This is a genomic window from Brevibacillus gelatini, assembly GCF_003710935.1.
In the GTDB taxonomy this organism is placed as follows: Bacteria; Bacillota; Bacilli; order Brevibacillales; family Brevibacillaceae; genus Brevibacillus; species Brevibacillus gelatini.
The window spans coordinates 1-54,641 of record NZ_RHHS01000013.1 but is presented as its reverse complement, the minus strand read 5'-3'; the positions used below and the strand labels follow the sequence as shown (position 1 = coordinate 54,641).

General features: G+C 33.5%; 84 protein-coding genes (1 of these 84 running past the window's edge). 81 read left to right on the top strand and 3 right to left on the bottom strand.

The features are described 5' to 3' along the window. From EDM57_RS04595 to EDM57_RS04425, 34 genes are all read left to right on the top strand, one after another. Nucleotides 1-96, top strand: the final stretch of a protein-coding gene (locus EDM57_RS04595) for a hypothetical protein (protein ID WP_122903594.1). Its footprint begins 333 nt before the window's first position; only the last 96 of its 429 coding nucleotides appear in the window; its start codon lies off the left edge, out of view; its stop codon occupies nt 94-96. Between the two features lie 43 nt (nt 97-139). Further along, complete coding sequence (locus EDM57_RS04590; protein WP_122903593.1) at nt 140-424, top strand: hypothetical protein; 285 nt, start codon at nt 140-142, stop codon at nt 422-424. A 48-nt stretch (nt 425-472) separates the two neighbouring features. Next, nucleotides 473-1,189: an HNH endonuclease signature motif containing protein gene (locus EDM57_RS04585; protein WP_122903592.1), complete on the top strand. Its 717-nt coding sequence runs from the start codon at nt 473-475 to the stop codon at nt 1,187-1,189. A gap of 43 nt (nt 1,190-1,232) precedes the next feature. Further along, nucleotides 1,233-1,928: an HNH endonuclease gene (locus tag EDM57_RS24020; protein ID WP_425455768.1), complete on the top strand. Its 696-nt coding sequence runs from the start codon at nt 1,233-1,235 to the stop codon at nt 1,926-1,928. Then, nucleotides 1,929-2,570, top strand: coding sequence for a hypothetical protein (locus EDM57_RS04575; RefSeq protein ID WP_122903590.1), 642 nt, complete (start codon nt 1,929-1,931; stop codon nt 2,568-2,570). Nucleotides 2,571-2,618: 48 nt separating this feature from the next. Next, nucleotides 2,619-4,070: a DNA (cytosine-5-)-methyltransferase gene (gene dcm / locus EDM57_RS04570; RefSeq protein WP_122903589.1), complete on the top strand. Its 1,452-nt coding sequence runs from the start codon at nt 2,619-2,621 to the stop codon at nt 4,068-4,070. A gap of 87 nt (nt 4,071-4,157) precedes the next feature. Beyond that, nucleotides 4,158-4,598 carry a hypothetical protein gene (locus EDM57_RS04565; protein ID WP_122903588.1) on the top strand — a complete coding sequence of 147 codons (441 nt, stop codon included), beginning with the start codon at nt 4,158-4,160 and terminating at the stop codon, nt 4,596-4,598. Nucleotides 4,599-4,800: 202 nt separating this feature from the next. After that, on the top strand, nt 4,801-5,838 hold the full coding sequence (locus tag EDM57_RS04560; RefSeq protein WP_122903587.1) for a hypothetical protein: 1,038 nt from the start codon (nt 4,801-4,803) through the stop codon (nt 5,836-5,838). A gap of 35 nt (nt 5,839-5,873) precedes the next feature. After that, nucleotides 5,874-7,019, top strand: coding sequence for a hypothetical protein (locus tag EDM57_RS04555; protein ID WP_122903586.1), 1,146 nt, complete (start codon nt 5,874-5,876; stop codon nt 7,017-7,019). Between the two features lie 59 nt (nt 7,020-7,078). Continuing rightward, nucleotides 7,079-7,729 carry a hypothetical protein gene (locus tag EDM57_RS04550; protein ID WP_122903585.1) on the top strand — a complete coding sequence of 217 codons (651 nt, stop codon included), beginning with the start codon at nt 7,079-7,081 and terminating at the stop codon, nt 7,727-7,729. A gap of 30 nt (nt 7,730-7,759) precedes the next feature. After that, nucleotides 7,760-9,169 carry a replicative DNA helicase gene (locus tag EDM57_RS04545; protein ID WP_122903584.1) on the top strand — a complete coding sequence of 470 codons (1,410 nt, stop codon included), beginning with the start codon at nt 7,760-7,762 and terminating at the stop codon, nt 9,167-9,169. Between the two features lie 13 nt (nt 9,170-9,182). Next, on the top strand, nt 9,183-10,220 hold the full coding sequence (locus EDM57_RS04540) for a toprim domain-containing protein (protein ID WP_122903583.1): 1,038 nt from the start codon (nt 9,183-9,185) through the stop codon (nt 10,218-10,220). Next, nucleotides 10,195-11,097, top strand: coding sequence for a RecB family exonuclease (locus EDM57_RS04535; protein ID WP_170163374.1), 903 nt, complete (start codon nt 10,195-10,197; stop codon nt 11,095-11,097). Before EDM57_RS04540 ends, EDM57_RS04535 begins: the two co-directional genes overlap by 26 nt. Nucleotides 11,098-11,117: 20 nt before the next feature. Then, nucleotides 11,118-14,420 carry a DNA polymerase III subunit alpha gene (gene dnaE, locus EDM57_RS04530; protein ID WP_122903581.1) on the top strand — a complete coding sequence of 1,101 codons (3,303 nt, stop codon included), beginning with the start codon at nt 11,118-11,120 and terminating at the stop codon, nt 14,418-14,420. Between the two features lie 411 nt (nt 14,421-14,831). Further along, nucleotides 14,832-15,620: a DNA-methyltransferase gene (locus EDM57_RS04525; RefSeq protein ID WP_246005737.1), complete on the top strand. Its 789-nt coding sequence runs from the start codon at nt 14,832-14,834 to the stop codon at nt 15,618-15,620. 143 nt (nt 15,621-15,763) lie between these two features. Beyond that, complete coding sequence (locus EDM57_RS04520; protein ID WP_122903580.1) at nt 15,764-15,949, top strand: hypothetical protein; 186 nt, start codon at nt 15,764-15,766, stop codon at nt 15,947-15,949. Between the two features lie 17 nt (nt 15,950-15,966). Further along, nucleotides 15,967-16,152 carry an ATPase gene (locus tag EDM57_RS04515; RefSeq protein WP_122903579.1) on the top strand — a complete coding sequence of 62 codons (186 nt, stop codon included), beginning with the start codon at nt 15,967-15,969 and terminating at the stop codon, nt 16,150-16,152. A gap of 338 nt (nt 16,153-16,490) precedes the next feature. Beyond that, nucleotides 16,491-16,847 carry a hypothetical protein gene (locus EDM57_RS04510; protein WP_122903578.1) on the top strand — a complete coding sequence of 119 codons (357 nt, stop codon included), beginning with the start codon at nt 16,491-16,493 and terminating at the stop codon, nt 16,845-16,847. A gap of 391 nt (nt 16,848-17,238) precedes the next feature. Then, nucleotides 17,239-17,421, top strand: coding sequence for a hypothetical protein (locus EDM57_RS04505; protein WP_122903577.1), 183 nt, complete (start codon nt 17,239-17,241; stop codon nt 17,419-17,421). A gap of 196 nt (nt 17,422-17,617) precedes the next feature. Beyond that, nucleotides 17,618-17,818 carry a hypothetical protein gene (locus EDM57_RS04500; RefSeq protein ID WP_122903576.1) on the top strand — a complete coding sequence of 67 codons (201 nt, stop codon included), beginning with the start codon at nt 17,618-17,620 and terminating at the stop codon, nt 17,816-17,818. A 72-nt stretch (nt 17,819-17,890) separates the two neighbouring features. Continuing rightward, nucleotides 17,891-18,112: a hypothetical protein gene (locus tag EDM57_RS04495; protein WP_122903575.1), complete on the top strand. Its 222-nt coding sequence runs from the start codon at nt 17,891-17,893 to the stop codon at nt 18,110-18,112. Nucleotides 18,113-18,299: 187 nt separating this feature from the next. Further along, nucleotides 18,300-18,533, top strand: coding sequence for a hypothetical protein (locus EDM57_RS04490; protein WP_122903574.1), 234 nt, complete (start codon nt 18,300-18,302; stop codon nt 18,531-18,533). 73 nt (nt 18,534-18,606) lie between these two features. Next, a complete protein-coding gene (locus EDM57_RS04485; RefSeq protein ID WP_122903573.1) occupies nt 18,607-18,822 on the top strand; it encodes a hypothetical protein in 216 nt (71 codons plus the stop codon). Between the two features lie 42 nt (nt 18,823-18,864). Beyond that, nucleotides 18,865-19,116: a hypothetical protein gene (locus EDM57_RS04480; protein WP_122903572.1), complete on the top strand. Its 252-nt coding sequence runs from the start codon at nt 18,865-18,867 to the stop codon at nt 19,114-19,116. Between the two features lie 228 nt (nt 19,117-19,344). Next, on the top strand, nt 19,345-19,716 hold the full coding sequence (locus EDM57_RS04475; protein ID WP_122903571.1) for a hypothetical protein: 372 nt from the start codon (nt 19,345-19,347) through the stop codon (nt 19,714-19,716). Nucleotides 19,717-19,977: 261 nt separating this feature from the next. Next, a complete protein-coding gene (locus EDM57_RS04465; RefSeq protein ID WP_122903569.1) occupies nt 19,978-20,370 on the top strand; it encodes a hypothetical protein in 393 nt (130 codons plus the stop codon). 41 nt (nt 20,371-20,411) lie between these two features. Further along, nucleotides 20,412-20,726 (top strand): hypothetical protein, encoded by a 315-nt coding sequence (locus tag EDM57_RS04460; RefSeq protein WP_122903568.1) that lies wholly within the window; start codon nt 20,412-20,414, stop codon nt 20,724-20,726. Nucleotides 20,727-20,854: 128 nt separating this feature from the next. After that, nucleotides 20,855-21,433, top strand: a complete 579-nt coding sequence (locus EDM57_RS04455; protein WP_170163373.1) for a transglycosylase SLT domain-containing protein — start codon at nt 20,855-20,857, stop codon at nt 21,431-21,433. Next, nucleotides 21,426-21,785, top strand: a complete 360-nt coding sequence (locus tag EDM57_RS04450; RefSeq protein ID WP_122903566.1) for a nucleotide modification associated domain-containing protein — start codon at nt 21,426-21,428, stop codon at nt 21,783-21,785. Before EDM57_RS04455 ends, EDM57_RS04450 begins: the two co-directional genes overlap by 8 nt. A 284-nt stretch (nt 21,786-22,069) precedes the next feature. After that, nucleotides 22,070-22,285 (top strand): hypothetical protein, encoded by a 216-nt coding sequence (locus EDM57_RS04445; RefSeq protein WP_122903565.1) that lies wholly within the window; start codon nt 22,070-22,072, stop codon nt 22,283-22,285. 289 nt (nt 22,286-22,574) lie between these two features. Continuing rightward, on the top strand, nt 22,575-23,459 hold the full coding sequence (locus tag EDM57_RS04440; protein ID WP_211338215.1) for a DNA-methyltransferase: 885 nt from the start codon (nt 22,575-22,577) through the stop codon (nt 23,457-23,459). 38 nt (nt 23,460-23,497) lie between these two features. Next, the gene (locus EDM57_RS04435) at nt 23,498-24,052 is read left to right on the top strand and encodes a hypothetical protein (RefSeq protein ID WP_122903564.1); all 555 of its coding nucleotides are present in this window, start codon (nt 23,498-23,500) and stop codon (nt 24,050-24,052) included. Between the two features lie 67 nt (nt 24,053-24,119). Further along, a complete protein-coding gene (locus tag EDM57_RS04430; protein WP_122903563.1) occupies nt 24,120-25,316 on the top strand; it encodes an RNA-guided endonuclease InsQ/TnpB family protein in 1,197 nt (398 codons plus the stop codon). Nucleotides 25,317-25,540: 224 nt separating this feature from the next. Continuing rightward, entirely contained in the window at nt 25,541-25,876 is a 336-nt protein-coding gene (locus EDM57_RS04425) for a hypothetical protein (RefSeq protein WP_122903562.1), read from the top strand. Between the two features lie 44 nt (nt 25,877-25,920). Here the strand turns inward: EDM57_RS04425 and EDM57_RS04420 are convergent, their stop codons facing one another. Beyond that, nucleotides 25,921-26,601 carry a hypothetical protein gene (locus EDM57_RS04420; protein WP_122903561.1) on the bottom strand — a complete coding sequence of 227 codons (681 nt, stop codon included), beginning with the start codon at nt 26,599-26,601 and terminating at the stop codon, nt 25,921-25,923. Between the two features lie 104 nt (nt 26,602-26,705). Between EDM57_RS04420 and EDM57_RS04415 the strand changes: the two genes are divergently transcribed. Genes EDM57_RS04415 through EDM57_RS04410 form a run of 3 tightly spaced genes read left to right on the top strand, consistent with a single transcriptional unit; the run spans nt 26,706 to nt 27,653 of the window. Further along, entirely contained in the window at nt 26,706-27,188 is a 483-nt protein-coding gene (locus tag EDM57_RS04415) for a hypothetical protein (protein ID WP_122903560.1), read from the top strand. Nucleotides 27,189-27,221: 33 nt separating this feature from the next. Then, nucleotides 27,222-27,371 (top strand): hypothetical protein, encoded by a 150-nt coding sequence (locus EDM57_RS23120; protein WP_170163372.1) that lies wholly within the window; start codon nt 27,222-27,224, stop codon nt 27,369-27,371. A gap of 21 nt (nt 27,372-27,392) precedes the next feature. Next, nucleotides 27,393-27,653 carry a hypothetical protein gene (locus tag EDM57_RS04410; protein ID WP_246005736.1) on the top strand — a complete coding sequence of 87 codons (261 nt, stop codon included), beginning with the start codon at nt 27,393-27,395 and terminating at the stop codon, nt 27,651-27,653. Between the two features lie 31 nt (nt 27,654-27,684). Here EDM57_RS04410 and EDM57_RS04405 read toward each other — a convergent pair whose 3' ends face one another. Beyond that, on the bottom strand, nt 27,685-27,945 hold the full coding sequence (locus EDM57_RS04405) for a hypothetical protein (protein WP_122903559.1): 261 nt from the start codon (nt 27,943-27,945) through the stop codon (nt 27,685-27,687). A 558-nt stretch (nt 27,946-28,503) separates the two neighbouring features. Here EDM57_RS04405 and EDM57_RS04400 point away from each other — a divergent pair. The 14 genes from EDM57_RS04400 (at nt 28,504) to EDM57_RS04335 (ending at nt 36,779) form a co-directional block, all read left to right on the top strand. Further along, the gene (locus EDM57_RS04400; protein WP_122903558.1) at nt 28,504-28,803 is read left to right on the top strand and encodes a hypothetical protein; all 300 of its coding nucleotides are present in this window, start codon (nt 28,504-28,506) and stop codon (nt 28,801-28,803) included. A 14-nt stretch (nt 28,804-28,817) separates the two neighbouring features. Beyond that, nucleotides 28,818-29,204 (top strand): hypothetical protein, encoded by a 387-nt coding sequence (locus tag EDM57_RS04395; protein WP_122903557.1) that lies wholly within the window; start codon nt 28,818-28,820, stop codon nt 29,202-29,204. A 19-nt stretch (nt 29,205-29,223) separates the two neighbouring features. Beyond that, nucleotides 29,224-29,460, top strand: coding sequence for a hypothetical protein (locus EDM57_RS04390; RefSeq protein ID WP_122903556.1), 237 nt, complete (start codon nt 29,224-29,226; stop codon nt 29,458-29,460). A gap of 30 nt (nt 29,461-29,490) precedes the next feature. Then, nucleotides 29,491-29,685 (top strand): hypothetical protein, encoded by a 195-nt coding sequence (locus tag EDM57_RS04385; RefSeq protein WP_122903555.1) that lies wholly within the window; start codon nt 29,491-29,493, stop codon nt 29,683-29,685. Nucleotides 29,686-30,027: 342 nt separating this feature from the next. Beyond that, nucleotides 30,028-30,228 carry a hypothetical protein gene (locus EDM57_RS04380; RefSeq protein ID WP_122903554.1) on the top strand — a complete coding sequence of 67 codons (201 nt, stop codon included), beginning with the start codon at nt 30,028-30,030 and terminating at the stop codon, nt 30,226-30,228. Between the two features lie 19 nt (nt 30,229-30,247). After that, nucleotides 30,248-30,445 carry a hypothetical protein gene (locus tag EDM57_RS04375; RefSeq protein ID WP_122903553.1) on the top strand — a complete coding sequence of 66 codons (198 nt, stop codon included), beginning with the start codon at nt 30,248-30,250 and terminating at the stop codon, nt 30,443-30,445. Between the two features lie 34 nt (nt 30,446-30,479). Further along, the gene (locus tag EDM57_RS04370; protein WP_122903552.1) at nt 30,480-30,809 is read left to right on the top strand and encodes a hypothetical protein; all 330 of its coding nucleotides are present in this window, start codon (nt 30,480-30,482) and stop codon (nt 30,807-30,809) included. A 52-nt stretch (nt 30,810-30,861) separates the two neighbouring features. Beyond that, nucleotides 30,862-33,183, top strand: coding sequence for a ribonucleoside-diphosphate reductase subunit alpha (locus tag EDM57_RS04365; protein ID WP_122903551.1), 2,322 nt, complete (start codon nt 30,862-30,864; stop codon nt 33,181-33,183). A 22-nt stretch (nt 33,184-33,205) separates the two neighbouring features. Then, on the top strand, nt 33,206-34,249 hold the full coding sequence (locus EDM57_RS04360; protein ID WP_122903550.1) for a ribonucleotide-diphosphate reductase subunit beta: 1,044 nt from the start codon (nt 33,206-33,208) through the stop codon (nt 34,247-34,249). Beyond that, nucleotides 34,233-34,661, top strand: coding sequence for a flavodoxin family protein (locus EDM57_RS04355; RefSeq protein WP_170163371.1), 429 nt, complete (start codon nt 34,233-34,235; stop codon nt 34,659-34,661). The genes EDM57_RS04360 and EDM57_RS04355 overlap by 17 nt, the downstream gene beginning before the upstream one ends. Before the next feature lie 100 nt (nt 34,662-34,761). Then, nucleotides 34,762-35,433 carry a GIY-YIG nuclease family protein gene (locus tag EDM57_RS04350; RefSeq protein ID WP_246005735.1) on the top strand — a complete coding sequence of 224 codons (672 nt, stop codon included), beginning with the start codon at nt 34,762-34,764 and terminating at the stop codon, nt 35,431-35,433. Beyond that, the gene (locus EDM57_RS04345; protein ID WP_122903548.1) at nt 35,411-35,653 is read left to right on the top strand and encodes a glutaredoxin family protein; all 243 of its coding nucleotides are present in this window, start codon (nt 35,411-35,413) and stop codon (nt 35,651-35,653) included. The genes EDM57_RS04350 and EDM57_RS04345 overlap by 23 nt, the downstream gene beginning before the upstream one ends. A gap of 48 nt (nt 35,654-35,701) precedes the next feature. Further along, on the top strand, nt 35,702-36,376 hold the full coding sequence (locus EDM57_RS04340; protein ID WP_122903547.1) for a pyrophosphohydrolase domain-containing protein: 675 nt from the start codon (nt 35,702-35,704) through the stop codon (nt 36,374-36,376). A 175-nt stretch (nt 36,377-36,551) separates the two neighbouring features. Beyond that, nucleotides 36,552-36,779, top strand: coding sequence for a hypothetical protein (locus tag EDM57_RS04335; protein ID WP_122903546.1), 228 nt, complete (start codon nt 36,552-36,554; stop codon nt 36,777-36,779). 65 nt (nt 36,780-36,844) lie between these two features. On the opposite strand, the gene EDM57_RS04330 is transcribed toward EDM57_RS04335, so the two are convergent. Beyond that, on the bottom strand, nt 36,845-37,747 hold the full coding sequence (locus tag EDM57_RS04330) for a phage lytic cycle repressor MrpR family protein (RefSeq protein WP_122903545.1): 903 nt from the start codon (nt 37,745-37,747) through the stop codon (nt 36,845-36,847). Between the two features lie 142 nt (nt 37,748-37,889). Between EDM57_RS04330 and EDM57_RS04325 the strand changes: the two genes are divergently transcribed. The 30 genes from EDM57_RS04325 (at nt 37,890) to EDM57_RS04180 (ending at nt 54,536) form a co-directional block, all read left to right on the top strand. Continuing rightward, a complete protein-coding gene (locus EDM57_RS04325) occupies nt 37,890-39,137 on the top strand; it encodes a zinc-ribbon domain-containing protein (RefSeq protein ID WP_122903544.1) in 1,248 nt (415 codons plus the stop codon). A 23-nt stretch (nt 39,138-39,160) separates the two neighbouring features. Beyond that, on the top strand, nt 39,161-39,424 hold the full coding sequence (locus EDM57_RS04320) for a hypothetical protein (protein ID WP_122903543.1): 264 nt from the start codon (nt 39,161-39,163) through the stop codon (nt 39,422-39,424). 30 nt (nt 39,425-39,454) lie between these two features. After that, the gene (locus tag EDM57_RS04315) at nt 39,455-40,039 is read left to right on the top strand and encodes a hypothetical protein (protein WP_122903542.1); all 585 of its coding nucleotides are present in this window, start codon (nt 39,455-39,457) and stop codon (nt 40,037-40,039) included. Nucleotides 40,040-40,651: 612 nt separating this feature from the next. Beyond that, nucleotides 40,652-40,891 carry a hypothetical protein gene (locus EDM57_RS04310; RefSeq protein ID WP_122903541.1) on the top strand — a complete coding sequence of 80 codons (240 nt, stop codon included), beginning with the start codon at nt 40,652-40,654 and terminating at the stop codon, nt 40,889-40,891. A 2-nt stretch (nt 40,892-40,893) separates the two neighbouring features. Then, the gene (locus tag EDM57_RS04305) at nt 40,894-41,163 is read left to right on the top strand and encodes a hypothetical protein (protein ID WP_122903540.1); all 270 of its coding nucleotides are present in this window, start codon (nt 40,894-40,896) and stop codon (nt 41,161-41,163) included. An 18-nt stretch (nt 41,164-41,181) separates the two neighbouring features. Further along, nucleotides 41,182-41,571, top strand: a complete 390-nt coding sequence (locus EDM57_RS04300) for a hypothetical protein (protein WP_122903539.1) — start codon at nt 41,182-41,184, stop codon at nt 41,569-41,571. A gap of 38 nt (nt 41,572-41,609) precedes the next feature. Further along, nucleotides 41,610-42,182 (top strand): hypothetical protein, encoded by a 573-nt coding sequence (locus EDM57_RS04295; protein ID WP_122903538.1) that lies wholly within the window; start codon nt 41,610-41,612, stop codon nt 42,180-42,182. Between the two features lie 122 nt (nt 42,183-42,304). Next, entirely contained in the window at nt 42,305-42,694 is a 390-nt protein-coding gene (locus EDM57_RS04290; protein WP_122903537.1) for a type II toxin-antitoxin system HicB family antitoxin, read from the top strand. Between the two features lie 49 nt (nt 42,695-42,743). Continuing rightward, nucleotides 42,744-43,589, top strand: a complete 846-nt coding sequence (gene thyA, locus EDM57_RS04285; protein ID WP_122903536.1) for a thymidylate synthase — start codon at nt 42,744-42,746, stop codon at nt 43,587-43,589. Further along, on the top strand, nt 43,586-44,104 hold the full coding sequence (locus tag EDM57_RS04280; protein WP_122903535.1) for a dihydrofolate reductase: 519 nt from the start codon (nt 43,586-43,588) through the stop codon (nt 44,102-44,104). The genes thyA and EDM57_RS04280 overlap by 4 nt, the downstream gene beginning before the upstream one ends. Before the next feature lie 66 nt (nt 44,105-44,170). Then, the gene (locus tag EDM57_RS23115) at nt 44,171-44,335 is read left to right on the top strand and encodes a hypothetical protein (RefSeq protein ID WP_170163370.1); all 165 of its coding nucleotides are present in this window, start codon (nt 44,171-44,173) and stop codon (nt 44,333-44,335) included. 36 nt (nt 44,336-44,371) lie between these two features. Further along, on the top strand, nt 44,372-44,860 hold the full coding sequence (locus EDM57_RS04275; RefSeq protein ID WP_170163369.1) for a reverse transcriptase-like protein: 489 nt from the start codon (nt 44,372-44,374) through the stop codon (nt 44,858-44,860). A gap of 427 nt (nt 44,861-45,287) precedes the next feature. Further along, entirely contained in the window at nt 45,288-45,449 is a 162-nt protein-coding gene (locus tag EDM57_RS23110) for a hypothetical protein (RefSeq protein WP_170163368.1), read from the top strand. A gap of 1 nt (nt 45,450) precedes the next feature. After that, entirely contained in the window at nt 45,451-45,717 is a 267-nt protein-coding gene (locus EDM57_RS04265) for a hypothetical protein (RefSeq protein ID WP_122903532.1), read from the top strand. A gap of 77 nt (nt 45,718-45,794) precedes the next feature. Further along, nucleotides 45,795-46,076, top strand: a complete 282-nt coding sequence (locus EDM57_RS04260; RefSeq protein ID WP_122903531.1) for a hypothetical protein — start codon at nt 45,795-45,797, stop codon at nt 46,074-46,076. Nucleotides 46,077-46,106: 30 nt separating this feature from the next. Then, nucleotides 46,107-46,688: a thymidine kinase gene (locus tag EDM57_RS04255; RefSeq protein ID WP_122903530.1), complete on the top strand. Its 582-nt coding sequence runs from the start codon at nt 46,107-46,109 to the stop codon at nt 46,686-46,688. 241 nt (nt 46,689-46,929) lie between these two features. Continuing rightward, nucleotides 46,930-47,142, top strand: coding sequence for a hypothetical protein (locus tag EDM57_RS04245; protein ID WP_122903528.1), 213 nt, complete (start codon nt 46,930-46,932; stop codon nt 47,140-47,142). 19 nt (nt 47,143-47,161) lie between these two features. Next, entirely contained in the window at nt 47,162-47,599 is a 438-nt protein-coding gene (locus EDM57_RS04240) for a hypothetical protein (RefSeq protein WP_122903527.1), read from the top strand. Further along, nucleotides 47,562-48,296: a metallophosphoesterase family protein gene (locus EDM57_RS04235; protein WP_122903526.1), complete on the top strand. Its 735-nt coding sequence runs from the start codon at nt 47,562-47,564 to the stop codon at nt 48,294-48,296. Before EDM57_RS04240 ends, EDM57_RS04235 begins: the two co-directional genes overlap by 38 nt. Beyond that, the gene (locus tag EDM57_RS04230; protein WP_170163367.1) at nt 48,289-48,642 is read left to right on the top strand and encodes a ribonuclease H family protein; all 354 of its coding nucleotides are present in this window, start codon (nt 48,289-48,291) and stop codon (nt 48,640-48,642) included. The genes EDM57_RS04235 and EDM57_RS04230 overlap by 8 nt, the downstream gene beginning before the upstream one ends. A 14-nt stretch (nt 48,643-48,656) precedes the next feature. Beyond that, nucleotides 48,657-48,884: a hypothetical protein gene (locus EDM57_RS04225; RefSeq protein ID WP_122903524.1), complete on the top strand. Its 228-nt coding sequence runs from the start codon at nt 48,657-48,659 to the stop codon at nt 48,882-48,884. Nucleotides 48,885-48,914: 30 nt separating this feature from the next. Then, the gene (locus tag EDM57_RS04220; protein WP_122903523.1) at nt 48,915-49,580 is read left to right on the top strand and encodes a hypothetical protein; all 666 of its coding nucleotides are present in this window, start codon (nt 48,915-48,917) and stop codon (nt 49,578-49,580) included. 238 nt (nt 49,581-49,818) lie between these two features. Continuing rightward, the gene (locus EDM57_RS04215; RefSeq protein ID WP_122903522.1) at nt 49,819-50,136 is read left to right on the top strand and encodes a hypothetical protein; all 318 of its coding nucleotides are present in this window, start codon (nt 49,819-49,821) and stop codon (nt 50,134-50,136) included. Between the two features lie 37 nt (nt 50,137-50,173). Continuing rightward, the gene (locus tag EDM57_RS04210) at nt 50,174-50,467 is read left to right on the top strand and encodes a hypothetical protein (protein WP_122903521.1); all 294 of its coding nucleotides are present in this window, start codon (nt 50,174-50,176) and stop codon (nt 50,465-50,467) included. 44 nt (nt 50,468-50,511) lie between these two features. Beyond that, on the top strand, nt 50,512-51,417 hold the full coding sequence (locus EDM57_RS04205) for a hypothetical protein (protein WP_122903520.1): 906 nt from the start codon (nt 50,512-50,514) through the stop codon (nt 51,415-51,417). Continuing rightward, entirely contained in the window at nt 51,417-51,695 is a 279-nt protein-coding gene (locus EDM57_RS04200; protein WP_122903519.1) for a hypothetical protein, read from the top strand. Before EDM57_RS04205 ends, EDM57_RS04200 begins: the two co-directional genes overlap by 1 nt. Nucleotides 51,696-51,720: 25 nt before the next feature. Then, on the top strand, nt 51,721-51,921 hold the full coding sequence (locus EDM57_RS04195) for a hypothetical protein (RefSeq protein ID WP_122903518.1): 201 nt from the start codon (nt 51,721-51,723) through the stop codon (nt 51,919-51,921). A 33-nt stretch (nt 51,922-51,954) separates the two neighbouring features. Further along, nucleotides 51,955-52,599 (top strand): hypothetical protein, encoded by a 645-nt coding sequence (locus EDM57_RS04190; protein WP_122903517.1) that lies wholly within the window; start codon nt 51,955-51,957, stop codon nt 52,597-52,599. Between the two features lie 37 nt (nt 52,600-52,636). Next, nucleotides 52,637-52,819, top strand: coding sequence for a hypothetical protein (locus EDM57_RS04185; protein WP_122903516.1), 183 nt, complete (start codon nt 52,637-52,639; stop codon nt 52,817-52,819). A gap of 91 nt (nt 52,820-52,910) precedes the next feature. Then, a complete protein-coding gene (locus EDM57_RS04180; RefSeq protein WP_122903515.1) occupies nt 52,911-54,536 on the top strand; it encodes a recombinase family protein in 1,626 nt (541 codons plus the stop codon). Nucleotides 54,537-54,641: the final 105 nt, after the last annotated feature.

Genomic DNA, 54,641 nt, shown 5'->3' with positions numbered 1-54,641 from the left:
AGAGCATTACAAGGAATTAGTAAGGATGAAGCATTAAATTTTTTAGCTAAAGCATTGCGATTAATTGAGGATGTAGAAAATTATTATTTTGGTTGAAATCCAATCAAAAACTACATTTATTGAAAAAGGAGGTTTATCAATGGCGAAATATCGTAAGAAACCAGTTATCATTGATGCAGTTACTGTCAAAGAATACATAGAACTTAATTTTAAAGATTTTAATGGTGTTCATTCATATTACGCAAAAGACGGTAAAATGAGATTGATCCGTTTAAATGAGGATGGCAAAAGTTTAACAATTGAAACACTTGAAGGGAATATGATTGCTGATCCAGATGACTATATCATTACTGGCGTCAATGGTGAACGATACCCTTGTAAGCCAGACATCTTTCACCAGACATATGAACTTATTAAAGAATAAAAATATTTAATGAAAACTTGCTTTTATCAAAATTAGGGAGAGGATGCGATGGCGAAATTAACACCAGAAGAAAAAGACAGGCGAAAACTTGAACGGAAGTTGAAGAAGTATAAAGAAACGCACAAGTCATTAAATGGAATAGATTATAAACTGTGCAATAAATGTGGTGACTGGTTTCCATCAACAGATGAATATTTCTATAGAAATAAATCAAATTCAATTGATGGGTTACATCCTAGTTGTAAGCAATGTGCAATAATTAAAAGTATTATACGTCAAAATGAAAATCCAGAAGCAATAAAAGCTTATGCAAAAGAAAATTATAGAAATAAAGTTCAGTACTATAAAGATAAATTCAACAGGTGGGTTAATAATAATCCTGAAAGAATAAAGCAGTTAACAAAAGATTGGAGGCAAAATAATCGAGAAAAATTAAAAGAGTATAGGATTGAAAGAGAACTTCATAAGAAGCATGACATTTCTGATGAAGAATTAAATGAATTATATGCATATTGTAATAGCAGTTGTATGTACTGTGGAATCACTGAGGAAGAATCTGTCGAGAAGTATGGACATAAATTACATAAGGATCATGCAATAAATGATGGAAGCAATGGAATTGAAAATTGTATATTGGCTTGTAAGAGTTGCAATTCAAGTAAACGGAATAAAGATTGGGATGTGTGGTTCACAACTGAAAATCCAAAATACACTCAAGAAAGGTTTGTAAAAATAAAGGAATGGTTAGATAAATTTACAATATAAAATCTATTTCATTGGAAATAGGAGGTGATATCTTGGGGATAGGATTTGCAAAGACTGCAAAGTATTATACCCATTAACAAATGAGTATTTTAGACCAGAAAAGAATAAAACTGGTTGGAGCTACATTTGTAGAAATTGTATTAGGAAAAGAAATAAGCAGTATTATGAAGAAAATCGAGAGAAACTTATTCGTGCAGCGCGAGAAAGAGCGTTAAGAGATCATGAGAAATACAAGCGAGGACAGAAAAAGTGGTATTACGATAATCTCGAAAGAGAACGAGAACGACATAGACAGTGGAACAGAGAACATGCCGATTACTTAAAAAATTACACATGTGATTATAGAAAAAATAATCCTGGCAAAGTTAAAGAATATAACGAGAAACGAAAGGAAAAGAATCATGATATTACTCCGAAAGAATGGATTGCATGTAAAAATTACTTTGATAATGCGTGTGCATATTGTGGAATGACATATGAAGAACATAAGATAGCAGAGGGTCAGGATCTTCATAAAGAACATGTCATACACGATGGGCGAAATGATTTAAAAAATTGCGTGCCAAGCTGTCGGAGTTGTAACTCAGAGAAAAATACAAGAACATTAAACGATTGGTATAATAAAAATAATCCAAAATATACATATGAGCGCTATTTTAGAATCTATCAATGGATGAGATATGATTGTCTTAAATTTATAAAAAAGAAGAGAAAGAAAAAGACGACAAGAGGTGATTAAATGGAACTAGGTAACATGATTTTCGGCAACTCAAGAGGAGAGCATCCAGTAGATCGAGCATGGCAAGATGATTTCTGTCAATTCCTTTATGATTGTGGTCTTGATGGACGAGGTTATTATGACAAAGAAGACCAATATCAAACTAGTCGTGGTGGATTCGAAAATGATGTATTCTTGGTAAATCCATATGACTGGGATGCAGATTGTACTTGTGGGTTTGATGATATGAATTATGAGTGGTGGGAAGAAAATCAGCATACAGATGGTTGCTTTTCTAATAGAATTAAAAAGTATGAAAATGAACTTAAACAAAAAGGTATTGAATGGTTGAGCAAAAAATACATAACTTTAGTAGATAATTGGGCAAAAGTAAATGGCTGGGAACATGGATGGAATGGCTGCGCTTTCCATTGCGATTGTGGTGTACATAAGAGGTATGATGAATGGGCTAAAAACAAAGGACATAAAGACAATTGCCGATTGATACAACCGAATTTTTGGTATAAGCCAACGGGGTTTAGATTGAATTTTTATAAATACCCATTAAGAGATGCATATATGAATCAAAATATTACATTTGAAGAATTAAAAAAGATTATAGAGCATTGTAAGGAATCTATACTGGGGAATAAAACTCTATAAAAGATCGTTTGATTGAAATTAAAAAATAAAAATTAGGAGGTTGATTAATTGAGTAAAATTAAAGTGTGTTCTTTGTTTAGTGGAATTGGTGGGTTTGAAACAGGTATTTTTAATGCAATTGGTAGAGAAAATGTTGAAGTAGTATTCGCAAGCGAAATTGACAAATACGCTACCAAAGCATATGAAATAATTTACGGATTTAAGCCTCATGGAGATATTACAAAAATTTCAGCAGAACATATACCAGATCATGATGTATTAGTTGGAGGATTCCCTTGTCAGGCATTTAGTGTAGCTGGGAAACGACTAGGATTTGAAGACACAAGAGGGACACTATTCTTCGAGATTGTGCGAATTGCAAGTAAGAAGAAGCCAAAGGCTTTGATCTTAGAAAATGTAAAAGGTCTTGTGAATCACAATAAAGGAAGTACACTTGAGACAATCTTATTAACATTAAGCGATATTGGATATGTAGTAGATTTTCAGGTAATAAATAGTAAACATTTTGACGTTCCACAAAATCGAGAGCGAATAATTATTGTAGCACTCAGAGATATTGAAGCTGAAGAATGGATTATTAGTGGTAATGATATTGTAGCAAAAGCGAAGAAAAAATTGAAAAACGCAGATGGAATTAAAACATTTAATTTTAAATTTCCTGAGCAGAACAAAGTAAATAAAATTATAAAAGACATATTGGAGGATAATGTTGATGAGAAGTATTACATAAGTGAGGAAAAAACAAGAAATCTTCTAGAACAATTAACAAGCAAGCAACAAGAAAGTCTAACCGATAGAAGCATAATTGATCCAATGGCAAAAGGAATGGACGGTCTACGGATTTATAGTGACATGTGTCCAACTTTACAAAGTAGAGATTATAAAGAACCTCGAAAGGTAGTAGAAATTGATTTGCAACAAGTGGGATACATAGATAAAAACGCTCAGGGTAATAGAGTTTATGACACAAATGGAATCTCAGCTACCGTTGCTAGTCAAACAGGTGGTCTTGGTGGTAGTGGTGGAGGAGTTTATTTAGTAAAAGAACCAGAATTGGCTATGGTGGGACTTCTTGATATTAAAGGAAATGAATGCATAAGGAGGGTTTACGATCCAGAAGGAATTTCACCGACAATCACAACAATGGAAGGTGGCAATCGAGAACCCAAAATTATTGTAGAAGACAATGATTATCTTAGCTGCAGTTTTAGAACCAGAAGCTATAAAGGACAAGAGCAACAGTTAGAAATCAGAAGTGATGCAGTAAGTAATACTATCACTTCAGTATCAAAGGATAGTATGATTTTAGAAAAACCAAAATATCGAATTCGCAAATTGACCCCATTAGAATGTTTTAGGTTACAGGGATTCCCTGATGAATATTATCACAAGTTAGTTGAAGCAGGAATCAGCAATTCGCAACTATATAAAATGGCTGGAAATGCGGTAACAACGAATAAAATAACAGCAGTATTTAAAAATTTGATTAATTACATATAAAATAAAAATAAATAATACATATATTGACCAACTTCTCCGCTCTTGATAAAATATAGGTAACTAAGTATGGGCGAGGAGATGTTTCAAATGAGAAAGCAAATACCTGAATGGTTAACAAACGTACCTAATGAATTGTACGCTGTATTCGAAAATGCACTTGCCGATGGATTATTTGAATCTTATGAAGATATTACAAAAGAATTTGCGGTAGAGGAAGCCAAATACATAATTAGTTGTTTTAATGAAGGAGGACATCGTTTAAACGAATTACTTACTAGCGATGATCCACTTGAGAGAAAAGAAGCCAGAGAAGAATTAAATGAACTAAAATCTTATGTAGCCAAATTCTCAAAGAGACAACGATCAAAAAGTAAAAAGCGTTATATTGTATTATGTGGAAGTTGTGGAAAACAGACTGGTTCTACGTTGTATAAGGGAATTCATGATAAATGGCTTGATGAAAGCAATAAATACCGTTCTCGCTGCTGTAAAGCTAATCTGATTAATGGAGGTGAGTTTAATGTTTAAGGATGAATTCCAATATAAGTTTCATTTTAAAAAAAATAATAACTAAAAATTTATTGTAGACAACAACAGATAACCATGCTATAGTAAGAATGTGAGAGCGAGGTGAATAAATGACAGCAATGAGATCACCACCCTGTACAAGTTATGAGTAGACATAAGAATAAAAATAACTTGTATAAAATAAAGGGAGGATATATACATAATGGCAGAGAATAAAGGTCTTGGCTTACCTCAAACAAAAGGTGAATTTAAGCTTCGTGGTCTTGTTACTGGAATGAAGCGTGACAATGCATTCAAATCGATTGAGACAAAAAGCAAGAAAGATATGCGCATTTTAAATTTCGGAGTAGAAACTGCACCGGAGTCAACAGTTTATGTAACAATTCAGGGCATGGAGCGAGATGAAGTTTACTTTAGCAAAAAATCTGAAGTTAAAAGGCAAAAGGGTGAGACAATCAAAGTTCCTTGGAAAAAACGTTTTGATGCACAACCAGAAGGCTTCAACCCAATTGGATTGAAAATTGGTGTTGAGAAAGATGATGATGGCAAGAACATTGTTAAGACGCTTGTTGAATATGATGCAGCAGGTCATGTATATGATCGTCTTGAAGATGGACAGGGAGTATTTGTCCGTGGCGAGCTTGAGTTTTCGTCGCAAAAAGTAAACGATGGAGTCAAACGTACAAAACGATTTAATGTAAAGCAACTTTATTTGGCTGACAGCGTTGATTTTGATGCAGAAGACTTTAAAGAGCTGAATGACTTTAAACAACGCATTATTTATATGGGCATTCAAAAAATTGATGATAAAAACGATCCACGTTTTGAAGTATCAGCGAAGATTGTTACCTTCAAAACTGTAGAGGATACCGAATTTATCATTCGTGATGCAAGTTTGGCAAATATCTTCCGCAAAGAATTGAAGCCATACACGGCAATTGATGTATGGGGCAATATTTACAATAAGATTGATTCTGAAGAAGTGCAAGAGGCAGCAAAGTCTGTATGGGGACAACAAGACTCTTTCAAGCAAGTGAAAAATAATTATATTCGAGAACTTGTTATTACTGGTGCAGATCCAGAATCAATTGATAAGGAAACATACAGCGAAGAAATCATTGAAGAAGCTCTGCGTGTATATAAAGAATTTGGTGAGTCTAACGATAGTGCTGGCGGTTCTTGGGGTTCTAAACGCGAGAATGACTCTTCAAGCTCTGATGATGACGACTTGCCGTGGTAATTAAATAAATATAATAAATATATGGAGGGAATATTTTGGCTAAAGCAAAACGAGGTAGCGTAGTTAAAAAGGGTCTTAAATTTTTCGTCTATGGGGAACAAGGAACTTGGAAGTCTTCATTTGCACTAGGAATGGCGAAAATGAAATCCGAAGAAGGCAAACCATTGCGAGTTTTATACATAGACTGCGAAACAGGTAGTGTTGATAACTACCTTGAGGATCTTGAAAATGAAGGTATTGATTTGAATAACATCCTCTTGGTGTACACAACTTCGTACTCTGAGGTTGAAGAGTGGGCAACAAAAGCCATGAATGACGAAGACCTCTACATTGAAGACGAGGACGGTAATGAAGTACTTGCACTGGATGCAGAAGGTAATCCGTTCAGAGCAGATGTAATTGTGGTCGATGGTATCACAGTTATTAGTGATAACGTAAAATTTGCTGCAATTGGGGTATCTGAAAAACGTGCACGACTCAAGGCCAAGGCACAAGAAAAGAATGCAACTGAACAATTTGTTGCAGAAGCAACGGCAGGACTTGAGTTTAAAGATCATGACAAGATAAAAATGAAGGGTAAAAATCTTTTGCGTAGCCTGATTACAGGTACTGATAAATATGTTGTAGTGACTTCACGCGAAAAGACTAAAAAAGTAATGCAAAAAGTTGGAGACAAAATGGAATTGGTGGAGGTAGGAAAAGTGCCCGACACATGGGAGGGTGCTGAATATGAATTCTATACTGTACTCCGCAACTTTGAAGACGAGGATGGCACGATCAAAGCTCAAATCATGAGAAAAGATCGGACACGAGTTTTTGAGCAAAATGAAATTATTGAAAATCCAACTCCTTTGTACTGGCAGTCAGTAATTGAAAGCAATCGAGGAAAGAAGTCAGTTGTTGTAAAGGAATCGCTCGAATCGAGCGTTGAAAAGGACGAAGATGTAATTGCTAAAGGCTTTAGCAAGGTAGAGGAATCGCCTACACAAGCAGAAGAGGAGAAGCTGCCTGAAACAGTGGATGAATATCGAGCAGTAATTGACAAGCGTATCAAGAGTCTGTCAGATGCAAAGAAGAAGGCGCTAGTTCCAAAAGTCAAAAAGGCTGGACTACCAATGGATTACAACAAAATTGATGACATTAGTATGTTGCAAAAGTTCTATGAAGTAGTAACCGAATAAACACAACCGAATAGGGGGGAATTTTTTCTCCCCTATTACTTTCATAGAGAGGTGTGGAAATGAAGTTAAAATGTAATTACTGTGACCCTACAGTCAAAAAGGGGCAAAAACAAGTAAAATCAATCGATACTGATGTAGATGATTACATTAGAGATCCATCTACTAAAAAATATTACCATACAGAGTGTTATAGATTGCATTTAAAGCTTCGCAAGGGTATGACAAATGAAGAAGTAGAACGAATGGTTTCTGAACGACTGGCTGCTAGGGAGCAAGAAATGCAAGAGAAAGTCGAGAGAGATCGTTTTTTTAAATGGTTAATGGAATATTATGATTCTGATTTACCATCTTACTTTTATATGAAAGTTAATTCAGTAAGAACAGGGGAGCATAAGTTAGTTAAGGAACCCGTTGATTATGCCACCCTATTAGACATTTATCAGCATATGGCAAATTATCTTGATAAATTAGCATTAAAAAAACAAATGTCTGTAAGCAACCGCATGAATTATGACTTGGCTGTAGTAATTGGCAATCTAGGCGAATATAAACGGTTTAAAGCTAAGCAGATGATGAGTGATTCTGAAACCAAAGAAATTGAACAAAGAATTGAAGATCGGAAGATAATTGAACGTATACATAAAAATAATCAAGATAATAAGCATGAAAATTTTAGTATAACTGACATCATGGACGAACTACTCTTGTAGGAGGTGGCTACTATTAGCAATCCAAAAGACATGTATGACTTGACGAGTGAAGCTTTGTTTGTTGGCAGTCTGTATGCAAGGCCAATTTTATATGTCGATTATGCAGAACTCATAAAATCAAAGTATGACTTTGAAGATCCAGATACCAAGTTTCTTTACGATTCATTTGAACTATATTACAAAACATTCTCCCAAGAAATAAGTGAAACGAAAGTAAATATTTTTATGAACCAAGATCCTGACAGGAACAAGCAGTACAGGAAAATTGGCGGCTGGAAAACAATCGAGAAACAGATTGAACTGGCTGACCCAGATGACATTAAGAATTACTTCGACACTATTAAAAAGTATTCGCTTCTACGAGAGTTTCACAGAAAGGGGTTCCCAGTTGAAAAGTTAATGCAGCATAAAGCATTCCCCAAAATGAAAGCAGAGGATATTGTCAGATTTATGCGTTATAACGTTGACAATATCAATACTGTGATTGGTGGAGGCAAATCTGCATCGCTATTGGGTAAGGATTTTAAAAAGAAATTAGCTAAATGGCGTGAAGCACCTGATATGGGTGTTGAGTTTCCCTTTCCTATTTGGACTGAGTTATTTCGGGGATTTAGAAAAAAGAAACTTGTTGTTGATGGAATGTTAAGTAATGAAGGTAAGTCAAGGCGCATGGCTAAAATTGTTAATTATTTGGGGGTGCTAAAAAGGATACCTGTTCTTGTCTTGGTTAATGAACAGGATGAAGATGAATGGTACGCCATGCAAGCATCAACGATTTGTAATAATGCCGAGTTTGGATTTAACTATGACATAAGAGAATACGACATAGTACTTGGCAATTATAAAAGCGAAGAAGAATTTGAATACATATGTGAGACAATCGGAAGTTGGGTCGAAGAGAATCACAAAATTTACTTTTTGGAACTAAACCAGTATTCCGATGATGATCTCGAACGCGAGATTAAAAAACATGTTCTTGGCCTTGGTGTTCAATATGTTTTTTATGACACACTTAAGGGCTATAAAACTGATAACTGGGAAACGGTAAAGCAAACGACAACAAAGCTTAAGGATCTTGCAAATGAACTGAATATCGGCGCATATGCCACTATCCAATTAACAGATGAAACAGTTCTTACCGATGTAGAAGACCTTACTTCAATGAATATTGCAAATGCAAAGCAACTTAAACACGTTGTAGATCATCTTATCCTCGAAAAGCGTATTGATAAGTCCAAATACGACAATTACATGATTAAAAACCAATGGGGAGAAATTCCTCTTGATATAAATAAGACTTACTACGGTCAAAAAATTGATAAAAACCGTGGGGGTGGGAAAGGAATGGTTTTGGTAACAGAAGTTGATCTCGACAGAAACATTTGGAAGGAGGTTGGCTATCTGATTCGGAAACCAAGAGAGAAAAAGAAAAGGGCGTAGGTGAATATGCCACATGGATACACAAGAATTAAAAGAACGAATCATTCTCGAAGAAAAGATTAGAACGGTACTTGAAGAGTTGGGCATGCACAGTATAAAAGAACATAGTGATTATTTTACATGTGGGATGCCGGATGGGGACAATAAGAGAAGCACAGTAATATATAAAAATAACTTGTATGTTGATGCTCATACAAGGAATATCAGGGATCAATATGGAGTTTCTGATATTATCTCCCTTGTTACTTTTGTTAGAGGAACATATTTCAGCGAAAGCGTGAAATGGCTATGTGACCTTTGTGGATTTGATTATTATGGCAATCAACAGGAACAGTCAAAACTAGCCAAATGGGTACGGGATATGTGGAAGTCATCATCAGAATTACAAGAGGATGAAGACAAGCCACTTGAACCGATAGATGAGAGTATCTTAAATTACTTTGGTCGATACGCTAATCCACTTTTCTATAAAGACGGTATTAGTTACGAAACGCAATGGGAATTCCATTTGGGATATGATTTGGCATTCCATATGATCACAATTCCCATTTATGATGAACTGAATTCTCTCGTCGGCGTTAAAGGAAGATTGTACAAAGAAGTTATCGAAGAACATGAAAGCAAGTATTTTTATATTCACCCATGTTCAAAGTCTAAAATCCTTTATGGGCTGCATAAAACGATGCCATACATTAAAGAGAAGAATGAAGTGATTGTATGCGAATCCGAAAAGGGAGTGCTTCAACTGTGGAGCATGGGAGTAAAAAACGCAGTCGCTATATCTGGACATATTTTGAGTAAAACACAAGTCCAAAAATTAACGCATCTAAATGTGCCAATTGTCATTGCTTATGACCAAGGGGCTGAACTTGATAAAGAGGGGAAGGTTGACAAAAATTTTTATAGAGGAGAGTTTGCAAAATTCTTGCCTCAACAAGAGCTGTATTGCGTGTATGACAAAGGCGGGAAGATATTGAATCCCAAAGAAAGTCCGATGGATGATCCAAATAAATGGGAGGTGTTGTATGCTAACAAGATCAGAATTAGATAAATTTAGTTATAGTAGATTAAACACTTTCATTCAATGTCCAATGAAATACTTTCTCAAGTATGTGAGTGGCAATTATACTGAAGAATCGAAATTACATCTTGAGTTGGGGAATATACTGCACAAGGGTCTGGAAATTAAATATCGAAACATCATTGAAGGTAATAAACAAAATTATACATACATAAAAGATGTGATAACATATGGGATTGCCGAAGACACAGATAAAGACAAGGGAAGATTTTTAAATGGCATTACACAGCTAAAACGAATATATGGGGAAGAATCTTTTTTTGAAGCTGGCAATAAAAGTGGTCTAACATACGAAGAAAAATTGGGTATCTTTTTTGATTATCTAGAAGAAGACCATGATGATGATTGGCAGCCGATACATGTAGAATTTCCATTCTCATTTGTATTTGAAGATCGAGTTATTTTAGAGGGATTCATTGATCGAATTGACCAAAACAAAAAAGGTGAATTAACGGTTGTTGATTATAAATCATCAGATAAAAGGTTTGATCAAAAAGAATTGGCGACACCCTTGCAAATGGTCATATATGCTTTGGCATGTAGAGCACTTTTCGGAAAAGTCCCAGTAGAATACATGTACGATTTAATTTTATTAGGGGATAGACAATATGCATGCACAAGTGGTTTTCTAGATAGAGGAGTTAAAAAGTTGCATAAAGTATTGGATGAAATAGAACTGTGTAAAGTCACAGGTGAATGGAAGCCAAAAGCATCACCATTATGCTGGTGGTGTGAGTTTTCAGGACACAACGAAGATAACCCGTGGTACACGGCTGGATTGTGCGAGTATTATAGTTTATGGAGTCCACATAACAAAACATTTGAGAAACACAAAGAATACAAATAAAAATTATTTGAGGTGATTATTTGGGTAAATTCTCTAGCTTACACAATCATACATACTTTAGTCTATTAGATGCTGTAATGTCACCAGAAGAACTGGTGCAACAAGCTCATGATCTTGGTTTTAACGCTGTTGCCATTACAGAACATGGAAACATGTTCTCATATGTTCGTGGGTATAAAAAAGCTAAAGAACTAGGTATTAAGTTTATCGCCGGATGCGAAGTATATGAAACAACAGATATGGATTATAAAGAAAAGGATTCGGACAGATACCATTTGATTTTACTCGCAAAATCTGAGGAAGGATTGAAAAATTTATTCCGAATTGTCTCTGAGGGCAACACACGAGGATTTTATGGTAAGCCCAGAGTAGATTTGAAGACTATTGCAAAGTATTCAAAAGATATTATTGCGATGTCTGCTTGTTTGGGTGGTCGCATCTCCAGATTGCTTTATCGATCATGGTGTAAATGTTGCGGTGGTGATTCCTGTGAAAACTTTACTCCAAAGTGGGATGAAGCTAAAGTATGGGTTAATAAATACAAAGAAGTATTTGGTGACAACTTTTATATTGAATTGCAAAGCCATGATACCAAAGATCAAGCAGAAGCGAATAAGAGATTATTGAAACTTGCTCAAGACACAAGTACAAAATACACTATTACCTTTGATACTCATCTGCGCGATGGTAGTGAACTTCAGAAAGATATTCATCGAAAGTTTATTCAGATTGGACAGGATCGAGAAGTTGGGGAGACATACGAAGGCTGCTGGCAAACAGATATTGAAACTATACATCAAGTGATGGATAAGCAAATTGGCTATGATGCTGTAGAGATTGGAATTGCAACAACTGATGAGATTGCAGAGCAGTGTAATTTAGAAATCAAATTGCATCAAAATTTAATGCCACATATTAAGATTCCAAAAGGGTTTCAGAATGAGCAAGAATACTTAAAACATCTAGTCAAAGAAGGTTGGAAGAAACGTGGATTTGATAAATTGCCACCAGAAAAGAAAAGGCAGTATAGAAATCGTTTGTTAAATGAATTCGAGGTACTTGATTATTTGGGATATTGCAGCTACTTTATCATGCTGAAGCAGTTAATTGATAAAATTCGAGAGCGCAATATCCCTCTTGGCTATAGTCGTGGATCTGGTGCTAACTGTTTAACCCTATACACATTGGGAGTAACAGAGGTAGATAGTATTCGCTGGAATCTAGACTTTGCACGATTTGCTAATAAGGGAAGAAAAGGCTCGCCAGCCGATTATGACATCGACATAAGTAAAGCGAGAAGACAAGAAGCTTTAGAAATTGCTGTTGAACTATTTGGAGTGGAGAATGTAGCACAAGTGGCTACGTTTAACTCCTTATCTCCAAAAGTATGCATTCGTGATTTAGGGAAGATTTTCGACGAACAAGGAATTTATAACATCCCTTATTCAATTCGTGATAAGATTGCAAAATTAATTCCCGATGATCCAAATAAAAAAATGACCATTGAACGTGCTCTTGAAGCATCATCCGAACTTCAAAGGTATGTTGAAGAGTATCCATTGTTATTTGAATACACGAAGTTTCTACAGAACCTACCCAAATCAGTTGGATGTCATGCTGCGGCAGTTATTATTGCTCCTACGCCGATTACTGATTATTCACCAGTCATGTACAACCAAAACGGTAATTTAATGATGCAAATGGATATGTACAATGCAATGGAAGATTTGGGACTGGTGAAGATGGACTTTCTTGGCCTAAATACTCTTGATGTTGTAGAAGACACACTTAAACTGGCAGGGTTAACATGGGACGACATCAACCTTAGCAAGTTAAATCTTGATGATGAGAATGTTTATAAAGAGATTTATCAGAAGGGCAATACGTTAGGGGTATTCCAAATGGAAGCATATGTAGCACAGGAAATGTTTAAAGCAATGAAGGCCGACAGTATTTACGACATATTTGCAGTAAACGCAATGAACCGACCTGCGGTATTATCTGTTGGCATGGACAAAGATTACATAAGGAACAAATTAAATCAAGAGTTAATCAAATATATTCACGATGACCTTAAGCCTATTCTTCAAGGGACATATGGGGTTATGTTGTATCAAGAACAAGCACTAAAAGTATTTGGTCTTGCAGGATTCGCAGAAGATGAGCAGGACAATGCTCGTAGGGCTATTGGCAAAAAGAAAGCAGATGTCATGGCAGAGCAATTTGGCAAGTTTAAAAGCGGTTTGGAGTTGAGAAACTGGCTTCAAGATCAAATTGAAGAGATGTGGAAGTTAATTGCTGCTCAAGCCGAGTATTCATTTAACCTTGGTCATAGTACAGCATATGGATTGCTTTCTTATGTAACAGCTTGGCTCAAGTATTATCACCCAGTTGCATTTATGACAGCATTGCTTAAATCAGAGATTGGCGATTATGAGCAAACATCCAAGTATATTAATGAATGTCACCGTATGGGGATAAAAGTCCTTGCACCTGATATTAATAAATCTGACAGGTACTACTCGAAGGTTGGAAATGACATCCTGTTTGGATTTGAATCAATCAAAGGTGTAGGGGAAAGTGCAACTATTGCAATCCTTGAAGAAAGAACTAAGGGCGAGTTTACTGGACTCAAAGATTTTATAGAGCGATGCAAAGTAGACTCGTCAACAGTGATTGCGTTAATCAAGAGTGGTGCATTTGGGAGCAATAAAGATGAGTTGTTATTGGAATATGCCAAGATGGATATGCCAACAGGAACGTTTAAGCCATCAAAGACTTTGCCCAATAAACAAAAACTGCTTGAACTTGGAGTTATTCATTCAGATGAAGAATTTAAGGACAAAGAGAAATGCTTAACTAAGTACAATAGCTATAAGTTAAAAGAATTCGAAGATAAATTATCTGAAAGGCAATGTAAGCATATAAACGAGTTTAAAGAGAAGTACATGGGATCACCAGAAATGTACGAGTATGAGACACTTTCAATTTTTATTAATGGGAACCCATTTGATGATGTCAAGCAGCACTTTAGGCCATTTTCATATTACGAAGATAATAAAAAATGTGTAGTTGTCGGAACCATCACATCTGTAAAGCGAAAAAAACAAAAGAATGGAAAGCCATATGCTTACATTGAATTACTGACACCATCAGAGGGCATTATTGAAGGAGTAATCTTTAATAACCAACTGGTTCAATACCAAGACATCATCGAGAAGGGAAGTAATGTTGTGATACTGGCGACGAAAAGCGGAGGGCAATTCAGAACGGAGCAAATGAAGATATTAGAGCAATGGAAGTCAGAAAGAGGATTGAAATAATAACCAAAAATATGTTGTAATAACTAAAAATATATGGTAAATTAAAAACAAGAGGAAAACAGAGAGGAGGGTCATGATGAAAGTAGATACGAAATCACTCCATCAAGAACGTAAATCCAATACATACTACAGTAACACAAAGACACGAGATCAGCAGCCAGATTTTAAAGAAGTACTTATGGAAACTATACAGAATGTGTCACGGAGTCATCGGTTGTATAGCAAATAAAATTAAAAAGGTATTTCATTTAGAAAATGTAGTGGTCGGTTTTGCGCCCAAAGAATAAAATGGAGTCACAATTGCTAAAGCATGACTTTGATTGGTGGAGAGAAAAGCGTATTGATCGTAACTATATCAATAAGTTAATCAAAACATATAAGGGAAATTGCAAATTGTAAGGGGGAAATAAGTTGGATAAAGAACTACTAGGAAGTCTTGAATTGAATCGCATTTACCAAATGGATTGTTTAGAAGGTATGAAGCTAATTCCTGATGGCGATATTGATATGATCCTTTGTGATTTACCTTATGGTACAACGCAAAATAAATGGGATTCTGTAATTCCGTTGGATAAACTGTGGGAACAATACGAGCGAATCATTAAGGACAATGGTGCAATTGTACTGACTGCATCTCAACCATTTACTAGTGACTTGATTAACAGCAACAGGAAATGGTTCAAATACACATGGACATGGGATAAAGCGAATCCATCAGGATTTTTAAATGCTAAAAAGCAACCACTTCGAGTTACTGAGGATATCGTTGTATTTTATAAAAAACAATGCACGTATAATCCTCAGATGGAAGTAAGAGGTAAACCTCGCAAAAAAGGTGGATATATTAAAGGCAATGGCACTGAAAATTATGGTGACTTTCATAGCGTGGAATCAGTGAACAATGAATATTACCCAAAGAATCTTATTCAATTCAGTAATGCGAATAGAGCAGAAAAACAACATCCTACACAGAAGCCTGTAGCTCTATTTGAATATCTTATTCGAACATATACTAACGAAAATGAGATTGTCTTAGACAATTGTATGGGATCTGGAACCACCGCAGTAGCTGCATTAAAAACAGGACGTAAGTTTATTGGATTTGAAACGGAAACAAAATACATAGAGATTGCAAATAAACGCATTGAAAGCACATATGATGAATTAACTGATCAAAAGTTGCTTAAAGATTTACAATAAAATGGATATTTGATTTGATTTTAAAGAAATAAAAATTAAAATATAAAAATAAAATTAACCAAAACTAAGGAGGAATTGTAATACGTGGAATTGACAGACGTAATTTGGAGGGTTACGTTGCAGAGTTTCCATGTGAAAATTCAATGATGAAGGCAATTCAACGTGCAGGAGTTGAAATTCCAGAAGGTTGGACTAAAAGCAAAGACAACTTTATTGTCAAGTATGATGAAGGACGAGTGTTGACCGTTCAGTTTTACGACTGGGATGATGAAAAAGAGTTTGGCGAAGAATTTGAAGTAAATTATGATGATGTCCACTGCTGGGCATAAGAAAGGAGAAAAGTTATATGTATTTTAATGATTATCAAGTAGGAGATCGGGCTGAGGTAATTTCAACAAGTTTTGACACCGACAAAAGACAGCTTTATGGTCGAGTTGGTGAAATCATTAATATTAAAGGTAGTAGTCTTAGATTGAGGTTTGATGATGGTTATGAAACATGGCTTCCTGTAGAAGATTGTGTAGAGTATTAAAACATATGGGTGGGGAACTTCTTGTTAGCACGAAAAGAGATCAAGCGTAGCATCAAAGAATTTTGGAATTCTTTGTGTAGTCCTTGGTTTTGGTTGTTTTATCTAATTGTATCTCTATTATCATACATTGTCTCTATTATTACAGGGTGGGACATGGGAATTTCAATGGGTGCAGTTATTGGAGCTTTTGTATTACTTGTTATGCTGTTTATGATAATTGCGCTTATAAGGCTCATAAGAAATAAAATTAAAACAAGGAACTAGATTAATGACAACAAATGAGTAAATAATAATATAAATAGTATTGTTTAATGGGCTTATTTAGGAGGTTAAATATAATGGACTTTAAGAGAGTTATTATAAGACCTATAACTCAAACCATTAATATTGGCGGAGAAGTATTTTGTGTATATTGCTTAGAAAAAGCAAGGAAGCACGTTAATTTTGCTGAGGAAAACGACTATTATTGTCTTTGCGATACAGCCAAGGAAGAACAGAAATTGCGCGAAGAATACGCATGGATATATAGCCATTTGTTAAAAACCAAAGAAGATGAGTTGGAGAGGTTTAGACGAAAACATAAAAACGACTCGCAAATTAAAGAACTTCAAATGCAACATGATCTTAAGATGTTGAATAAAAAATATGGGATTGCAGATATGTCATACATTTCTTACCCAGTATTTAAAAATTAATAGAAGGGCAGATGTGAAACTATATGATTTATGGTTGCGCTTGATGTTCCGCTAACAATCGCCAAAGCTTAGAAATTCAACACAAATACTTGAAGGATAATAAAGCAATTGAGATTGTTGAAGAATTTTCAATTGAAACAGCAACAAATAGACCAAAGTTAAACGAATTAATCAATAGTCTTCAAGAAGGAGATAAATTGGTTGATATATCGGCTGGGGAGAGATGCTATTGAGATTAAGGGAGTTGTTGATAAAATTAACCAGAAGAAAACGACTCTTTTAATTTTAGATGCGATTGAATAGATTTGCCCACTTAAGTAAGTGGGATACATAAGGAGATAAAAGAGATGTTTCATTAGGTCTTAACAAAATGTGTAAGGAGGAAAGACGGATGGATAAAGAACAGGCTCGGCAGAACGTGGAGAGATTTATTGCCAAGAGAGACTACACTTACACGGTCGATCAGGTGGTTGAAAACTACCTGAAATACTACAAAAAGGGATGTTACATCAGTCACTCGATGAAAGATTGCGTTAAACATCTGAAAGCTGAACTTGAAGTGTTATCTCAATAGTTAGGACGGAGGGTTGGTATATGGCAAAAACTCTATGGGGCTGTGGGGATTGCGGAAACCCTTATGAAGATGATTTACACAGACCACAACCTAAATGCCCTGACTGCATGAAAAAAGAGGTCTTATCACAATAGTTAGTCTGGATAGAGCCGATCTATCCAGAATGCTCAAATTGAAAAATCAGGAGGTATTAAATATGCCAATATTGTCTTTTCCTTGCCCGAAATGCAACGAGTATAACCATGTGGATTACACCGATTATGAACCCGAAGAAGCTGTAAAGGAGAATAAAGGGTTTTTCGAAGAGTGGAATTGCAAGTGTGGCAAGAAGATGAAAACCGTAGTATGGGTAGCTGTAGTTGATGATGATGAACAAGAGCTAATTACCACTGTATAATTTATCAAACTGTGTATTAAGTAAAGTGGGGATTTGAATGTTGTCGCTGAGAGAATAAAGGAGGAATGTCATTTGGTTAAACAGTATAAAGAGATTAAATTCCTACTGGGCTCTTCCATAGACGAAGCGGTAGAAGAACTCCTGTCTTATAAAAACGAAGGCATCCTAGCTTGTGGTCAATTCAACGGTGCCACCTTATATTCAGATACCGTTACAATCGATGATGCCTATAAAGAAATAACAGGCAAGACAAAGGCTGAGTTTGACACTTATTTGAACGGTGGAAGTCACTAGGAGCGACAATCTCGCTCCTAAGCACTACAGGAAATTGATATTCATATCCGTTCCACTAGTGATCCAGTTCCACATATCATTCAAACTCTTAAAGAAACACTGCCAGAATATAAAGAATAGTGGAATGACGGACAATAAAACCGAATGAAACCAACATTGCATTAGGTTTTGTATAGAGGAGGCACAAATGGACAGATTGAAGAAAATTAAAGATCGTCTTTCGGAAACTGGGAAGGGTTATGATTTAACAAAAGACGTAGAAACTACTGAATTATTTTCAGATGTTGACTGGCTTATAGAGTCTTTGGAAAGTGCCATTAAAGCGAGAGATATACATTACTACGAAAATGAAAAGTTACAGAATCGTTTAAACCACGTACATGGATTGGCAATTAGATATAGTTATAAGTTGATTGAATAATACTTAGACCGATTCGAGGAGTAATCAAATATAACCTTATAAAACTCAATTTGATTTAGAAAGGAGAATTGCCTTGAAAATAAAAATTATCAACGGTAATGATTGGTATAAAAAAGAAGTGGACAAAGAGTACTTTGTCATTGATGGTCAAAAATCTCCTAACGGCTGGTATTGGGTGAAATCTACAAGTAGAGAAGATTATGCTGTTCATGAGGATGATTGTATTGTAATTGATGATGACCCAACACCAAAACCGGAATTGAGTTTTTGGGGATTGCAAACTACATAAAGCCTTTAAAACTCAAATTTGATTGGAAAGGCAGTGCTTATTATGGGTGTGGATTTAAAGCTTTGCAAAGAATGTTTAGATATTCTCCATGCTGGAGATGAATCTAAAAATATCCCTCCGATTAGTGATGAGTTATATGGATTATTTAACCAAGCAATTAGAGAATTAGAAGAATTAAGATATATAATAAACAAATTTTTAAGTGACTGGGAAAATAGCAATGAAAAAATTAAGAAAATCAACAATGATATTGATGAATTAAATAATAGGTATTTAGATAGGATATTTAGATAAAACAAGTCTTTCAATGGAAATAGGTGATGACATGCAGGAAGGGCAAATCGAACTGGATGAACTATTGTGTCCAAGATGTAAAAGTGAAGATACATACAGTGTCAATGACTGGTTAGGGAAAGAAATACGACAATGTGAAAGCTGCGACTGTATTTATGAGGTTATATACGACCTAAAAATAAGAGAAATCAGAATGAAATAACATTTTTATTAAAAAGGAGAAGATATATGAATATTTGGGAGGCATTGAGCAATCTACAAAAACATCAGATGCTTGAAGGCATAGCAAAAGATAATGAGTATGTTCAAGAAGTTTATATAAGATGGTTCAATGGCAATTTATATTATTGCGAATATGATGGGTTTCCAACAGAGAAATTTGATGCTGACATACAGACTTTAAAACTTTATGACTGGAGTTATATTAATTTGCCTGAATACACTTACGTCTATTTTAAACAAGCATATGATTGGCTAAATTTTGGTGGTGAAATCGAGTTAGAAATTGATGATAAGATTGTTGCATTTAACTCAAAGAATTTAGATGAAAAATTGACATGGAGAAAGATTTTTGAGGGCGAATGGAGAATTAAAAACTAGATCAAATGTCGATTTTATTGAAAATTATTAAAGGGGTGGCTATATTGGTCAATGCAACGATTGATTTCACTTTTGATGAGAACTTAGAACTGGACTTTATTCAAGATAGTTATTTCGAATGCACGTTACTTCTTAGGGGTGATGATAAGGTAGTTGAGATCCGGTTGGATAAAGAACAGTTGGATGATTTAAAGAAATTCATGTTAGTAAAACAGATTGTTTTTTGAATAAAATCAAATTCTTAAAGTAAAGGAGATACATATGGTAAAAGTAAAACTACCTAAAAAAATTGCAAACGATCTTAAGCTTATGCGAAAAATGGTTACTCATGAAAAATATCTATTTAACAAAGTATTTTACGAACTTTCAGGGGAAACAGTTGTTGGTTTTGACGATTTGCCGAAGGAACAAAAAGCAGATATTCATGATATAGTTAGTAGATTATATATTTTTATGAAAGATAATCCTAATGTTTACTATACAGCATTAATCAATGGATATGAAATCGAATTGACACCAGAAGAGAAACTTCAAGAACTGTATGACAACTATGAAAAGCGTTTTTTACTTTCGCAGAATAGTGCAGAAAAAAATTACTACCAAGGTGTTTGTCACGGCATTACAATTGCCCGAGAAAATCTAATCAAATTGTAGCTTTATATAAAAATAATATAATAATCGGAGGAATACAGGAAGTGGATAACAAACTTACAATATGGATTCACTATAAATTTTGCGAAGATATTCTAAATAAAATTAAAAATAGAATTAAAAGAACATATCTATTGGATGGTTATGGGATTAGAGCAGTAGACAATGGTGTTATCTTATTTTTTAACGATGAATCAGATGGGAAAATTGAAATCTTAATTTCACGACAAAAAGATACATACAATATTCAGGTTGCAGGAGAATTTGACTGGGAAGTTGTACGTGTATATCAATTAATCCAAGCATTAATCAATGATATTGTGGAAGGAGTGACATTAGATGAAAATCATCACATCTAATAATAAAAATTTCGTAATTGGCATGGTGGGGAAAGCAGGTGAAATCTCACAATATATTAAAGAGAATAAAAATAAATAGTAGACAATCATTAATTAAAATGTTATGGTTCAATAGAAAGGAGGACGAGATGGTACAGTTTTTCTTGCTTGCATTCGCATTACAAGCGAATGCTCCAGTATATCATATCACCGATCAGATTGTGGTGATGCAAGTCAAGAAAGATGTCGTGGCGGCAAGTCAAGAGGAAGATACATTTAAACCATATCAAATCAACCTCAGTTCAGAAGTACAGAAATACATATGGGATGAATCTAAAAAGTATGGCTTGTCTTTTGAACTATTGTTGGCAATTGCTTACACAGAGTCAAGATTTAATCCAAAAGCCGTTTCGTATGATAATTCCAGCATGGGACTTTTTCAGATCAATAAACGAAATACGGTTAAGTGGCTTAGTGAGCAAACAAATATTAAAAATGTAGATGTATTTAATCCTTACCACTCAACGAAAATGGCAGCATGGTATGTTAATTATCTCAGAAAGAAGTATCTGAATGAAGGTTATGACGAAGGAACGGTGACTAAGAGAGTATTGACAGCTTATCGTTATGGGATGGGATCAAGTAAACGAAAAAACATAGATAATAACTATGTTCGAGCAGTTCTTGAATATAAACAGAAACTTGAAAGAGGGGAAACTAATGAATAACGATCATCATTTGCATAATGAAATCCTAAATGAAATGCATGATATATACATTAAAAAGAATACAGATTATGGTGACTCATTCAGCGAGCAATGGAAAGAATATGGCCTATTGTCATTGATTATACGTCTAGACGACAAATTACGCCGATTAAAGCAGCTTTATAAAAACGAAGCGCTTGTTAGGGATGAAAGCATTCGTGATACACTGATGGACGCAGCGAATTATTGCACACTGGGCATTATGGAATTAGACAAGAGATCTAAGTACAAAAATGAACAAGTTCTACCTGCACCCACAGAAACAAAAACAATATTTTACGAGGGAGAAAAATTTATTAAACCTGAAATCTAAAATAAAAGTAACATAGAAAGTAGTGGATTTTGGAGGCAATTGAAATAAAACATACCCTATAGGGAGATGAAGAAAATTGCATTGGGAGTTAAATAGTGAACATTTAATTTGCAGTTTTCATAGTAATTGGAGATCTAAGAGTTTTACGTTGGGGGCAAATGTAGCAAGTGAAAATCTGGACTCCTATCGAGAATATTATTTGTTATTGCATCTTGGTTTTTGGCAATTGGCATTGGGATTTAGAGTTTAGATAAAAACCTAATTTGATTTGGAAGTGAAATTACTTGTGGTGGAAAAAGAAGAAGCCAAAATGTGAGCATAAGTGGCACAAGTTGCTGGAAAGACAAGAGTTTGTTTACGAGCATATTGGAGGATATGTTGATGGTGACTATGAGGATAGAGTTTATATATTTTGTCCTCACTGTAAAACACGTAGAGTAGTTAGCAAACTTGAATGGGAGTTAACTGAGAAAGAACAAGAAATTTTGAATCAAATCTAATTTTTATCGAAAATAAATTAATTGGGGTGAGTTTTTTGAAGAAGCCACTTAGTTTGAAAGACAAAGTGCAAATTATCGTTTATTGGCTAAAACAACATCGAGATACGGGACTTATTACTTCCTGTGGTAAATGTAAATCCACTCGGATACGTAGATTGAGTAGCAATACTGTTGGTGACAAGTATTTTGCTGAATATAAATGCGCGGATTGTGGAGCAAAAGGCACTAACCAAGAGACATGGAGTATATAATAAAATAATGGTTTGATTGAAAAAAAGGAGTTGATAATTTGTCTCTTAGAGCATTGATTAATGATAGTTACTATTACACTCCAAACGGCATGTTACTCAAAGGGGATTGCTTAGAAATTATGCCTAGAATCCCAGATAAATCAATTGACATGGTACTGTGTGACTTACCTTACGGCATGACTACTCGCAATAAATGGGATGAAATTATTCCATTTGATAAACTGTGGGATCAATACAACAGAATTGTTAAAGAAAATGGAGTCTTAGTTTTTACTGGCAGACAGCCATTTACATCAATGTTAATTACATCAAATAAAAAAGATTTTAAATATACGATGGTTTGGCGTAAGAACTTAAAAAGTGGAAATCTGAATGCCAAGAAAAGACCGATGGTAGCATTTGAGGATGTTGTAATATTTTATAAGGAACAACCTACCTACAATCCACAAGCAATTCCAAGAACATTTCAGACTAAATGTGGGAAAAAATCAGGTAAGCAATATGACAAGCATACGAGCAACTATGGTAAACAAAAATTAGAATACACTAGTGAAAGCAAGGATTGGCTAATGCCAGATGATGTTCTTGATTATGAAGATAATTTTTATATTGTGGAAGAAGTAGATGAGTTAGAAAATAAAATGTTATATTTTGAAGCTGTACATAACTCCACGAGAAGGTATCACCCAACTCAGAAGCCAGTTGAACTTTTTGAATGGTTAGTAAAGACTTTCACTAACGAAGGAGATATTGTTTTAGATAATACAAGTGGATCTGGCACTACCGCTGTAGCATGTGAAAAAGCAAATCGTAAATGGATTTGTATTGAAAAAGATGATGATGGTAAAGGTAACAGTTTAGGGTACTGTGATGCTACTGTAGAAAGAATTAAAAATATATATAATAAATTAATGACCGAATGAAAGTGCAATTTTATTTAAAAATTATAGGAGATGATAGGTTGTCAGCAAAAAACAGAGGAGCAAAAACAAAACCATTTGACTTTTATCCAACACCAATTGACGTAGTAGACAAGTTGCTTATAAAGCATAAAATTCAGGATGGAACAATTCTTGAGCCATGTGCTGGTAATGGAGTAATCATAAAATCGCTTCGCAATTATGGCTATACAAATAAAATTATTGCAAACGAGATTAGAAAAGAAGAAGAGTCTAACTTAATACATAGTGGTGCAGATGAGATTACGTATGATGATTTTCTATTAAAATACGAAGTTGATAAAAGTGTAAAAACAGTTATTACGAATCCACCATTCACATATGCGAAGGAATTTTTGGAGCAATGTTTTAAATTGTATCCAAATGCCGAAATCATCATGCTATTGAGATTAGCCTTCTTGGAGTCAAAGAAACGCTATGAATTTTGGCAGCAACATCCTGTTAGTAAATTGTACGTACTAAGTGAACGTCCTTCATTTACAGGAGAAGGTACAGATGCAACAGCTTACGCATGGTTTGTATGGAATGAAGATTACAGTATGATTGAGGTTGTATAATAAATTAAAAATAATATTGAATACATACAATATTCGATCTATACTGTTGATAAAGGAGGTGATTTACTTGACTCAGCAGTATAGAACGATGAGATTGCTAATCAACTGCAATAAAAGTGATCTAAAAAGATTGCAGATGTGTAATAAAGAATCGGCAATGATTTGGAATAAGTGCATTGAAGCAAATAATAAACTATATGAAGAGAACAAAAAATTACACAATCGAAACTCATTTTTTACACTGGTTAAAGACATTGAAACTGAAGTAATTTGCTCAAATAACAAGCAGACCGTTGCTAAAAGAGTCATTGATGCATATAAAGCTATTTCCAAAGCGAGAAAAGCGGGGAGAGTAGATGAAAAATACCCATACAAAATAAAAAAGTATTTCCCAACCGAATGGGATTACAATTACTTGTTTTGTGACTATAACAAGAATGAAATTTCTCTTACCGTTTCTAGATTTACAGATGCAAATGGCGTGGCAAGAAACGGAAAGCAAATCAGACTTAAATTCAAAACCAGTATTCCACAAAATATCAAGACCCTCAAGTTGATTTATGAAGGTGAAAGATATTATGCGTGCATTTCTTATCTCACTGATGTTGAAGAAAAACAACCATCTTTCAGTAATGTCGCTGCAATTGATTTAGGCGAAATTCATGCAATAACATCGGTATCTGACCAGCAAGATCAACTAATCATTACAGGTAGGAAAATTCGTAGCATTAAGCAATTCAGGAATAAGAAACAGGCTGAATTGAGAAGTAAAATGGATAAATGCACTAAGTATTCTCGCCAATGGCATAAATACAATAGAGCATGGCAATATATCAAGTCAAAAACACGTAGACAACTTGACTATCATATTCACAAACTAACTCGCATGTACACAGATTGGGCGAAAGAGAAAGGTATCTCTCTCGTATACTGTGGAGATGTGACGGGGATTGATGTTGGTAGTAATAAAGGTACTAATGTTAATCAGAAATTAAGTCAGTGGGAATATGGGCTGATTATGGAACTGCTTGATTACAAGTTGAGACTAGAAGGCATTAGATTCATAAAAGTCAATGAATCTTACAGTTCTCAGATTTGTCCTAGTTGTGGATTTAAGAATAAGCCAACAAACAGAAATTATTGTTGCTCGAATTGCGAAGAGGAATATCACAGGGATATTGTTGGGGCTTGGAATATCTTGAACATGAATCATAAGTTGGATTTTGTTCCGAGTAGAAACACAAAGTATCTACGGATCTCTTAGAGTGAAGTAGTAGAAGGTGCTTATTTCACCCAGTCATTTTGACTGTTGCTTGCTTGAAACATAGCAAGAAATTGGATGTAAAAATCCAATAAATAATTGGATTCAGTAAAGGAACGTAGAGCAGAATGGTATATTCCTGCTGAAGATGCTCTGAAGTTAGGTATTTGTCATAAAATCATTTAGGCGATATAACAATCCTTTAAACGGAAATAGGATGTGAAATAGTGAATATTGAAGAAGCCAAAGAGTTTTATCAAAAGAAAATGTCCGAAGATCTGTTTGGAATCGTTAATCCTCCAGAATATCAATGTCAGTACATAAATACCATTGTCAAAACATTAAAGGATGTTTATAAGAGCACAAGTAAAGCAAAATATATGGGCGAAAATGATCTGATTGATTTGGTTAACGATATTAACCGTGAATTGTATCGAATTGACGATGATATAGAAGATATCAGGGGTGCTTTAGAAAATGCGCGTAAATGGGGTCAAGAATGGAAGGACTTGTGTAAGAAAATTATTGAGCGGTACAACATTGATGTTCAAGAATTGATCTAAATGAAACAGTCATTTTATAAAAAAAGAAGTGTCTTAAACACTTCTTAGAGAACACCAGATATTGAATTTGCCTTTCTATATTTGTAGACTACTTCAAATGTTAAATCTAGAAAATTTTCAATATCCTTTATCAACATAAATGAGAAATCCTTTTCCAATATAATCTCACCCAAATGATTAAAGGAAACAAAGTCTGTTTGATTAACAGCGACTACTTCAGGCAAAGAAGTATTTTCGTAATCATATACCCTGCCAAGATCGTGAACTATAGTATTTCTAATTTTGTTATAATGCAAAATCTTGCCCCATTCTTTTGATGAAGACAGAGCAGTAATGGATAAATCATTGTTAAAACAGTATTCAACTTTTGCAATTATTGACAAATTGTTTAGACTACGATGATTAAGCTTTCTAAGTGGAGCACCAGCATTTTTTAATCTATGATGTAAATCGACTAAAGTTTTTTCTAAAGTGCTGTAACAACTAACTAAAATAGAATAGCGAAGTATATTTGGGTAATCCTTTTCGAGTTCATGTACTCGATCAATATTATAATCCCAATACTCTGCTTGGTCTTCTTCATTTAACTCTGATGCTTCTTGTTCTAAACGGTTAATTAGACTTTGTGTATCAAAGTCAATATTTCTTTCAGTATCATCAACAAATTTTCTTAGAGTATCTAATTTAAATCTTGCTGCAACATGAAGAAACCCTCTTATACGCAATTACATGACCTCCATTTATCAATTTTTAAGTTATTATACCAAATATTGATAAATGGTAACAAATAATAAGTAAATAAAATCGAGATTTTAACGGGAGTGATTAAATGAAGACATTAGAAGAACTGAGAAAAGAAAAGGACTTTCACTATAACGAGTATTCCAGATTGTTAAATGAAGTCTTCCATCATCCTGATTTTATTGTCCATTGGTTTGAAAAACTAAATATTACAGAAGATGATACATATCTTAAAGATTTGATTTCAAAAGTACAAGTAGTTAGATCAGATTATTTTGCTTTCAGATTTAGTATCGACAATAAGCATTATAAGGTAGTTTATAATAGATATTGGGGAAAGAAAATTGATAATTTTACCCTTTATTGCGATGGGGCGAGCGAATACATTTATGATGAAAATGAATATAAAAAATATAGGAAGCAAGGTCATAAAAAAATATTAGGGTATTTCGGAAAGTACTTTAAAAACAAGAAAGAGAAAGGTTATCTAAGTAATCTTCTAAAAGAAAGTGATGTTGAAGATTGTGTAAAGATTGCATTTTTACTCATGCTTAATGAAATAACCCGATAAAAAGTTAGATTTATCGAGAATGGAGGAACATTAATGGCAAACATTAATCTGACTAAAAATGAACTCTATGCACTATTGTATGTATTGCAATCAGAAGACTTACCAACCAAGAAAGGAACAGAGCAAGATTTTATGAATGCAAAACTAAAGCTAATGTCGGCATATACTTTTGCCAAAGATTAATAAAAAAAGGGGTGTGTTTAAGTGGATCTAAGACAAATACCAGAAATAAACGAATTAATGAATCGAATTGAAGAAGTACAAGATGAATGGACTGATGGAAAATGTTCTAGAAAAGAGTGCTATTGGAACATGTGGAATCCTAAATCTAAATATTGTAACGATGAAAAATCGATGATTTGCGTGTCAGAAAGCCTTAGTGTATTTAAAATGACACCAAATAGTACTGTGTGCAGGGGATATTGGAATTATGAAGATGCATGTGGATGTAAGAAAGGAGAATAGTAAAAAGCGACTATTACTAGTCGCCTACACATTAACTAACATAATACTCTCTCCATGGAATCTGACTGATGTGTAAGCGTGAGAGAAAATTTACGATATCTCTTCTGCCTCTATAGTATGCTCTTCCGCGATAATCTTGTCCCATTAAGACTACTGGGATGTTGCCGAAGTGAGGCATTAATGCACGAATAACTCTCTCTGATTCAAATTGATTGTCTACTACCGACTTTTTAACGACAACAACTGCAAAAGTTACTCCTTGTTCTTTGATTACAGCAGCTTCGATTTTCATAGGGTTCATTCCTTTCTTTGCTTACTTCTTCTTGGATCTTGGTTTTGCTTGAGCGAGTGCCGTGCCAGCAAGAGATTTAGATGTTTTCCCGTAACGATTGTCACGCAAGACTTTAGAAGCAAGAGAAGCGATTTTGGAACTTGTAACTTTTCGTGTGCTACTTTTAGCCATATTGCCACCTCTATTCTAGCAGTCTACTTACTCACTAGAGACATAATACCATCATTTACTAGAGAAGTCTATTAATAAATACGATATATAGTGATATATATTTTTCGACACCACAATATGTTGTGTATTGATTTGTGAAGATGCTATATTATGTGGAATGGGTAAAGACAAAATGAAATTAAAAATTATGAGTAGATGTGAATGTGGATGCGGAGAACTTGAATTTCTTATATTTAAAAGTAAATTGTTTCAATTTAGATGGTTCATGGATTGCGGTTATTGGTTTATATACATTCATTTTGGTAAAAGATATTTCAGATTTAGTAACGCTGGTTTTCTGAGTGGCAAATCTCAATAAATTACTCTTTCATAGAAAGGAGAAACGCAATGAAACTAAGTGAATTTATTAAACAAAAGGAAGCTGAATTAATTAATAGCGAAAAGTACCGAACTGTAACATTTGCAAGTGCAGAAGAGGTTGGGCTATTTAAAAACTGTGTTGCTATGGATTTCTTTTCAAGACCAGCAGATTTAAATAGAGAGGTAAAAGAAATTAATCTTTCAGATTTAACAGAAGAAAGTAGCGTTACCAAAACAAATAATAATGGTGTTTCGGTTGTATTTGGAGCAATCCCCAAAACTAAACGTAAGCCAATTAGAAAAGAATTTTATGCTTTGTATGTCTAAGGAGGTATCAAATCATGAACATTAACAAAAAGACAGAAAATGTCATTGGTACTGTTGAATATGAAGTTGATTTTGGTTATTACGGAGATGAAGAAGAGTTCTTGGAGTATGAGAAATTTACTAATCTTAATGAGTTGTTAACTGCTTTGAGTAATGACAAACTTGAGGAAATTCGTAATCATTATGAAGCAAAAGGTATTAAGGTAGTTAGCATTTCATTCTTAAATCGATCCGAAGATAAAGAAACTGAAGCAAGAATGATGATTACTGACAAGAAATTGAATGGGTGGGTTACAACTAAAATTAATAATGACGACATCGATAATCGACTATTGACCAATATTCAAAGAATGAAAGAGATCATTGACAATACTTTGGAGCAGTACCCAATTAGGTATTGAATGAAAGGAAAGATTAGATATGGAAAATAAACTATGGCTTGTCAAAGGTGACGATTGGGAAGGTCTGTTTAATAATGGTTTATTAATTGATGAAAGTCACGAAATTTTAAAAAGCGAATTAGTGCGATATATGCAAGAATATAATACACTAGATGTTGAATTTTTATGGCTTAACAATGATGGGATTGAATGGCTTCACGATGTAGGTAGTTTACCGCTTAAGTTTGATGAAATTCCTGAAGAATACTTTGAATAAGGCAACGCTTTGATTGGGAGGGATATTTGATTGAATCTAAAACACGGAGATTATGTGAGGTTCGTTTATAGAATTAGAATTTTAGATAACATGGGCGCGTATTCGATGAATGAAGAAAGAACTGGAGAGATTATTAGAATTAAAGATGAGTCGAGCATCTATGTTATTGATGGTAATGATGATACATATTGCATTGGCTTGTCAGAAATCATTGAAGTAATCTGAATGAAATCAGGAGTTTATAGAAAATGGAACTATCATTTAAGATTGGTTGTCATATTATCTCCTATGCGCTAGGAGTCATAACAATTGCATTTACAATAGACAATAGTATTTGCAACATTATTGCTGGAAGAGAAGAGCTTATAATGAGGAAGTTTGGATTTGAATGAAATTGTTCTTTAATAGAAAAAATAATAACTAAAAATAAATAATAAAAGTATTTACAAAGGTAAAATTATATTGTATTATACCAATACGCCGACGAAAGAGGTGATGACAATGTAAACGGACAAGCAATACATCTACAAATCACATTAAATATAAAAATAAACGGAGGAATACATAATGTTTAATTTCAAAAATCGCACTGTACATGCAAAAACTGTTGAACCTAAAACGACACTGAAAAAATACTATGGGATTGGATCAAATAATCAAGTATTAGACTATGAAGGGAAAACTCGCTCTGAAGCTCAAGGATTTTTTGAAATGGAATTTGCTTCAATGGGTTCCGAACTTGAGTATCTGGGAAGTTATTCACGATAAGAAAGGTCGATAAAACAAAGTGACAAAAGATGTGCCTAATGTTGAAGATGCAAAAGAGTGGATTCTAAATATATTAAAATGTGTAAAAGACATTGATTTGTTTCAGGCATATAATTTAAGCGTTCGAGACTTCGAGCGTGGCTATGAAGGTAAAGAGTTAAGAAAAGCATTAAAGAGTTTGGAAAAGGCTTATGAAGAGTTAAAGGGACAATATTAAAAATGCTTTCTAAACGCTCTAGGAGGTGGTTCAAATGCAAACCTATATCGCTAATAATTTAGTGATAAAAGCGAAACAAATGGATGAGGATTTCACATTGGAGAATGACGAAGAATCGTTTGTAGGTAAGGCTGGAGATTACATAATATTCGAAGATGGAAAACAACGTGGATGTCCAAAACTAGTTTTTGAACAACAGTACTCTGTAGCAAATAAAGAAAATATAAAAAAGAAGCAAAAAATTTTACAGATGATACAGGGATACATTGAGATGGGATCAATTAACTTAGGGATTGCTAATGAAATGATTCATCTTGAGAATGAGGCAGATATGATTCTTGAAAATGAATTTACAACATATTAATAAATAAAATTATTACATAAAATAATTAAAAACACCATTTGGAGGTAACAAATTGACTCTCGTACTAAAAAATCGAAAATCGCATATACAAAAATCAGAATTTGAGCCTTTACGTTTTACGAGATTCGTGGATGAAATCGTAAAGGATACTGGAAAAACATTTTCTAGTGAGCAGATTGAAGAGTTGAAAGCAACGCTCATTGAAGAAATTCTGACTCGTAAGGAAATTGAGGCAGATAAACTATTCGACTTGATTATTCGAGAAGCAAACGAACGTATTGATAAATATAATCCACACTTCACATTCTTGTCAGCTTCTGCTATGCGTAGAAAACTGTACAAGCAGGCATCAAAAGAGCGTGGATTTGATTATAAAAAAGGTTACGGAGATTACTACTCTCTAGTATATTCTTTGACGGAAAAGGGTATTTATGCCGACGATCTGATTAAAAGTTACACGAAAGATGAACTTGTTGCGGCAGGGAATCTAATTGATAAAGATAAAGATCGACTATTCAGTTATGCTGGACTGTTTCTGATGAACAAGAACTACCTAGCCAAAGGATACAATAATGAAGTATTGGAATTGCCGCAAGAACGATTTATGACTACTGCATTGTATCTACTAAAAGATGAGAATAAGGATAAGCGATTTGAATACATAAAAGAAGCATATTGGGCATTGAGTAATCATTATATCGGCTTGGCTACCCCTACTTTAATGTCATCTGGTCGTCCAATGGGAAGTCTAAGTTCTTGTCACATTCAGACATTTGATGATAGCCTTGTAAGCATTACAGATGTATGGAAAGATGCATCAATCTTTAGCCAAAATGGTAGTGGTGTAGGCTTTTATTTGGGACTACTTCGTGCTGAAGGAAGTTGGATTCGAGGGTACAAAGGACGTGCGTCTGGTATTATTCCAATGGCACGAGTATTAAATGCTATTGCAGATTATGTAGATCAGTTGGGAAGTCGAAAAGCAGGTTTTGCTTTATATACGCCCGATTTTCATCTGGATATTATGGATTTTCTTGACTTACGTTTAAAAACAGGATCACAAGAACGCAGAGCGCATTCAGTCTTTATTGGAATTTGTTTGCATGATGAGTTCATGAGAAGACTAATTAATCGTGATAATTGGACATTGTTTGATCCATATGAAGTAAGAACGAAACTTGGTTTTGACTTAAACTTCCTGTTTGATAAAAAGCGATTAGACAAGGACGAAGAACCTAACAGAGAAGATCATGCTTTTACATACCATTATCGAATTGCTGAAAAAGCAGACTTAAAACTTAAGAAAACTGTTAAGGCTACTGATATCTACAAAAAGATTTATGAGAGTCAAAAAACGTCTGGCGTACCATATATCTATTTTTCAGATACTTGCGCTCGATTTAATCCAAATAGCCATGCCGGAGTGCCTTTGGGTTCAAATTTGTGTTCCGAGATCGTTCAGAACATGGCTACAGATGAATTTATCCATAAGGCACTTGAAGAAGATGGAGAAGTAGTTGAAATTAAAAAAGGCGAAGGATTGGTTACTTGCAATCTGAGTTCACTAGTCTTACATAATGTGTTCACTCAAGATATTGATTTACAGAGAGTAGTAGATATTCAATTTCGTTTACTTGATAACGTAATTAGCCTTAATCGAACTCCTGTAGAGCAAGCGACTTATACAAATCAACTTTATCGTGCGGTTGGAGCAGGTGCGCTTGGTCTTGCTACTCTATTGGCAGACAAAGGTATTAGTTGGGAGTCAAATCAAGCATCTGAATATGTGGATGAGATATTTGAAAAAATTGCATATGCAAACATCTTAGCTTCTCATAAATTAGCTGTTGAAAAAGGAAGCTATCCATTATTCAAAGGTTCAAAGTGGAATACTGGTGAATATTTCGATGAGCGTGGATACAATTCTTTAGAGTGGCAAGAGTTGAAATCAAAAGTCATGAATGGAGGCATAAGAAATTCCTATCTGGCGGCAGTTGCTCCGACAGGATCTAACAGTATTATTATGAATGGTTCTCCATCATTAGACGCACTGTACGAAGTGATTTATCAAGAAGAAAAGGCAGGAATGAAGGTTACTATGGTTCCCATCAACTTCAGTCCTAAGACAATTTGGTTCTATAAGTCAGCATTTGAAATGGATGAGATGTGGTCTTTGAAAATTGTTTCTGCTGCACAAAGACATATTGACCAATCTATCTCGCATAATGTACATGTTCACAAGGACATTAAGGCAAGTGAATTATTGCGGCTACATATTGCGGCATGGGAATCAAATATTAAAACTCTGTATTACACCTACACTGACACAAATGCAGTAAACCGCTCAGGAAATTGTATAGCGTGTGAAGCTTAATTGATGTAGTAAGGAGGATATAATGAAGCCATTCAGAGTTTTTAATGGAGAGGTAAATAATAAAGCAACGAAGATATTTAAGGGTGAAGCTAGTGGAATTTGTGACTGGGACGATATTAAGTACCCAGTCATGTTAGAACTAAACAGGGCAATGTTTGGCGAATTTTGGATCGAAGATGAAATTCGATTGAATGAGGACTTAAAACATTATCGACATTCTCTAACAGATAGAGAACGTTATGTATATAACATTTTGACTGGTATGTTAACACAATTGGATTCTGTAGCGAACCGTTTTAATTTCTTGTTAGGATATACCTGCACAGATCCAAGTGTAGCGGCAAACATTCAATTAGTTGGTGCATTTGAAGGTTTACATGCTCGTTCTTATCAATATCTCACATCAACAATGTTAAATGCAGAAGAAAAGAAAGAAGCATTTAACGCACCAAAAGAACTACCTTTGTTAAAGGAACGAAATAAAGAAATTTTCGAACTGATTCAAGACTTTGTTGATGACCCAGAATCAATGGATAAACTGTACAAAGCATTGTTGGCTTATCTAGTTCTTGAAGGAATCTACTTTACAGGAGCATTTGCTTACTTCCATTCCTTGGCGAGAACTAACAGGATGATTGGCTCCAACAACATGATTAATTTAATCAAGGAAGATGAAGTTCAACACTCAGTCCTGTTCGGTACAATTATGCAAATTCTAATGTTGGAGTTCCCAGAGTTAAACACAAAAGAAAATATGGAATTCACATTGGAATTTATTAAGCGTTGTGTCGAAAAGGAGAAGGCTTGGGCAGCATTCATCTTCGATGGTATTGATAATATGACTATTAATGAGTATTCAGACTATGTTGAATATCTCACCAATGTCATCTGTCGTAATGCTGGAATACAAGAGGTATTTCCTGAGAATAAAGAACTGAGATCCAAATGGATTCTTACTTATGGTAGCAAAAAGAAAAAAGAAGGTGGGCTTGCTACAAGGTCTGACTTTTTCCAAACAAATGTCATTAACTACTCTCATGAGAGTGGCGATGGATTTGACCTCTAAAGCGATTTTCTATTATTCCATAACTGGTAATACAAAATCATTAGTAGAGCAAACCAATACATATGATTTTGACGTGATTAACTTACAAAAAACAAAACCTGAAGAGGTTAATTTTAACACTTATGATACCATCCTCATTGGAACACCTACCATTGGGGATGGTATCCCTCCCAATGTATTTAAAAAAATACGCGATAAATTATTAAGCATTGAGGGGAAAGATATCGGGCTATTTGGCAGTGGAAATTCAATATACAGGTATTATTGTGGAGCACTTGATTTAATTGAGGAACTATTGCTACACAAGAATAGAATCATATTTAAGTTTAAGTTTGAAAGTTATCCAACCGAAAAAACAAAACAAGAATTTCAAATGATTATTGATAGGATATGTAAAGGAGGTATCAAGTAAACTGAGTCAAGGAATATATGAATTAAAAATTGGAGACAGAAGATACATCGGTAAAGACACTCAAATAAATAAAAAGAAAAGATATAAGGAACACTTGAGTATGCTCAAAAAAGGAAAGCATTACAATAAACACATGCAGAGAGCATTTGATAAATACAAAAATCTTGAATATGACACATTAATAGAATTCAGTAATATTGATCCAGAAACTCTTAGTGCCGCAGAAATGTTTTATATTGATATGTTCAATACATATATCAAAGGATTTAATAAAACTAAAGGAGGCGAAGGGGGAAATGGACTAATAGTTTCTGATATCGAAAGAGAGAAACGCTCTAAAAGAATATTAGGCGAAAACAATCCTCAAGCTAAAATTACAAATGAACAATTTTTTGAGATTGTAGAGATGTTGAAAAAAGGGAGTACAAATAGAGAAATTGCATCTAAATACAAACTACACGAACGATATGTATCCTTGATTAGACATAAGAAAAGATTTAAAAAGTTATGGGATAGTATAAAAGATTATACTCCTATTAACTCAGAAGAGCAGTTAAAGAATAGAGGCAAAGTAAGTGAAGACATGTTTGTTAAAATAGTTAAAATGATAAATGAAGGATATACAAATGCTGAAATAGAGGAAACATTTAATTTATCATCTGGAACTGCCAGTAGAATAAGAAATAAAAAACTATATAAGCAATGGTGGAAAAGACTACTAAAAAATGAGAAACAAGAGGTGGATTTCCATGAAACTACTCAAATTTTATAAAGATAATTGCCCAAGTTGTGTTTTAGTAACACAATTCCTTGATTCAAAAGGCGTTAAGTATGAATCAATTAATCCTTTTGAACAACCACAATACGCTGTTCATTATGGCTTAATGTCAGTGCCAGTAACAATTCTTCTTGATGATAATGGGGAAGAAGCAAAACGCTCAGTAGGATTTAAACCTGCGGAACTCACAGAAATGATTAACAAACTAAAATAAGATATAGTAATTTTAAAAAAATTTTGAGCTTAGGGAGGAATACACATTATGCAATTCAAGGTAGAAGATCGTGTATATATCGTAGAGTTGAAGAAGAAAGGAGTTATTAAGGAAATCAACAATAGCCAAGCTAAAGTCACATACTTTAATAAAAACAAACGAAAAACTAAATGGTTTGATAAAGATCAACTAAAAAAATATAATAAAAAACGAAAAGTGTTAAAAGGTCTAGACTATGCAACAAAACAAGTATACCAATTCCACAAGTCATTTAACCACATTCACAATAGCAAACCAACAATTATGTCCCAAGATATTGCAATGACTCGCACCAACTGGAAAGCTGAAGAGCTAGTTGAATTTCTTTATGCTACTGCCAAAGGAGATAAAGCTGTCTTTTTGAATATGATTGAGCAATTAAAACAATCAATCGACCAAACAGTGAATAAAATCATTGAAAAAAATGAACCAGTTGAAGATGTTCTTGTAGCACAAGTAGATGCACTGATTGATCTAAGTTACTTTAATCATGGTGACTTTGTGGTCATGGGAATTAAACCGCAAAGACTATTTGACATCGTTCAAAAAGCAAATATGTCAAAACTTTGGGAGGATGGGAAGCCACGTTTCCGCGAAGAAGATGGCAAAATTATCAAGCCTAACGGATGGGAAGCTCCCGAGCCAAAACTCAAAGCCGAAATTGAACGTCAAATGAGGAAATGACGTTATAGTGGATTCAATTTCACTATAACCAGAAGGTGATACATATAGGAGTAGAAACGCTTTGTTTTCATCTAATTGGATTTATTGTATTAATGATTATATTGATTGGCTTACTCAAGACTAAATAAAGCTGTCTTAAATTGGTTTCACTTAATTGGGAAAAGGATGATTTCTTATGGCGAAATATCAACTACAAACTGTAAATGAAAATGGTGAAGTCATTATTGATAGTGAACTAAATCTAGAACCCAACGATACATTAGTATTACAGATTGACAAGGAAATGACTTTTGAACGAGCAAAGGCTATTCATGATTTGGTTAATGAAGGCTTAGAAAAGAAGGTTAATCTAATTACTGTTCCAGCAGGTGTCAATCTGAAGGTTCTAAAGATAACTGAATAAAAGTTGTCTTTGATTTGATTCAAAAAAATACTCCACTCTACATGAGTGAGAGTGGAGTAAAAACTTTATTCGTCAGTTCCAATTTTAAAATGATCGTACCATTCCATTACGGTATTATATTTATATACTACTTCTTGTAAAGTGCATTGATCTTCAGTTTTGGTAAATAAAGTTTCTAATGCTTTTGATGGCTTCAATACATAATCGTTCTCAGGGATCTCTTTCTGTTTTATTTGCTCTAGTGCTTTAGCAATTGATTGAATGCAGTTCTCACTTACTTCCAGTTTTCGTTGATTACCATTAACGTCAGTCAGTAGCAACTCATTTGTCTCGAAATTTACATCTTGTCTTTTAAGGTTGACTATCTCTTGAGGTGTAACTCCTTCATGAATCAACCGAACAACAACAGCAAGTTGTGGAATACTGCATTTTTCATCAATCTGATCCAATTCTTGTTTACTTAGTTTTCTTTGAACAAATCCACTCTCATTATTGAACTTTTTAGTAATCTCACGAGTAAATTCTTTAATATTCTCATTACAAAATTCTTTAAGAAGTTGCAATCTAGCATAGAGTACATATTGTGAGACTGGAGTAGTTGTCTCCTTGATTGTTTTAATTGGTCTAATTACATATTCAGAGTTAACAAATTCCCTTTCTCTTAATTCATTGTCACGAGAGCTTTTGTATATGAAGGACTTTTGTTCAATTGCCTGTTTCAATAAGTTAATGCACTTATCACTGACAGCCAAATCGCGTTCACTGCCTTTAGAATCATGTAGTTTTAGAGCTTTTGTTTCAAAATTGATATCTTCGACTTTTAAATTGGTGATCTCGCTGCATTCATATCCTCTTACACCTTCAAATAAAAGTCGAGCGATAACTGTAAATTGTGGATTGTTGAATTGATTTTCCAATGTAGTTAAATCTTTTTCATTCATTGTTCTAAAAAAGTTCACTGTTGTCATGGATTAAGACTCCTTTCAATTAATTTTTATACCAATTATAACCTAAAATAATAAAAATGTAAAATAAAATCATTCGACAAAAAATCAAGGAGTACACTAGTGTAATAAAGCGATGCATCGCCTCCTAGACGTAGGAGGAGAAATGACTAGAAGAAAAACACATGAGCAGTATATTGAAGAAGTTTTTTTGAAACATGGAGACAAATATACTGTACTAGGTAGATATAATAATCAAAGAGAAAAAATTTTAATTAAATGTAATATTTGCAATCATGAATGGGAACCAGTGGCTTATAGTATAATTCACAAAACAAAACCTAAAGGATGTCCAGAATGCGGGAAGAAGAATATCGCTAGAAAAAATCTATCAAGATTGTTAGCAATTGCTGAAAATAAAAAGATAACTAAATCTGAATTTACAAAAAGATTAAAAGAAAAATTTCAAAATAAAATAACGATATTTGGTGATTTTATAAATATGAAATTACCAGTTACTTTTAAATGTGATAAAAATCATGTTTTCACAACAAAACCACATAATATTATTTCTAAGAAAACAAAGATAGGCTGTCCTTATTGTGCAAACTGCGTAAAGAGGACTGCCGATGAATTCAAAAATATTGTAAAAACATTGGGGAAAAATGAATATACTATACTAGGAGAATATAAAAATTCTAGCACTAAAATAAAAATCAAACATAAACAATGTGGATTTGAATATCTTGTTAGACCGATAGACTTTATTAATGGATATAGATGCGGTAATTGTTCAACCAGAAAAAAGAAAAGTCATGAAGAATTTGAAAATGAAGTTTATCAATTGGTAGGAAGTGAATATACCATTCTGAGTAAATATGAAAACACTATGAGTAAAATTCTAATTAAACATAAGACTTGTGGAAATACATATAAAGTAACTCCAAATATGTTTCTGAGAGGAAATAGATGTCCATATTGTAAAGAGTCAAAAGGTGAAAAATTAATTGCAAAAATTCTAGAATTGTATAATGTTATCTATAATAGGCAGTTTGCATTTGAGAGTTGTAAAAACATAACAAAATTAAGGTTTGATTTTTCGATTAAGTCCAAAGAAACACATTTTTTAGTTGAATATGATGGAATTCAGCATTTCATACCTTCCTTTGGTAAAGATAGTTTTTTGCGAACTAAAGCAACCGATCAAATCAAAAACCAATACTGCATCCAAAACGACATCCCTCTTATCCGTATTCCTTACTGGGAATACGACAACATAGAATACATACTAGAGCACGTCTTAGCATACTTTAGGTTAATTGACAAGCAAGATGTAGACAAAGATTTAGTACATAAGTTTTTAGTCAACCATCCAGATTGGTCACATGAAAAATACATATCTCAAGCAAGTTAAAATATTGAAAGGAGGTGATAAATATGAAAAACATAGAAAAATTATCGTTGACATGGGATGATCCTTATGAAGAATCTTATACATACTATATCGAGATTGATTCGAATGTTAATGAGAATTTCCCAGAAATGAACCATCTACCGATTTTTGTTCAATTGGGTGTATTTGAAAATGGGGTAATTGATTATTGGAAAAATAGTTCATGCGTAGGACTAGGAATTGAAAATGCAAAAATTATTATTAAAAAATTACAAGAATATGTAGATTTTTGGGAAGGTAAAAATTAAACATTAAAAAATATTTAGGAGGAATTTATAATGTCAATTCAAAATGTGAGCGACCGTGAGCGTTATGTACAGGAGCAATTTAATCTATGGAATGAAAAATTTAATATACCATTTGAACATGAGTATGAATTGAAAAAATATTTTGAGTTACAGCATCAATATGATAATACACCAGATGAACATGTTAAGACAAAACGTGAACTACTTGATATGATGAATAAACTAAAATATCACCTTCCTCGATTAAAACCTAAACTAAACAATGAATTATATGAAAAACTTTTGAAGGCATCAGTCACAAGACAACTGGTAGAGATTTATTCTGTAGATAGGTGTACTGGGAAAACTTCAACTTTGATTAAATTTGCTAAAGAATTTGATATTGCCGTAGCCGTTCCATTTAGTGAAATTGCAGAAAAATTAAGAGGGGAATACGGTTATGAAAGAATTTATGGATTAAACGAACTAAAATATAAAAATGAAAGGCAAATTGTTATTGATGAAGGAATTGATATGTATAAATTGCGTGAATTGACAGAGAGTATGAAACTTGAAATTGTTACGGGATTTATTGAGGGCAGGTTTGTTAACGCAAAAAAATTATTCAACAGGTAGACCAATCTAAAATAAAACAAAAAATAAATACATAACTGAGTAATATTCAAAACGGAGGCTATAATTGGGAGGATTATAGCCTCCTGATAACAAAATTTAAACCACTAGGGTGTGATGTACATTATTAATTCAAACATAACTAATTTAATTCAATATAAAAATATCAAACGACAAAGAATTGAAAAAGAATTCGATAATGGTGCATACTTATGGAGTAGGTGTAATAAATGTGGCATTATTAATTTAATTTGCGAAAACGAAATTAATCACTGTAATCAATGCAAAACAGAAATCCTAAGTTTTCTTAGAAAAGCTACAAAAGAAGAAGTGATTGAGTGGTTTTTGAAAACCTGATCAAACAATGATTTTAAAGAGAAAGGATTGAAGTTATGGCTGAATATTGCAGTCAAGACTGTAAAGAAACGGGTGCCATTTGCGATTTCTGCATCCATTACAATTTTAACGGTGACGAGGAAGGTAGCTATACTGGAGATGGCTATTGTAAATTGTTAGATATTTACACAGATCCCCATGATGGCTTTGACTGTGAACATTTCCATTGTTTTAGAATCAAGCAATCTAAATGTAAAAATTATTAGGAGGAAAGTGGGAATGAATCATTTCAAAAATCATTGGATTTTATATCTGTTTGTCATAATAACTTTAATTCTTTCGATTGCATTTCCTGATATAGAAATTACGCTCACTGGTGGTCTTGGTTGGTTTTTGCTTAACACAGTAATATTTATCAGTGCTATTTTGATCATTGTAGGAGTTAAAGGTGGAGAGGTTTCTTATTCTTCAGAAGGGGCAATTCCATTAATCAAAAAATTATTTAATAAGGAGAGGTAAGAATGTTAATTAAAGAAGATTTGCGTAAGAAAATTGAACAACTGTCAAAGGAAATGGACAAACAACTTGAAGCAAGGCATTATGGAGAATACAGTAGGTTGGCTGATATTTATGTGAAGCTGGTTCGGGAATATGAGCTAATGAATAAACCTAAGTTCAATGGTTGGACATATCTTACCAATAACTACACTACAACAGATGCAGTTTCTAAGAATCCTTTGAAATACAGTGAGATTCACTGCAATGAGCCGAGAGCAGAACTATCTGAATAAAAATGTTTTGATGAGGAGTTGATTAATATTAATACATATAAAATTATTGATAAACTTGTAGATATTTGTGTATTCACATTTAATCAAGGTCAAGAATATTGGAATAAGCGCGAAGAAGATATCGCAGATGACATCTGGAAAAGTCATGACAAAATTGTAGACTTAATTGCAGATATACTTGTTTTAGATAAAGAACGTAGAGAAGATTTAATTTGGTATATACAAGAACTTGAAAATCAGAACGTAACTAAGGATGAATTGTTTAAAGAATTTAATATCAAAGAAACGACATCAAGCATTAGCAATTTAACAATTAACGTGAGTGCAAATGCCAATACTTTGGCAAGCGACATTGCCGAAGCAATTAGCAGAGCATTAACTGTTACGGCAGATAAAATTTCAATATAAATTGTATTTGATTTAAAAATATATGGGAGGAATTAATTATGAAATACGGAAATCATGATGTTGTAGATTTAATGATTTTTGATGAAGAAGAAAATCTGGTGGCAAATCTAACGACATTAAAAGAAAGTCATATTCAGATTGATGGAACTCAATCAGGAATGTTTGTCAAAGATGCATTATTAGATCAAGATTTACTTAAGTTTATCGGGAAACAAAATGAACAACCTGTTTTGAGTGATTATCAAAAGATACTGAACTCTGGTCAACAATCAACAACCATTACATTTAATAAAAGCAAATCAAAGAACTGTAAATTAATCGCAATAGGATATTATCGAGATGCAGACACGGAGAATGATGTAAAGGTAATTTATGAAATTCCAAAAGCAAAAGTCATTAACAAACTCTCATTTAATACAAATTCAATAAATGTATCACCACTGGATTTATATTTTCAATTTGAACCATTTAACGAAGAAGGAGATATTATGAAATTGCATATTGAACAGTTAAACAAAGATGTCATTAAGTTTGTGTATGAATCAGGTAGTTCTATTGAAATAGGAGAAGATATTAAAATTAATGCGGCACGGGCCGTCCATATTAATTAAATAAAAGCAGAATTTCGTTCAAATTTTTAACGACTTGACACGCCTCCTTGTACGTGTTATTATATAAATACGTTTACATACACGTATAAGGAGGATAACTTGATGAAAAAAAAGACCGCTACATTTATCCAGCAATTTTTACTTATGAAGAGAGAGGAGTAGCAGTCGAATTTCCCGATTTACCGGGGTGTCTAACTTGTGGCAAAGATGAGGAAGAAGCCATTAAAATGGCTAAAGAAGCAATGGCTTTACATTTATACAGCATGGAAAAGGATAATGACCCGATTCCAGAACCCTCAAATGTGAAGGATATCAACACTGAAGAAAATGAAATTGTTTGTTTAATTGAAGCTTGGATGCCTCCTTTTAGAGATGAAATGGAAAATAGAGCAGTTAAAAAAACTTTAACAATCCCCCAATGGTTAGATGATATTGCAACAGAGAACAATGTGAACTTTTCACGTATATTGCAAGAGGGTTTGAAAAAGTATTTGGGGGTTGACGAGAAGTGACTGATACAGTCACTTCTCTAATTAAATATAAAAATATAGGAAGTGAATTATGAATTCAGCAGACAAACAATACTTAGACCTTGTTCGAAATATCATTGAAAACGGTTATTCAGATGAAGGAGTGTATGTAAGACCGAGATGGGCAGATGGGACACCTGCTTATACAAAAAGCCTTATCTCTTGTAAAATGCAATTTGATAACTTAGAAGTTCCAATCTTAACGACAAAGCAAGTAGCATGGAAAACTGCAATTAAAGAATTGCTTTGGATTTGGCAAATGAAATCTAACAGGATTGAAGACTTACATAAAATGAACGTGCATATTTGGGACGAATGGGAGATTAAAAAAGGTAAGTGGGCTGGCACAATTGGGTCTGCATACGGATATCAGCTTGGGAAGAAGTGTCGTAAAGTTAACGGGGAATTATTAGATCAGGTAGATTATTTACTTTGGAGCCTCAAAAACAATCCTTCACGTAGAATGATTACGACATTATGGGACAAAGATGACCTTGATGAAATGGCATTAACTCCATGTGTATGGAAAACGAACTGGTTAGTAAAAGGACGAAAACTTCATTTAATTGTAGGAATTCGTTCCAATGACATGGCACTAGGGAACCCATTTAACGTATTCCAGTATTCAGTATTACAGAGAATGATTGCTCAAGTAACAGGTCATGAATTAGGGACATTAATCTTTGATATTGATGATGCACATGTGTACGATAGACACGTAGAAGCATTAAAACGACAACTTGAACGTGAGCCATATCCTGCCCCAACACTATGGATCAATCCAGATGTTAAAGATTTTTACGACTTTACCCCCGATGATTTCAAACTCATTGACTATAAATACCACCCAGCTATTAAAATGGAGGTAGCTATTTGATTTCAATTATCACAGCTTTTGACCGAAATCGACTCATTGGCAATAACAACTCATTGCCATGGAAACTACCACGAGATTTAGCCTATTTCAAAGAGAAAACATTGGGTAAAGTGGTAGTACAAGGACGAAAAACTTTTGAGTCTTTAAAGAAACCACTATTTGATCGCACAAATGTTATTTTAACGTCAAGACCGGACTTCCATGTAGAAGGATGTTATGTAAGTCATTCAGTAAAAGATATTTTAGAAAGATACCGAAATGAAGATGAAGTCTTTGTTATTGGCGGCGCTTCTGTTTATAAGCAATTTTTGCCTCATACAAGCAGAATATATATCACATTTGTCGATGCCGAGTTCGAGGGCGATACATACTTTCCTGTTTTTGATATGAATGACTGGGAACTAGTCAGTATGAAAAAAGGAATAAAAGATGAGCAAAACAAACATGATCATACGTTCTTTGTTTACGAAATAAAAAATAAAAATAATAAAACGTATTTACAAACTAGCAAATAGATTGTAAAATGAGTCTACAAGGTAAAACTTGCTAGACTCATTTGCTTTATCGGAGGACTTCATTTCATGACAGCAATGACAACAGGATACGTTCTCAATTTTTTAAAAGATTTGCCAAACAAAGCTAAGGAGGGAGATATATTTTACGTTGACGAAAGTAAATATTATTTTTCAATGCCTGTGTGTTACATATGGGAAAATGGGGAGTGGCATATAGAATACATAACATAATATGTTGTACTCTTTGTTAAGAAGGAGGGGGAGATATTGCACAAAGCATATTTTGATGCTTCTTACAATTGGTCAAATGGAACAGCTACATTAGCATATGTAATCTACAATCCCAAAAAGAAAGCAATTGATAAAGAAATTTTTATTACAACAACTGACGATAGTAACCATGCGGAATGGATCGCATTAGCTAGGCTGTTAAGAAAACTTAAGGAACTTGGTATCAAGAATGTAATAATTTGTGGTGACAATAGAAATGTAATTGACATTGCGAATGGGAGGGGCAAAGGAGAAAGGAATGTAAGCAAGCGAAAAATTATAGAAGAGTATATTCCACACTTCAAAAACATTACCTTTAAGTGGGTAGCTCGAAATGAAAACAATGAAGCGGATCGATTATCAAAAAATAAAAAAGTAAAAGGGGTTAAAAATAAAATTGTAAAAGATACATATATAACAATCCCGAAGATGTTTGATTTTAACTTTAAGTATCGAGAGAAGAAAAAGAAAGTAATTGCAAAGTGAAATTGTATAACATATAGAAAGGAGAAATAAATTGAATCTAAATCAAATAGAGGAATGTGCAATTACCATTGCAAATGGAATCTTTGGGAGCATAGAAACTAAAGAGAGAGTTAAAGATATGATAATGAACTTAATTGCGTCTAGTTGTATTCAATACAGCATAGATAAAAAATTTAAAAAGGAAATTGATTGTTATCTAGCGCTCAGGAAGACACGATAAAATATTAGTTTTAACGAAAAAGGACGTGATACTATAAATAATTTAGAAGCAGAAATCCAAGATATTATTAGACGACTGAGACTATTGCGAAAAGAAGAAAAGAGGCATATTCAAAAAGCCAACCAATCTGCAAATAAACGAAAAAGATTGGAAAAAAGACTTTCTAAATTGCTATAAAAATCAAATTGATTAGAAAGGGGACAATCTATGACAAAAGATAAGTATGTGCTTAATAGAGTGAAAATGGCTATCTATGACAACATAAAACAGAATAAAACAATCGACTCATACATACTAAGTGAACTTATTGAGCAATGGGAGTTTGATTATGATTTACGAGAAGAGTGCCTACAACAAGAGATGCCATAATGTGAACTTTAAACTTAAAAATACTGCCAAATCGGAAATTAAAGGGGCTATGAATAAAATGTATATACTTCTCTTCAGTTCTATGTTTTTATTTTGGGGCTTTGGAATTGGCATTTCTCTAGGATTAATGATCGGTGGACAGTCGAGTGCATTTACTGGAGTCTTTACATGTGTGATATGCATCGCTGGCATGTTAGCCACATATAGAGACTGGTTTAAAGTAATAAAACAAAATAAAAAAAAGAAAAAGTGTATTGATGAAGAATGAACAAGCAATTGGTTTAGTTGCACTTTGCTGATTAACAGCTTACATATTTAAAATATGAATGAGAAAGGATGACAATAATGATTAAACAAGTTTATCTTTGCCGTTATAATCATTCTGACAGCATTTGCAGTTCTTTAGTCACAGACAACCTAGACTATGCATTATCAATTGACGAAAGCCCTAGTCTAGCAACATTTGATGATTTAAAACAACATTTGGCAGCAAGCGGTGAAATATTTCAAGGCTTGCTTAATACATATGAGGGAATCGTAAAATGGATGGAAGTAGAAGATGAACCTGAACTTTCAAAGTATCTTATTATAAAAGAAAATAAAAACATTCAATATCATCTAGTATAAACAAATTCATAAAATTTAAAGTGATAAGAGGTGATTTTTACGGCAAAATTATATTTTAAATATGGACAGATGAATGCATCAAAATCAATTTTGCTATTAACAACTGCGCACAACTATGAAAAATCGGGCAAAAAAGTTATGGTGTTTACTCCTGAAATTGACATTCGCTTTGGCAAGGGGAAAGTTACCTCAAGAGTGGGGGTTAGTCGAGATGCAATTCCAATACAGCCTAAAACCGATGTTTATAGTTTAATAGAAGAAAACATGCCAGACTGTGTATTAGTGGATGAGATTCAATTTGTTGATCCAATACATATTCAACAACTTGCTGAAGTTGTAGATCGGCTTAATATTCCGGTTATTTGCTATGGGTTACTCAAAGACTTTAGAAATCAATTGTTTAAAGGGAGTCAGGCTATATTATGCATGGCAGATAAAATCGAGGAAATCAAAACTGTATGCAGCTATTGTAACCGAAAAGCAACACATATCCTTAAATTTAAAGATGGCATTCCTGTCTACACTGGAAAGGTTATTGAATTAGGCATTGAAGATGTCTACAAGTCTGTTTGTAGACAACATTACAAAAACCCTCCAACAAGGGGTGAATGATAATGGACAGATTTCAATATATTGAAAGTAGTACTTTAAAAGTTGCAAAATGTGCATGCAAAGAAGAAATGCTTGAGGGAGATTATGCATATCAAATCGACGACTATTTAATATGTGACAACAGTGAGTGCTTCAAAAAGCTATGCATTAACCATTTTGGTGCAATTTACGGGAGGTTAAACAAAGAAGGGAACCTAGACTAAGATTAGTCTACTTCATATGCAAAGGAGATGTGTACATTATGTTCATAAAAGTTCCTGCATTTTTAATGGACGATTTAAATTTTGAAAATGGCGACTGGGAAAAGATACAAGCCTTTAACGGTCAATTTATAATAATTAAAACGAAAACTGGCAGAGCAAAAGCCAACAAAAGAGACAGTTTTAAATTCCCACATTATTTTAATCTGTATCAAAACAAAGATATTCATTCAATTATAGGAAGATTGCTTTGAATGACGAGGATGATGATAAATGTTGACAATAAAAAATAAAATCAAATATAACTATAAGAATTTTATTTTGTCTAAACAAAAATTCTTTCTATCTATCAGCCTAAGATTAATAGCAGCATATTCATTTCTGTTTTGTCTTTTTACGATATTTAAATATCATCCGTTGCGCGAACCTATTTGGCTCCCTATTATGTTTGTGATTCTTCTAACATTTAGCATAGTTATTACCACCTTTCAGGATCATGCCTATAAAGGCTATATTCAAAAAAAGAATAAAATAATTCAAGAATACAAAGAAATAATGCTCAAAAACAGCGAAGACAAGTTTACTATTAATGAAATTTATAATATGCTTCCACAATATCTAAAAGATGATTTTATTGAAGCTTTGTATGATTATAATTGCGAAAGGAGTTTTTATGAATCAACAAAACAAGAGGATACTTGCTATAAGTGATATACATGGCATGTACGATCAATTTATCAAATTGCTCGAAAAAGTTAACTATAGCCCAACACAAGACAAACTGATACTTCTAGGAGATTACGTTGACCGTGGCAAGAAAAGCAAAGAGGTTATAGAAAAAATTATTGAACTAGCGAATACATATGATGTGGTAGTTCTTCGAGGGAACCATGACCAAATGTTTTTGGACTGGCTTATCACTAATGATGGAATGAATGAGTTCAACTTCTTTAGAAATGGTGGTCTGCAAACTGTTGAATCGTATTGTGGTTTAGATTTCTTTGATTCAGGCATTGATACTATAAAGGCAAAGAATTTTATTTTAAAACATTGCAAACACCATGTAGACTTCTTAAAGGAGCTTTCATACTTTTACGAAACGAATGATTTCATCTTTGTTCATGCTGGATTAAATCCCAACTATGAAAACTGGCGACTCACACCACATGAGGACATGCTCTGGATTCGTAATTTATTCCATTATCACCCAACCAAAACAGATAAAACAATAGTGTTCGGTCACACTCCATGCATTAACCTTCATGGCAAGCCTAATATATGGTTTGCTGATGATAAGATTGGAATTGATGGGGGAACTGCCTATGGTTATCAATTGAATTGCTTAGAAATTACAGATGGGAAATATACACAGCACTTCATTAGCTCAAAGGAGGATGCAAATGTATAGAGCATACATAGATGGAACCTCACAGTCTGTCGGCAAAAGATCGGCATTGGCATTTACAATTACAGATTGTAAAGACAATATTGAATACCAGCATTATGAATTGCTAGATTGCAATAGAAATTACGCAGTAATAGAAATGATGGCATTCAATAAGATGTTAGAGTGGGCTTTAGAAAATAAAATTAATAAAGTTATAGTATATACTGATTCAAAATATGTATACACCAACTGGCGCAATAACAGATTGTATTCTCTGAACCGCAATAAATTCAAAGTGTTTAATGTAAGACTATTAGGGAATTCAAAAAAGGAATCAAATAGTGGGCGCAATTTAGCTTATGCATAAACTCAGGAGGAAATATGAAAATTTACAAACTTAACAAATATGATTGGGTTCATGATTTTTACTGCTATGAAGGCACAGACCCTGAAAAGGTAGCACAAAAGGCAATCGAGCTATCAACTGAAAGTGGAGATTTTTATACATATCGAATGGAAACATGGGAAAATGGGGAATTGAAATTTCAATTTAGATTCTTTCAAAATGGAAGAGAGCTTACTTCGGATTTGATTAAAGCATTTTTATAATAATCTCAAATCAAAGGAGTGTTGTCAGTAATGAAAAAACAATATATCTGCACAATCGACAATATCAAATTTACAAGCGAACAAGAGCTTATTTCTCATATTAAAAATAACTACATAAAAGAACTAACTGATGAATCATCATTTGATATCTATGATACTTTAAAAAATGCTTTTCCTGACGCTGACATTGATATTGTTGAGAATAACAGTGAAGATATCCATGTAAGTATGTATTTTAAGAATTATGAATCAAATTTAGAATTTAAAATTAAAAAAAATCCAGATTTTGAGGATACTTATTACTACTCTGTGTTTTCAACAGTGGAAGATGCAATTAAATATTTCAAAGATAATTTCATTAAGAAAAGCGAATATTTGGTTCAATGTCTAAAAGAGTATTTTAATTTTGAAAACATAGAGATCACAGGGCTTTTTAATGGTTATGGTTATGGCGATTGCGAAAGTAGCATTCATTTTAAGTTTAATGTTGGTGACAGAGTGGTTCATGATACATATAAATTTGAAGATATTAACACATTTCTTAATAGAATGAAAGGTCATGTGCTAAACGTTGTAGAAGGGGAATTTTTCATTCAGCATGGCGAAAATAGCTCGAAAGATTTCTTTATTAATGGAATCAATGTTGAAGATATGATTACTCGTGCCAAGAAAGTAAGACTGGAAATCATTGAATAAAAAATAGCCTTATCAAAGAAAGGACTGGTAAAGGATTAGTTCAGGGAATGACTTTAGCAAATTAATTTTATTGGAGCGCAGCTATTAAATGATACCATTTCAAAAGTTTTATATCCTGTGTTCACTAGGGATACATAAATGGTCTCTAATTTATGAGAGCAACGAGGAAAGATCTTATGCTTGTAAGAAATGTGGGTATTATAAATGGCTCAAAAAGAGAGATTAAAATGGAGGTATCATGAGTAAGGAATTTGAATTCAATGGCTATGATTGGTCAGAGTTGGCTGAGTGTTGGGGAATTAAAGTAGACGATGAATCTCTTCGAGGGTATAGAGCAGATGAAAGATTAGCAAAAATGATCGTTGATTATATGTATGACAACTTGGAAAATCCACAAATGATTGCCGATTTGAGAAGATTTATTGATGCTTTATGTTATATGGGAAAAAAGTATAATTTTCCTGCCTATCCAATTTGGAAAGGGCTAAAAGAAACAAAAAACAATCTGACCTTGGTTAACTATGTTGGTGATTGTTTAAGAAGATTATGGAATTAATTATATTATTGCTTTACAAGAAAGAGAGGGTTATAAAATGGGTGAAAAGTTAAAAGAGGTGTGCGAGGAAGCAATTCAATCAGTCCAACATTTAATCAAAGAAATAGAACTCCAAGAAAGCTTATTGAAAGAGCAGTTGGCAGAATCTGTTTCAGAATCAATTTTCCTTGAAATCAATAAGGTATTAATCAAAGATGAGGATTATTATTCTAAGCGACAAAGAATTGCATATATAATTGGTCAAATTGTTCATCTAAAAGAATTTAAAGTAAACATTCAAAATCTTGTACTTGAATTACATAATAGATTCACAGCTTACAAAATTCTTTAAAATCCACCTTTGATTCAAAAATAATAAAACACAGGAGGATTAATATGAAAGAAAATCAAACAAAATTAAAACTAATTGCTATCAAGACAAAAGAAAAAGTATTTATCTCAGATAACATCGAAAACTCTTATTATCATACTTCGCGCATTAAGCAGTATCTGTTTGATGGAGTAGAGCCAAAAGAGACGTATCAGAAATCATGGTATGAACTAAAGTCAATTCCTAATAAAGTCGAACGTAGAGTGCCACCTCAAAGGATTAATGAAAGATATGAGTTAAAAGCAGGGTTTCCTGAAAGTGAATTAACTCCAAAAATCATCAATGAAAAATATATAGACGAAGATAGTCCATATGCTGAAGTAATTGGATTATATGAAAAGAAATTTGAACTAACAGAAGAAACTTATGAAGAAATTCCATTTGAGATTAATATTATTGAGGAATTAGATCAGTTTGAAATCACCAAACAAGAGTATGAGCTTAAATATAATTTTCTTGATCTGCTAAATACACACCCCGTATTACTACCTACAAAACCATGTAAAATGACTCGAAAAGATAGTTTTAACATCATTAGAAAATATATTAGAGAAAATATCGATCAACGTTATGCAAAAATTGATGCAGATTATGATTTTGTATTTAGAGTTAAGAAAAAAATTGAACTCTATGAGCCGTTTGAATATGAAGTGAATTTAAATCAGGGAACCAGAAGAAAGCCAAATTTTGTTAAACGTTATAGAAATACAAAAGAAATCACGATATTAGAAATTAGTCCTGATGTTAAAAAGGATTACGAACCTGCTACAGAATTTAGTGGCGAAAATGAACAGGATTTGAAAAATAAAATTAATACATATCTTCAGGAGTTGATTGCGGAAATCAACAGACCATATGTTGAATGTAAACATTGTCAAGGTTACGGAGTTGTTCTAAAGGAGGACAATTAATGAAACCCAGAATTATTAGATTTAAAAAAGATTTTCTTATTAACAAACTTGATCTTCCGCATTCAGCAATTCTCGATGAGATTGTAGGTAATTCACGATGGAGTATTCAACATAAAATCATTTTTGAATATCAAGGGAAGTTTTATCGTGCTTATTACAGCATTGGTGCAACTGAGATGCAAGATGAAAGCCCGTGGGAATATGAAGATGAAGTGGAATGCGTAGAGGTTGAACTTAAAAAGGTTGAAGTATTGAAATGGGTAGACAAGACAGAATAAACTACTCCCCTTTATGAGGTGTTATATGGCCACTATTGGTTTTGGTAAGATGTTGGAGTTAAGAAATAAATGGATTGCAGTATTATCTACATGTGCATTAGAGGGCAATGAACTAACACAAAAAACGCTTGAAGAGATTGAGGGTAAGCCGTTAAACGAACAGATATTGATTATGGCAAAACGGCATCACTTTTTTGCTAATGAGTTATTAAAAGAAATCCAATGAAATTCACAATTCATTTGGAAAGCGAGTGAACAAATGGCTAATACAAAAGACGGTAAAAAGTTTGAACAAAATTGGCGAGACAGTTACAAATCGTCTGAACACTTCTATATGAGACTTCGGGACGGGGCTAAATGGTTGCAAGGCAATAGTTCATCATTTCAATCGGAAAATCCATGTGATGCTATCCAATATAACCCACCATTTCTATGGCTGCTTGAATTAAAAAGCACTAAAGGCGCATCAATCAGTTTCAATCCATACGTAGAAGGTGTAAGTTCACCTGATAAAAAACCTAAAAATAAAAAAACGAATGTCATGATAAAAGCAAATCAGGTTAAGGAACTCAGAGAAGCAGTTAAGTATCAGGGCGTTATCGCTGGATTTGTGGTTAATTTTCGTGAGCGTAAATTGAAAACAAGAATATATGAGAATGAAACATTCTTCATACATATTAATGATTTTTGGGATTTCGCTGTTCGGACGGCTAAATCTGGATTAAGCAGGGAAGATTGTTCTGAGATCGGGATTAGAATTAATCATGAAAAGCTGAGAAGTAATTATAGGTATAAGATTAATGATTTTGTCAATAAGTCATGCAAATTGTTTGTCGAAAAGGGATATTTGGATAAATTGCAACTTCAAAAAACAGCAAAATGGATTGAAACATTAGTTGTTTAACTATTGAATGGGCAAAAATATTAAGGAGGAGAATGAAATGAATAGTTTCTATCTAGGGGAAAACAAATATATATATAAAAGAAATGAAGATGGGACAGTTACCGCAGAATGTGAAAAAACAACAGATGGTTTTCATGTAATCATCACGTTTACAAACAATAGAGAGGATCATATGAACACATTAATGGCAATGAGAAGGTTATATGATAGCGTGATTTAAAATAAAAAAACATTCCACATAATAAAGTGGGGTGTTTTTTTATTTTGTTTATATATGGTATAATATCTTTTGAAGGAGGTCTATGTAAAAGATGAAAAAAAGAGTGTGGGCTTTATATAGAGTTTCAACAGAAAAGCAAGCAATAGAAGACGATATACCAATGCAAAGGAATGCTGTACGAAAATTTGTGCAGAAGAGACCTGATTGGGAATTGCTTGAGGAATTATCTGAATTAGGCGTGTCAGGTTTTAAAAAGAGCGTTCAAGAAAGAGATAAGTTGCAAGTTATTAAGAAAGCAGCAGAAGAAGGAAAATTTGACATTTTGATTGTTTGGAAAGACGATAGACTTGGAAGGAACAAATTTGAAATACCTTTTATGCTTGAATTTTTAAAAAAACAAGGGGTTGAAGTATGGTCAGTAGAAGACGGGATTTTAAACAATAATGAAAAGCATGAAGATAGCCTATTATCATTTTTAAGATTTTGGGTAGCAGAGGGAGAAAGTAAAAAAACTTCAATTCGTGTTTCTGAAGCCCTAAAACAGATGAATGAACAAGGGAGGTGGACAGGAGGTAATATTCCTTTTGGCTATGAAATGTTTGACACAGGAATCAAGCATCCAAAATACGATAAAACCATAAAGGATCTTATGATATCAGAAAATGAATCTAAAATTGTAAAATTGATATTTTATTTAGTTGTTGAAAAAGGTTACGGAGCAGATAGGATTACAAATTTTCTGAATGAAAATAGCTTCTTATCAAAAGATGGAAAGAAATGGCGTAGCAATGCAGTTAGAAGAATTTTGCGTAATCCTATATACATTGGGAGACAGAGATACAACACAGCAGACAAAGATGGAATAAAATTAAAGCCTTTTCGTGAAGATCTAGTAATTATTCCAGAAGATATATTTAACAAAACACAAAAAATACTTGATGTAAGGAATAAAAAAATCAAAATAAATGAACCTATAAATGTACCATCTACTAGTGCCAATCTTCTTCTTTCTGGACTGGCAAGATGTGGGTATTGCGGCTCTAAACTTTATGCAGATTCTAGCACCAAAACAAGAACAAGATTAGATGGAACGAAAGCCAGTTACACGTATTGGAGATATGTTTGTCGGGAATCTCTGCATCACAGAGAAACTCATCCAAAAAGCTACTTCGGTGCAAAAAAATTTGATTACAGAACCGAGAGTGAGATTATTAAGTTATTAAATATAATCTCAAATTCAGATGAGTTTAATAACCTAGTAACAGATGTTTTCGATAGCATATATGAACAAAAACAATTTCAAATAAAAAATCTTGAGAAAGAAAAACAAAACTTAAACTTACAATTAGAAGCCATTAAAAATTTAATTGTAAAAATTGCTTTAGGAGAAAGTAAACTGACAGAAGATTATGTTATGGAACAAATCCGCCTAAAAGAATCTGAAATTGATAATTGTCAAAAATTAATAGATCAATACAAGGCAGAATTAGGCAAGGCTGATGAGCGAAAAAAAGAGATCGATAAACTGAAGAAAGCAATGGAAGAATGGGAGGATAAATACAGAAGAGGAGATCATGATACCAAAAAAATGATGTTGGCTAATGCAGTCAACAGAGTGTATTTTTTTGATAAAAAAATTGATGTAAAACTAAGGACAGAATTTGATGAGATACTTCAAAAGCTTATGAAAACTGGTGATTATTCTATGGGGAAATAGACTTACTCTCACAACACTACCAATAGCAATGGTTATGAAAGTAGGCTTGTCAGTTGGATTAATTTGTTGTCAAAATAGGCTTATTTACACCCCAGTACCATTGCC

Bases quoted from the DNA above. Each gene is read 5' to 3' on its own strand.
- EDM57_RS04205 (WP_122903520.1), top strand. From the start codon at position 50,512: ATGAAAGAAAATCAAACAAAATTAAAACTAATTGCTATCAAGACAAAA.
- EDM57_RS04540 (WP_122903583.1), top strand. From the start codon at position 9,183: ATGGATACACAAGAATTAAAAGAACGAATCATTCTCGAAGAAAAGATT.
- EDM57_RS04560 (WP_122903587.1), top strand. From the start codon at position 4,801: ATGGCAGAGAATAAAGGTCTTGGCTTACCTCAAACAAAAGGTGAATTT.
- EDM57_RS04220 (WP_122903523.1), top strand. From the start codon at position 48,915: ATGAAAAAACAATATATCTGCACAATCGACAATATCAAATTTACAAGC.
- EDM57_RS04200 (WP_122903519.1), top strand. From the start codon at position 51,417: ATGAAACCCAGAATTATTAGATTTAAAAAAGATTTTCTTATTAACAAA.
- thyA (WP_122903536.1), top strand. From the start codon at position 42,744: ATGAATTCAGCAGACAAACAATACTTAGACCTTGTTCGAAATATCATT.
- EDM57_RS04340 (WP_122903547.1), top strand. From the start codon at position 35,702: ATGCAATTCAAGGTAGAAGATCGTGTATATATCGTAGAGTTGAAGAAG.
- EDM57_RS04550 (WP_122903585.1), top strand. From the start codon at position 7,079: ATGAAGTTAAAATGTAATTACTGTGACCCTACAGTCAAAAAGGGGCAA.
- EDM57_RS04520 (WP_122903580.1), top strand. From the start codon at position 15,764: ATGATGAAGGCAATTCAACGTGCAGGAGTTGAAATTCCAGAAGGTTGG.
- EDM57_RS04335 (WP_122903546.1), top strand. From the start codon at position 36,552: ATGGCGAAATATCAACTACAAACTGTAAATGAAAATGGTGAAGTCATT.
- EDM57_RS04195 (WP_122903518.1), top strand. From the start codon at position 51,721: ATGGCCACTATTGGTTTTGGTAAGATGTTGGAGTTAAGAAATAAATGG.
- EDM57_RS04320 (WP_122903543.1), top strand. From the start codon at position 39,161: ATGAAAAACATAGAAAAATTATCGTTGACATGGGATGATCCTTATGAA.
- EDM57_RS04260 (WP_122903531.1), top strand. From the start codon at position 45,795: ATGATTAAACAAGTTTATCTTTGCCGTTATAATCATTCTGACAGCATT.
- EDM57_RS04360 (WP_122903550.1), top strand. From the start codon at position 33,206: ATGAAGCCATTCAGAGTTTTTAATGGAGAGGTAAATAATAAAGCAACG.
- EDM57_RS04350 (WP_246005735.1), top strand. From the start codon at position 34,762: ATGCTCAAAAAAGGAAAGCATTACAATAAACACATGCAGAGAGCATTT.
- EDM57_RS04370 (WP_122903552.1), top strand. From the start codon at position 30,480: ATGCAAACCTATATCGCTAATAATTTAGTGATAAAAGCGAAACAAATG.
- EDM57_RS04380 (WP_122903554.1), top strand. From the start codon at position 30,028: ATGTTTAATTTCAAAAATCGCACTGTACATGCAAAAACTGTTGAACCT.
- EDM57_RS04505 (WP_122903577.1), top strand. From the start codon at position 17,239: ATGGATAAAGAACAGGCTCGGCAGAACGTGGAGAGATTTATTGCCAAG.
- EDM57_RS04465 (WP_122903569.1), top strand. From the start codon at position 19,978: ATGGTAAAAGTAAAACTACCTAAAAAAATTGCAAACGATCTTAAGCTT.
- EDM57_RS04515 (WP_122903579.1), top strand. From the start codon at position 15,967: ATGTATTTTAATGATTATCAAGTAGGAGATCGGGCTGAGGTAATTTCA.
- EDM57_RS04455 (WP_170163373.1), top strand. From the start codon at position 20,855: ATGGTACAGTTTTTCTTGCTTGCATTCGCATTACAAGCGAATGCTCCA.
- EDM57_RS04585 (WP_122903592.1), top strand. From the start codon at position 473: ATGGCGAAATTAACACCAGAAGAAAAAGACAGGCGAAAACTTGAACGG.
- EDM57_RS04545 (WP_122903584.1), top strand. From the start codon at position 7,760: ATGTATGACTTGACGAGTGAAGCTTTGTTTGTTGGCAGTCTGTATGCA.
- EDM57_RS04330 (WP_122903545.1), bottom strand. From the start codon at position 37,747: ATGACAACAGTGAACTTTTTTAGAACAATGAATGAAAAAGATTTAACT.
- EDM57_RS04390 (WP_122903556.1), top strand. From the start codon at position 29,224: ATGGAAAATAAACTATGGCTTGTCAAAGGTGACGATTGGGAAGGTCTG.
- EDM57_RS04510 (WP_122903578.1), top strand. From the start codon at position 16,491: ATGGACTTTAAGAGAGTTATTATAAGACCTATAACTCAAACCATTAAT.
- EDM57_RS04400 (WP_122903558.1), top strand. From the start codon at position 28,504: ATGAAACTAAGTGAATTTATTAAACAAAAGGAAGCTGAATTAATTAAT.
- EDM57_RS04185 (WP_122903516.1), top strand. From the start codon at position 52,637: ATGAATAGTTTCTATCTAGGGGAAAACAAATATATATATAAAAGAAAT.
- EDM57_RS04230 (WP_170163367.1), top strand. From the start codon at position 48,289: ATGTATAGAGCATACATAGATGGAACCTCACAGTCTGTCGGCAAAAGA.
- EDM57_RS04405 (WP_122903559.1), bottom strand. From the start codon at position 27,945: ATGAAAATCGAAGCTGCTGTAATCAAAGAACAAGGAGTAACTTTTGCA.
- EDM57_RS04295 (WP_122903538.1), top strand. From the start codon at position 41,610: ATGAAATACGGAAATCATGATGTTGTAGATTTAATGATTTTTGATGAA.
- EDM57_RS04450 (WP_122903566.1), top strand. From the start codon at position 21,426: ATGAATAACGATCATCATTTGCATAATGAAATCCTAAATGAAATGCAT.
- EDM57_RS04215 (WP_122903522.1), top strand. From the start codon at position 49,819: ATGAGTAAGGAATTTGAATTCAATGGCTATGATTGGTCAGAGTTGGCT.
- EDM57_RS04575 (WP_122903590.1), top strand. From the start codon at position 1,929: ATGGAACTAGGTAACATGATTTTCGGCAACTCAAGAGGAGAGCATCCA.
- EDM57_RS04225 (WP_122903524.1), top strand. From the start codon at position 48,657: ATGAAAATTTACAAACTTAACAAATATGATTGGGTTCATGATTTTTAC.
- EDM57_RS04395 (WP_122903557.1), top strand. From the start codon at position 28,818: ATGAACATTAACAAAAAGACAGAAAATGTCATTGGTACTGTTGAATAT.
- EDM57_RS04190 (WP_122903517.1), top strand. From the start codon at position 51,955: ATGGCTAATACAAAAGACGGTAAAAAGTTTGAACAAAATTGGCGAGAC.
- EDM57_RS04315 (WP_122903542.1), top strand. From the start codon at position 39,455: ATGTCAATTCAAAATGTGAGCGACCGTGAGCGTTATGTACAGGAGCAA.
- EDM57_RS04490 (WP_122903574.1), top strand. From the start codon at position 18,300: ATGGACAGATTGAAGAAAATTAAAGATCGTCTTTCGGAAACTGGGAAG.
- EDM57_RS04345 (WP_122903548.1), top strand. From the start codon at position 35,411: ATGAAACTACTCAAATTTTATAAAGATAATTGCCCAAGTTGTGTTTTA.
- EDM57_RS23110 (WP_170163368.1), top strand. From the start codon at position 45,288: ATGACAAAAGATAAGTATGTGCTTAATAGAGTGAAAATGGCTATCTAT.
- EDM57_RS04310 (WP_122903541.1), top strand. From the start codon at position 40,652: ATGAATCATTTCAAAAATCATTGGATTTTATATCTGTTTGTCATAATA.
- EDM57_RS04180 (WP_122903515.1), top strand. From the start codon at position 52,911: ATGAAAAAAAGAGTGTGGGCTTTATATAGAGTTTCAACAGAAAAGCAA.
- EDM57_RS04305 (WP_122903540.1), top strand. From the start codon at position 40,894: ATGTTAATTAAAGAAGATTTGCGTAAGAAAATTGAACAACTGTCAAAG.
- EDM57_RS23120 (WP_170163372.1), top strand. From the start codon at position 27,222: ATGGCAAACATTAATCTGACTAAAAATGAACTCTATGCACTATTGTAT.
- EDM57_RS04240 (WP_122903527.1), top strand. From the start codon at position 47,162: ATGTTGACAATAAAAAATAAAATCAAATATAACTATAAGAATTTTATT.
- EDM57_RS04355 (WP_170163371.1), top strand. From the start codon at position 34,233: ATGGATTTGACCTCTAAAGCGATTTTCTATTATTCCATAACTGGTAAT.
- EDM57_RS04235 (WP_122903526.1), top strand. From the start codon at position 47,562: ATGAATCAACAAAACAAGAGGATACTTGCTATAAGTGATATACATGGC.
- EDM57_RS04565 (WP_122903588.1), top strand. From the start codon at position 4,158: ATGAGAAAGCAAATACCTGAATGGTTAACAAACGTACCTAATGAATTG.
- EDM57_RS04210 (WP_122903521.1), top strand. From the start codon at position 50,174: ATGGGTGAAAAGTTAAAAGAGGTGTGCGAGGAAGCAATTCAATCAGTC.
- EDM57_RS04325 (WP_122903544.1), top strand. From the start codon at position 37,890: ATGACTAGAAGAAAAACACATGAGCAGTATATTGAAGAAGTTTTTTTG.
- EDM57_RS04500 (WP_122903576.1), top strand. From the start codon at position 17,618: ATGCCAATATTGTCTTTTCCTTGCCCGAAATGCAACGAGTATAACCAT.
- EDM57_RS04475 (WP_122903571.1), top strand. From the start codon at position 19,345: ATGAATATTTGGGAGGCATTGAGCAATCTACAAAAACATCAGATGCTT.
- EDM57_RS04535 (WP_170163374.1), top strand. From the start codon at position 10,195: ATGCTAACAAGATCAGAATTAGATAAATTTAGTTATAGTAGATTAAAC.
- EDM57_RS04590 (WP_122903593.1), top strand. From the start codon at position 140: ATGGCGAAATATCGTAAGAAACCAGTTATCATTGATGCAGTTACTGTC.
- EDM57_RS04415 (WP_122903560.1), top strand. From the start codon at position 26,706: ATGAAGACATTAGAAGAACTGAGAAAAGAAAAGGACTTTCACTATAAC.
- EDM57_RS23115 (WP_170163370.1), top strand. From the start codon at position 44,171: ATGACAGCAATGACAACAGGATACGTTCTCAATTTTTTAAAAGATTTG.
- EDM57_RS04245 (WP_122903528.1), top strand. From the start codon at position 46,930: ATGTTCATAAAAGTTCCTGCATTTTTAATGGACGATTTAAATTTTGAA.
- EDM57_RS04480 (WP_122903572.1), top strand. From the start codon at position 18,865: ATGGGTGTGGATTTAAAGCTTTGCAAAGAATGTTTAGATATTCTCCAT.